Below are 57341 nucleotides of genomic sequence, written 5' to 3'. Positions count from 1 at the left end.
GCCCCCCGAAATCCTCGTAGCCGCGCACTCCCGTCCCTCCCATGCTCAGCCGGCCTTCCGGATGAGCGCGAGAATCTCACTCCGCAACTCGGCGAACTGCGGGAGCGCGCGGGAGGCAATCTGGTCGCGCTCCTCCCCCAGATCGATGTCGATGATCCGGGTCACGCGCGCGGGGCGCTCGCCGAGCACGATGACGCGGTCGGAGAGATACACGGCCTCGTCGATGTCGTGCGTGACAACGACGATCGTCATGCCGAACTGCTCGCGCACGCGCAGGCAGAGGTCCTCGAGCTCGAAGCGGGTCTGCGCGTCGACAGAGGCGAACGGCTCATCCATCACGAGCACCTCGGGGCGGTAGGCGATCGCACGCGCGATGGCGACGCGCTGCTGCATGCCGCCGGAGAGCTGCCAGGGGTACTTCGCCTCGGCGCCCGCGAGGCCGACGGCGGCGAGCGCCTGTGCGATGCGCTCCTCGCGCTCGGCCGCGGGGAGACGGAGGTGGCGGAGCGGGAGGCGCACGTTCTTCTCGACTGTGAGCCACGGCATGAGTGAGCGCGTGTACTCCTGGAAGACGAGTGCCATCTCCTCGGGCGGGCCGTCGATCAGCTCGCCGTCGATCCGCGCGGCGCCTGAGGAGATCGACTGCAGCCCAGTGAGGCATTTCAGGAGCGTCGTCTTGCCGATCCCGGAGGGGCCGACGATGCAGGCGATCTCGCCCGCACGGACGTCGAAGGTGAGGTCGGCGATCACTGGGACGCCGCCGCGCTTCGTCTCGTAGGTCTTGGCGAGGCCCTGGACGCTGAGCCGCACGGGCGCGTCGCTGAGCGCGATCCTGGTCATAGATTCTTCTCCTGCTGTTGCGATGCGATATACCAGCGCAGCACGCTGCGCCGGAAGAGGGTGAAGAGGGCCGTCGTCGCGTAGCCGACGACCCCGAGCGTGAGGATGCCCGCCCACATGTCCGCGATGGCGAAGGACTGCTGGGCGAGGAGCGTCCACGCGCCGAGCCCCGTCGATGATCCGAGCATCTCGCTCGCGATCATCACAACGAATGCGGTGATGAGGCCCACCTGCATCCCCGAGAGGATGCGCGGGCCCGCGGCGGGAAGGGTGACCGCGAAGATGCGGTCGACCCAGCCGATCCGGTAGACGCGGGTCACCATGCCGAGCATCTCGTCGGCGCCGCGGATTCCGTCGATCGTCGAGATGAGCACGGGGAACAGCGCGGCGAGCGTGATCGAGATGATGCGCGTCTCGTTCCCGAAGCCGATGAGCGACACGAAGATCGGCACGAGGGCGACGGGCGGGATTGCCCGGAAGAAGTGGACCGTCGGTTCAACGAACCAGGCGAGCGGGCGCACGAGGCCGAGCGCCGCGCCGAGCAGCACGCCGATCGCGCTCGCGAGTGCGAAGGACAGCAGCAGGTTGCCGAGCGAGGAGCCCACGTCGAGCCAGAACTTCGGCGTCTGCGCGACGGTGAGGAGCCGGTCGAGAATCGTCTGCAGCGGCGGGAAGAACGCGTTGCTGGAGCCGGCCGAGGCGAACCACCAGGCCGCGAGCAGCGCTATCGGCACGAGGATCTCCGCGGCGATAAGTACCCCGCGCGGGACGCCGAGCCCGGGCTGGCGCCGCGCCGCGCGGGTGCGCGTGGGGATGGAGGAGGTGAAGACCATCAGGGGCGCTCCGTTCGGTACTGGGGGTGCCAGTGCAGCAGGCGGCGCTCGCCCCACTGGCTCAGCCCCTGGAAGACGAGCCCGAGGGTGCCGAGCAGGAGCACGTAGGCGAACAGCTGTTCCTGGTTGCCCGTGAGCTGGGACAGCAGCAGGCTCTGGCCGAGCCCGGGGCCGCCGCCGAGCAGCCCGGCAACGACGGCGACGATGAGCGCGGTGGGTGCGGCGACGCGCACGGCCGTGCCGATGTAAGGCAGCGCGCTCGGGAGCACGATGCGGGCGAGGATCTCCGCCCGGCCCATGCCGTAGGAGCGGCCCGTCGCCCGCGCGACGGGGTCGGTGTCGAACACCCCGGCGGCCGTCTGCACGGCGATCGCCACGAAGCAGCCGAACGCGACGAGGAAGATCCCCATCCCCGCCGTCGGGCCGAGCACGAGGGCGACGACGGGGAGGATCACGATCGGCGGGATCGGCTTCAGGAACTCGAGGGGCACGCGCGTGGCGTGCATAGCGAGCGGGGAAACGCCGATGCCGACGCCGAGGAGCACGCCGGCGGCGACGGCGATCGCGAGCCCGCTGAGCGCCATGAGCAGGGTGTCTCCGATCGCAGTCAACACCTCGGCGGTGCCGAGGAGGCGGAGGAGCGACGAGAGCGCCTCCCCCGCCGTCGGCAGCGGCGAGCCCGCGAGCGGACCTGCGGTCGCGGCGAGCTGCCAGGCGGCGAGCGCGACGAGGACGCCGAGCGCGCCGGTCCCGGCGCGGAGCAGTGATGCGCGGTTCATGGGTGGGTCTCGTCTGCTCCGCTACTCGGAGACGATGACGCCGTCGAGATCGAGCGGCGCGGGGAGGAAGCCGAGCGCGGCCATCTTCTCGTTCGGACGGGCGAGGTCCTCGGGCAGCACGGCCTCGGGCCAGACAGGCACCTTCACATCGGCGATCGCGAGCGGCGAGTCCGTCGCGTCGAGCCCGGCCTGGATCGCCTCGTCCGGGTGGGCGGTCGCGTACGCATTCGATCTCACGATGGCGCGCTGGAACGCTGCGACAGCATCGGCCTTGCGCTCGAACGTCTGCGCGCCGGTCACCCAGAGGCCCGTCGCACCGGTCTCGAAGAAGCCGATCGAGGGGGCGGCAAGCTGGCGCGCCCCGGCCGTCTCCGCCTCGCTCGTGAACGGGCTCACGAGACCGGCGGCGTCCACCTTGCCGCTCTCGAGCGCCGAGACGGCCGAGGTGAAGTCAAGCACCACCCAGTTCACGCCCGTGGCGGGGTCGATGCCCGCGTCCTCGAGCTCGCCGGCGATCACCACCTCCAGCTGCGCGTTGCGGGCGGGCACGGCGATCGTCTTCCCGGCGAGATCCGCGACCCGCTCGATGCCGCTGCCCACGGCGGCGAAGAGCCCTGTGTCGTCGAACGCCGCGGACTCCGCGTCGGCAACGGGCTCGGCCGGGTAGCCGTCGGCAGCGCCGACGACGCGGAGCTCGACGCCCTGGCTGAGCGCGTTCAGGAGCGGAATGCTCGGCGAGTAGGCGATGTCCACTTGGCCGCCCTGCGCGGCAGCGAGGCCGGCGGGCGGATTGGCCACGATCGAGGTCTCGATCTCGAGCCCTTCCTCCGCGAAGAAGCCCTGCGCGATCCCCGTGAGGAGGCTGCCATCGGAGGTCAGCCCGATCGTCGCGACGCGCAGCGTCTGCGTGCCGCTCTCGGCACCGGCGCCCGCACCGGAGCCCTCGCCCGAGCCCGAGGAGGCGGCCGAGCAGCCGGCGAGGGCGAGCGCCGCTGCGGCGACGAGCGCCGCGGCCCGCAGCGTCCGGGTACGTGTGTTCATGGGTCGACTCCTTCGTCGCTCCGGGGTCGGCTCGGACGAGCCGCCACGATTTAAAATCACCAAACGGTGACTAAAGAATATGCCCCGCACCTGCACGCAAAGATCACAGGGTGATAACGTTTAATCACCAGTTGGAGATTTTCGGGACGCTCCCCGCCCGCAGCGCCCCGGCTCTTCTAGGATCGAGTCACCAGGGAGGTGCGGAGATGCCCAAGATTGTCGATCACGACGAGCGGCGCGCGGAGATCGTGCAGGCGGTGACGCGGATCATCATCCGAGACGGCTTCGACCGGGTCACCATGCGCGGGATCGCCGCGGAGATCGGGTACGCCCACGGCGCGCTCGCGCGCTACTTCCCCGACAAGAAGAGCCTCCTCACCGCGGCGTACCTGCAGGTGTTCAACACCTCGCACGCGGAGACGCTCCGCCGTGTGGGCAGCATCCGCGGCCTCGATGCACTCCGAGAGATGTCGCACGTGCTCCTTCCCTTCGCGGGGATCGGCGCCGAGAAGTCGCGCGTCGTGCTCTCGTTCTGGGACCGCGCGGCGCAGGACGAGGCCCTCCGCGAGATCCACACCGAGGCGATCGTGCGCCGTCGCGGGCTCATCCGGCGCTTCCTCACCGAGGCCGCGGAGGACGGCGAGCTCCGCGCCGACCTCGACCTCGAGATCGCAATCGAGGAGGTCTCCGCGCGGAACGCCGGGTGGCAGATGCTCGCCGTCCTCGTGCCGGACGCGGCGAGCGACGAGAAGCTCAGCGCGAGCCTTGAAGCCCTGATCAACAGCTTCCGCCCCTGCGAGGCGCGCGCATGACGGGCGACGAGCCGCAGCACGGCCACGCCTGCTGCGCCCCCGCGCGCGATGCGCTCGGACAGGACTCCGCGCCACCCCGCGACGCCACCGCTGCCGCGGCTTTCACGCCGGCCTCGTCGGAGCAGACCGGCCCCGCAGGTGCTCCGGTCGGCCGCACACGGCACGAGATCGCGCAGTGCCACGTGCCGGCCCTCAGCTTCATCATGGGGGACGCGCAGGGCGACGGGCTCCCCGAGGACGGCGAGCGTCCGCTCCACGAGGTTTCCCTCGACACTTTTGAGATCGACGCAACCACCGTGACCACCGCGCAATTCGCCCGCTTCGCCGCCGATACCGGCTACGTGAGCGACGCCGAGCGCTTTGGCGTCTCCGCCGTGTTCCACCTCCTCGTCGACGCCCCGAGCGAGGCGATCGTCGGACCCGTCCCCGGGGTGCCGTGGTGGATCTCGGTGCGCGGCGCCGACTTTCGCACCCCCGCGGGCCCGGCCTCGCACGCAGCCCAGGCGGATCCATCGCACCCGGCCGTCCACATCAGCTGGCACGACGCCCAGGCCTACTGCGCCTGGGCGGGACGCAGGCTCCCCACCGAGGCGGAGTGGGAGGCCGCGTCCCGGGGCGGCCTCGACGGCGCGCGCTTCCCCTGGGGCGAGGCCCCGATCGACGGCAGCGACGGGGTGTGGCGAGCGAACGTGTGGCAGGGCACCTTCCCCGCACACAACTCCGCGGCGGACGGCTGGGTCGGCACCGCGCCCGCCGCTCACTTCGCACCGAACGGCTACGGGCTCTTCCAGACCGTGGGGAACGTGTGGGAGTGGTGCGCCGACGGCTTCGCCGCCGACGCATATGAGCGCCACGCGGCGCACGACCCGCGCGGCCCCGCGACGGCGCGCGAGCGCGTGCTGCGCGGCGGAAGCTACCTCTGCCATCCGTCGTACTGCAACCGTTTCCGCAACGCCGGGCGCTCGCGGAACACGCCGGACTCGACGATGGGCAACGCGGGGTTCCGCACGGCCTCGCTCCCTGAGGATCCCCGCCGCCCCCTGCTCCCGCTCCGGGCGCTCGGCGGCTAGCCGGGCCAGGAGCGGGAACGGCTAGCGCTCCCCCGCAAGGATGAAGCGGGCACCCAGCTCACCGATCAAGACGGCCGGGGCGTTCGTGTTGCCCGTGGTGACGCGCGGCATGATCGACGCGTCAATCACCCGGAGGCCTGCGACGCCGTGCACCGCGAGCCGCGGCGAAACGACGGCAAACTCGTCGACCCCCATTTTGCAAGTGCCCACCTGATGGTGGTAAGTCGCGACGGTCCGCCGCACGTACTCTACGAGATCGTCGCCGTCGCCCACCTCGGGTCCCGGGTATACCTCGGTCGCGCCCCAGCCGCCGTCGGCCGCAGAATCGGCGAGCGCGGGCTGCCGCCCGATCGAGCGACACTGCCGCACCGACGCGACGAGCGAGGCCACGTCATCCTCGTGCCCGAGCGCATCGAGATCAATGTTGAGGGGGTCGTCGCTGCCCGCACCCGAGAGCGTGACCGATCCGCGCGCCTGCGGTGTGACGAGCCCCGCCATGAGCGAGAAGCCGTCGCCACTGCGGGGCTCGAGCGTCTCACCGTACATGGGCACGGAGAAGTTGATGGGCTGCGTGTCGGGACGATCGAGCTCGGGCCGGCTCTGCCAGAACAGGTGCGTCTGCGTCACGGAGACCCCCGACTGCGGTGGGCCCACTGGCGTCTCCGTCTCGAAGATGACCGGCGAAAGCAGGTGGTCGTGCAGGTTCTTCCCGACGCCGGGCAGATCGGCGCGCGGTTCGATCCCAATCTCTCGCAGTTCTGCAGCCGGGCCAATCCCTGAGCGAAGCAGCACCCGCGGCGAGTCGATCGCGCCGGCGGCAAGGATCACCTCGTCCGCGAACAGCTCTCGCACCGCGCCGTTCTGCGTGACGCGGACCCCCACGACGCGGGGCCCTTCGCCGGCAGCATCGCCAGCGTCGCCCGACTCCCGCGGCGCAAAGATCAGCTCATCCACGCGCACGCCGACCTCAACGGTCACGCGATCCCGCACTGGTTTCAGGTACGCCATGTAGGTGTCTAGGCGCTCCCCATCGCGCACGGTGATCTGTTGCTGCGAGATCCCCTCGAGCGAGGCACCGTTGTAGTCCGGGTTGTGCTCAAGGCCCTCTTGCACTCCCGCTTCGATGATCGACTGCTGGATCGGAGCGAGCGCATAGTCATCCGTGACGTCGAGCAGCCCGCCGGCCCCGCGAAGCTCAGACGCGCCGCCCGAGAAGTTCTCGATCTCGCGGTACACGGGCAGCACATCTCGCCAGGCCCAGCCCTCGTTGCCGAGTTCCGCCCAGTGGTCGAAGTCTTGCGGGGCGCAGCGCACCCAGATCATCGCGTTGAGCGCGTGCGAGCCCCCGAGCACTTTTCCGCGCGGCAGGTGCATCCGGCGCCCAGCTGCGCCGGGCTGCGGGGTCGTGTAGTAGTCCCAGTCGTCCGCGCTGTGCCACAGCTCCCCCATGCGGCTCAGGTCATGGATCGCAGGGTTCGTGTCCTCGCCGCCAGCCTCAAGCACGGTGACCGAGACCCCCGCGTCGGCGAGGCGGCGGGCCACCACGGAACCGGCGGAGCCGGCCCCCACAACGATGACGCTCCGGGGAACAGGGGAAGCGGGTGACTGAGCCGACATAGGAATCCTCTCCGACGCGGCACCATCGCACGCGTTTCCTTTCTGAGGCTGGCACGCGGTTTCGCCGTGCACGAGGGCGGGCGGAGAGGCGTGCCCGCTCAGTCAAGAGCTCTGCGGTTTGCGACAAGCCGCCGCACTCAGGTGATCTGGGATTTTTCCGTCTACAATGGAGGATAACCAACGCCGGCGAGAGGACAGGGCATGCCCAAAATCATCGATCACGATCAGCGCCGCGCAGAGATTGTCGACGTGACCTGGCAGTTGATCGTGGAGGGCGGCATCGAGGCCGCAACGATGCGCGAGATCGCTGGCCGCGCGGGATTCGCGAACGGTGCACTCAAGCACTATTTCACCGGCAAAGACCAAATCATCCAGGGCGCCTACGAGCGCTCCCTCACGAGCCTTGGCGAACGACTCGTCGCCCACGTGGGCGACGCACGCGGAATCGCGGCGCTCGAGATGTTCATGCGGTACACACTGCCCGTCGAACAAGAGGATGCGACCGCCGCGCGCGTGCTGCTCTCGTTCTGGGAGCGCTGCGCGTTCAGCACGGAGCTCGCTGGCGGCTACGACGCCCACCTCGACAGCTGGCGCGAGGGGTGCCTGCGCTACCTTGCCGAGGGACGCGCCGATGGCGACATCCACTCCCCGCTCTCCGACGCGCAGCTCGCCGATGAGATCGTCATGATGAACATTGGGGCGACCGTCATTCGCGTGGTGAGCCCCGATCGCCTGAGCGCGGAGTCCCTTAACGCGCAGGTGACCGAGTTCATCGCGCGGCTGCGGCGCACGCCGTAGCTACGCGCCTCGCGGCGCGCGGAACGCGAGCACCCGGGCCGGATTGTCAACCATGATGTGCTGGAGCGCGCGTTCAGACACCCCGAACTCCGCGAGGGTCGGGAGGAAGTGGTCGACAATGTAGCCGTAGCCGTGGCCCCCGTACCGCCGCAACTGCACACTCTGACACACGTCGCCCCCGAGCACGAGCTGCGCGCCCCAACCATCGGCAACGAGCTCCGCGAACCCGCGGGCGACCCCGCGGTCGGTGAACGGGAAGAGCGTGCCCCAGGGGCTCCCCGTCGTGCCCAAGAAGTCCGCCTCGACTGTCACCCCACGCGCGAGGAGCCGGCGCGCGAGCGACATGTCATCGGCGATCGTGCCCGCGTGGCCGAAGACCACCCCACTCGGATCCGCGCCCGCGTCCTCGAGCGCGTCGAGCACCCGGAGCTTCTCCTCACCAAACCCGCCCATGTGCAGCGTGATGGGCGCGCCGGTGAGCGCAGCGGCGCGCCCCGCCGCACGGACGCTACGCATCTCCGCGGGCGGCACGGGGGCACCCTCGGCGCCCACCTCGCCAATCACCCCGGCTCGGACGCCCGAGCCACTCGCGCCACCCACGATGTCAGCAACGAGCTCCGCAACGAGCTCATCGTCCGGGCGCTCGGCGAAGCCTCGCGGGTGGATATCTTGCTGGTACCACCCAGACCCCATCACCACGTGCAGGCCCGTCGCGCGGCTGAGCCGAGCGAGCGCACGCGGGTCGCGCCCCACCCCGGCGGGGGTGACCTCAACGAGCGTGCCACCGCCCTGCACTGCAAACACCGAGACCTCCTCGCGCATCATCTCGAAGTCGCCGAGCACGTCGTTGTCGGAGTTCACTTGCCCGCGCCGCACGGCTGCCAGATTGTCGAGCGTCAGCGGCTGCTGCGCGGCTTCCGCCCATTCACCCGGGCGAGGGTTCTGCGAGTGCGCGGGCCGCCGGATGTCGAGGAACACGTGCTCGTGCATGAGCGTGGGCCCCAGAGCATCGGGCTGCACCTCCCCAAGCACCGTCTGCACGAGACCCCGTCGATCCGGGATCGCGAAGTCTTCAAGTGGGGTCGCCATGCGCCGCGGAAACATCAGTGGTCCTCTCGGTCAACACGCAAGAAGCGCGCGAGGTGTGCGCCGCCAACCCCATGGAGCAGTTCGGGCGAGGCGCCCAACACGCCGAGGTAGGGCAGAAACTGGGTGTGCACGAATTCAAGCCCGCCCCCGCCGAACTGGCTCAGGCGATGTTTGGCGCGTACCCCGGCGCTCACCATGAGGAGGTGCCCCACCCCCTGCTCAGCAGCGCGAAGTATGGCGCACGCGACGTCGTGATCCGAGACCACCGTCGCCACGCTGGGCACACGGCCAAGGTCGTCGAATACCGCCCCGGCACCATGCTCGCCAAGCAACTCGATGAGCTGGTCAAGCAGATCGGGATCGGCGCCCACACCGGGCACACCGGGCGCATGCACCGCTGCAATGAGTCCGGCGACGCCCGTAATCAGCACACGCGAGCCGAAAAGCCCGGCGCCGGCGACCCGCGCCAGGACGCGCCTGAGTTCCGGCAGCCCGCCCACGGGTGCGAGCGCGAGCGGCAGGTCCGCGGCGGCGGCCCGTGCCGCCGCTTGTTCGAGCAGCGCCGGGCTCTCGGCCGACACCGCCCCCACGAGGCCCGCGTCCGAGAGATCGGGATCCGTGGGCGAGGCGCCGCGGACGATCGCAACGCCGCTCTCACCACCCAACCGGCCGAGCGCGCCGGGCACCCGAGCTTCGCGGCCTACCTCTGGTGCCAGCGCAACCACCAGGGGCGTTCCCGGTATCACTGCCCCGTTGGGATCAGCCAGCGCGCGCACCCAGCGCCGGAGCGCCTCCCCCGCTTCCGCCTCACCCAGCGTCTCGTCGTCGCGGTTCATCGCGCCGAGCTGCAGTGCGCCGAGGCGGTGCATGGTGACGGGCGCGCGGTCGAATGCGGCATCGCTTGCGGGCGTGCCGGTGTTGCCGTGGCGGGGCGCCGGGACGTGAAGGAGCACCTCGGCCGCGAGCGCGGGTCCGATCGATGCGGCGTCGATCGGACCCTCGAGCGTGCGAATGAGTCGCGCGCGCTGCGCCTCCGCGGCGGGATCACTCCCCATGGCGCACCCCTAGACCGCGGTCGCGACGAGCACGCGCGGGCTCCCGGGGAGCGACACGAGTCGCTCGACGGCCCAGCCGGTCTCGGCAAGCCAGCCCTCAACCTCGGCGATGGGGTACACAACCGTGCCATCGATGTTGAAGTACTCTCCCGCGTGTAGCGCATCGATGCTGCGCTGCGTCGCGTCTTCGTCGAGGAAGAAGTCCAGGAGCATCAGCTTCGCACCGGCGACTGCAGCGCCTCGCGCTGCGGCAAGGATGGCCTGATTCTGCGCCGCATCGAAGCGGTGCAGCACGTGGGTGAGCAGCACGAGATCATGCTCCCCGCCGGGCTCGGTGCTCTCCGTCTCCCCCTCTTCAACCGTCACGCGCGACGTGTAGCCCGCACGCTCGGCCTCAGCCGCGATCGACTCGGTGAAGCCCGGCGCGTACACGAAGCGGGTGGTGAGTTCCGGGTTCTGCGCCATGGCGGCGAACGAGAAGCCTGCGGCAAGCCCGCCGAAGTCGAGCGCGTTTCGGAAACTCGTGAAGTCAAACGCGGCGCCGAACTGCTCAGCGTGCAGGGCGTTGTACGTCATTACGCCCGCCATGAAGTCGCCCCAGCCCGCCTCGTCGAGCTCCAGCGTGCCCGCAGCGTCGGTGTCGACGGTGCGATCGTAGCCGAGCCACTGCGGGTAGCTGATGTCGTTCAGAAACGCGACGAAGGGAGACAGATCGATCTCACCGCCGCCGGCGAGATACTGCTTCGCGTCTTCAGCAAGGCTGTAGCGCCCGGCGGCACGATCGAGGAGCCCGAGGCCGTTCATCGCGTCAGCGAGCGTGCGCACCTGGCGCTCCGAGTGCTGCGTAGCGGAAGCGAGCCCCGCGAGATCCTGGGGTCCGTCCGCGAGTGCGCGGAACAGGCCGATACGGGTCGCGGCAGCGAGCTGCTTCGCGCCCATGAAGCCGATCGCGATATCGACGATGCGGGTGGGAGTAGCGGTCATGACGGGGTCCTTCACTGTCGTGGCCGCCCGCGTGCACGGGACGGCGGTGTCCGAGTCTTGCTGCCGAAAGTCTACGAACGTAGACACACAAAGTCCAGTGCGCGTCGGGTTTATTTTCTACTAGCATAGAAAAACGCGATGACGCGGTACCTCCGCACTCCGTCCCCAGGCTTCGCCCACGAAAGGTTCCGCAATGACGCTTGCCGTACACCACTTTCCGTTCGACCACGCTGCCCCCGCAGCCGTGCCACCCGTGGCCCTGCTCCACGGCTTTGCCTCCTCATCAGAGGACGACTTTCTCGCGACCGGCTGGGTCGCCGCACTACACGCGGCCGGCCGCTCAGTCGTAGCGATCGACCTCCCCGGTCACGGTGACAGCCCCGCCATCTCGGCCCCCTCTGCGGCGACCACAGGGGCGGTGCTCGACGCACTGAGCACCGCGCTCTCCGCAGCGGCGGGTGACGGCACGATCGACGTTCTCGGCTATTCGCTCGGCGGGAGGCTTGCGTGGGACCTACCGGCCCGCACCCCACAGATTCGCCGGCTCGTACTCGGTGGGGTCAGCCCCAGCGAACCCTTCGCCGCGGTGGATGCCGCAGAGCTCGCTGCAGCGCTCGGCGGCGAGACTCCCACGAACCCGCTGGTGGGAATGATGGCCGGAATGATCTCGGCCCCGGGCCGCGACACTGCTTCGCTCGCTCGCCTCATTCCCGGCCTCGCGACAGAACCGTTCATTCCCTCGGCAGCGGCGCCGGGGATCCCCACCCTGCTCGTCGCGGGCGGAGACGACCCGATGACCGCGGGGAGTGACGCACTTCTCGCGGAGCTCGCGGCGGGATCTTTCACCACCGTACCCGGCGACCATCGAGGCGCGCTTGACAGCCCCGAGTTCCGCTCGGCCGCGGTCGAGTTCCTCGCGAGCTAAGCGTGCGATCGCGTGTGGCCCCGCGGCACTCACCACGGGGCCACACGGCGTCACCCAGAGACTAGTCGCCAGGCCCGGCCGGCGCCCACACACCATCGGCGCGTACCTCGCGATCCAGCCAGAGCTCGGCCGTGAGCTCACGGAGCCGCGCGGCCCCTTCGCGCTCCAAGAGCGCAATCGCCCCGAGATTATCCTCCAGCTGAGAGACACGCGAGGCACCAAACAGCACGTTCGCGGTTGCCGGGTTCGCAAGACAGAACGCGAGCCCCAGCTGCGCGGGGGTCGCCCCAAGCGCCGTCGAGATGCGCTCCACCTCAGGGTAGATCGCCACAATTCGGTCTCGAATCTCGCCGACATCCGCACCGATCTTTCGTGCGGGCGCCAACTTGCCAACCAGGATTCCCCCCTCGAAGGCGTCAGAGGCCTGCAGCGCGAGCGTGCCATCCGCAAACCAGCCGCCGTAGTACTCTCCCTCCGCCATACTGCGGCGCACGAGGCCATACTTGAGCTGCGCGAAGCTCGGCGGCGTGAGCCCCTCTGCAGCGGCCGTGTCGAGGGCGAGCTGCAGCGCACCTGCTGTCCAATTGTTGACCCCCCAACTCGCAAAGCTGCCGCGGAGGATCTCAGCGTGCACGTCGCGAACCACCTGCGCGATATCGATATCACCGAAAAAGTCCCCCACCACCACGGTGTCGAACGACTCGGGACCCCCGCGCCCCGCCCCAATCCGCTCCAGCGAAACATCCATCTGCTCCGCAAACCCCGTCACGGGATACTCCCAGAGCCACAGTTTTCCGCAGAGCTGATACGCCGAACGGTCGAGCGCCAGCTCGCGCAGGGTCTCGCCGAAGAGGAGATCCGTGCGCGAAGCCTCGGCATGGGGTCCCATGTTGTAGTACGCCACGTCGAAGAACGCGGCCCCTACCTCCACCGCCCTCGCCATGAGCGCACGACGCGCGGGGGCAGCCATGCGATCCCAGATGTTCCAGGATCCGAGCGCAAAGACCGGCACCTCGGGGCCGTTCGGGCCCAGCGCTCGCCGCGGAACCGTGCCAGTGAATGTCATATCTGCCTCCTCGCAGCCGCGCCACCGCGGGTACACCTCGCGGTTCGCTCGTTTATTTTCTACAATCGTATAATATAAGGCGCGTTCCCTCCAGCCCTGCCCTGGGCTGACCACAAGACACAGGAGTCTGCACATGACTACAGCACGCACCGTTCTCATTACCGGCGGCGCCGGCGGAATCGGCCAGGCAATCGCCCGAGCGGTCACCGCTCACGGCGATCACGCCATCCTTGCCGATCGCGACATTGATGCAGCCCAGGTGGCGGCCGCAGAGCTCGGCGGCACTGCGCGCGCCATCTCGCTCGACATCACCGACCCGACCGCAATCGAGGCAGGCTTCGCTTCGCTCGCCGAGCGCGGAGGTGTCGACACGCTCGTGAACAACGCCGGAATCCTGTCCGTCCACGGCGCCGTCACCGAGCTCGCACCCGAGGCGTACCGCTCCATCCTGGAGGTCAATGTGCTCGGCACGTTTGCGATGACCCAGGCCTTCGCCCGCCACCGCATCGCGCTGGGTGGCGGTGGCAGCATTGTGAACATCTCATCAATCGGCGGCCGCCAACCCACGCCGGGAATGGGGGCCTATGAGTCCAGCAAGGCGGCCGTCGACTCCCTCACCCGCTGGGCCGCGATCGAGCTTGCCGGCCACGGCATTCGCGTCAACGCCGTGGCCCCGGGCCCCGTGCTCACTCCCATGCTCGAGCAAGGTATGCCTGAGGGCTCACCCGCGCGCGCCGCATGGGCCAGCCGGATCCCGCTCGGCGACCTTGCACGCGTTGAGCAGGTCGCCGATGCGGTGAGCTATCTCGCCAGCGAAAAGGCCGCCCACATCACCGGGGTGAGCCTGCCCGTCGATGGCGGGCAGCTGCTCACCTAAGGCCCCGAAGCAATGCGTGCGGCCCGAGACCGGCTCGCCGGTCCGGGCCGCACGCAAGCTAGGCACCGCGCTCGAACACCACGCGCCCGGCGAGCACCGTGGCATCCACTGCCACACCGGGCAAGCCCTCCGCGCCAACCGCGAAGGGATCACGCTCGAGCACCACAAGGTCAGCGACCATTCCCGCCTCCAGCGCGCCCTTCCACTGCGCCGCGCGATCCTGCGCCGCGGGAATGGAGGTGTAGCAGCGCAGCCACCCCGCAAGACGTTCGTGCTTCGCCGCCGCATCAGCCGAGCCGCCCGTCGCGAGCACCCGCGCCTCCGCGTCGGCGATTCCGCGCCGCCAATCAAAGTCCAGCACGGGAGCATCTGAGGAGAGCACCAGCACCCCAGCGCGACGTGCCACCTCGAGCGGCCAGGCCAAATTCGCCACCTCCGCGCCGAGCGCACCAGCGAGCCACTCCCCCGTGCGCGCAGCGATGCCCGCCTGCGTGTTCAGCCATACACCGAGCCGGGACATTCGCGCCACCTGCTCCGCCGAGACCAGGTCACCGTGAATGATGACATGTCCGAGCTCGCGCACGCTCGGCGCCCCCGACTCCGCTGCCGCAGCCTCGAACGCATCGAGCGCAAGCTCGATCGTGCGATCGCCGGTGGCATGGAGGCCGACCTGCAGGCCCGCGCGGTGCGCCGCCTGGAGCATCTCGCCGAGCCCCGCAGCCTTCGCGTCGATTCCCTCGCCCACCACCAAGAGGTCTCCGTGGGTCCCGTCGTCGTAGCTGTGCGTCGTCCAGGCCTGACGGGTGAGCGGAATGAGGTCGCCGAAAATCTTGACGCCGGGAACCGCGAACCACTCGGGGTCGCTCTCGCCCGCAAGCTCGCCGTGCCGCGCAATCCCCGCGCACACCGTAGCCACCTCGCTCGGCCCGTCGAGCACCCCGTGGAGCGCGAGGAGCGTGACGCGTTGGCGCAACTCGCCTGCCGCCGCGAGCTCACGATAGATGTCGATCACCTCTGTGTGGAAGCTGCCGGTCTCCCCCGCGTCCTCCCCCGGACCGATGCCGGGCTCGGTGTAGCTCGTCACCCCGAGCTCCGAGAGCAGTTCGCCCGCCCGGAGAATGGCGGCGCGGCGCTCCGCGCGAGTGCGCACGAGTGGGCCGGCCGCCGGGGCAGCGAGCGCATCACCCTCCGCATCGGCCGCGGCGCCCGGATCCCCAAACAGAGTGTGCGGCCACCGCGCACCCAGCCAGGAGCCGTGTAGGTGCGAGTCATTGATTCCCGGGAGCACTGCGCGGCCCCCAAGCTCAACCACGCGAGTGTGCGGTCCGATCCACGTCGAGATCTCGGCATCACTGCCCACCGCGGCGATGCGGTCGCCCACAATCGCCACCGCCGTTTCGCATCGCGCGTCGGCGTCCATGACATGGACCACCCCACCGCGCAGCACGAGCTCAGCAGTGTCGCGCGGTGGGCGCAGCGCAGGATTCAACATCGTTCCCCCTTCGTTGGGACGGACCGGCGGGGTCAAGACAGCCCTCGCGCTTATGGTCAACGTGTGTAGAATAAAACCTACACGATCGGCGCCTCAGGCAACGAGGCCGCGCCGAATCCCGGATTGGAGCCCTCAATGACGATTCCCACGTCCACCCGTGCTGCGGTGCTGACCACGCATGGAGCCCCGCTCGAACTGCAGGACCTTCCCCTTCCCCGGGAGATCGAGCCGGGCGCCGCGCTCGTGCGGATCACCTGCACCACGCTCTGCGGCACCGACATCGAGATCTGGGCGGGCAAGATGAGCTTCCCCGGCATGCTGCCCATGATGCTCGGCCACGAAATGGTGGGCGAGATCGTCGCCGTCGGCGAGGGCACCGTTGACGCACTCGGCGCCCCACTCGGGGTAGGCGATCGCATCGGCTGGTCTGAATCGGTCTGCGGCGAGTGTTTTGGCTGCACGGTGCTCCGTGAGCCCGTGGCGTGCGCGAAGCGCGGCTACGGCTTCATGCAGCGCACCGACGTGCCGCCCTACGCCACCGCGGGACTCTCCGAGTACGCCTACGTCACCCCGGGCGCCCAGAAGCTCCGGCTTCCCGCCGAGGTGAAGGACACGTGGGCCGCCGCCGCAGGCTGCGCGGCGAAGACCGTGCTCCGTGCGTTCGATCGCGCGGGAGGCGTGCGGCCCGGATCTCGCGTCGTGGTGCAGGGATCCGGCGCACTCGGCCTGTTTGCCACCGCGGTCGCGAGCATCTCCGGCGCCGGCACCGTCATCACCGCCGGCGCCCCCGCTGCCCGACTCGAGCTCGCGCAGCGCTTCGGCGCGAGCCACACGGTCGACATTGCGGGCGGTTCGGAGGCCACGGTCGCGCGCGTGCACGAGCTCACGAATGGCCAGGGAGCCGACCTCGTGCTCGACTTCGCGGGAGCGCCAAGCATCGGCCCCGAGGCGGTCGGGATGGCCGCGCAGCGCGGCACGATTGCCATCGTCGGGTCCACGGGCCCCACGGGTGACGCGTTTCCCCTCTCGGCGATCATGGGCAAGGAGCTCACCGTCGTCGGCTCGCTGAACGGTGATGTCTCCGACTACTACCGCTCGATCGAGTTCTTCCGCATCTTCGCCGACCGATTCCCGTGGGACGAGCTGTTCTCTGAGCCGTGCGGCCTCGATGACGCATCCGACCGCATCGCCAACATGCACGAGCTGCGCGAGGTCAAGGCGGTCATCGACCCGCGCCTCCCCCGCCGCGCCTAGCCCGCCCCTCGCGCCCCCAGTTCATGAAAGGACACGCAATGACGCACCCGCTGGTTCCCCACCGCCGGATCGGCACGAGCGCGCTCGAGACCTCAGTCTTCGCGCTCGGATCGTGGCATATCTATGACCGTATGCACTTCGAGGATGCCGTGCAGCTCGTTCGCACGGCGATCGACCACGGCATCACTCTGTTCGATGTCGGCGTCTACGCCGCCCCCGGCGGCCCGCCCGCGTTCACTGATGTGCTCTTCTCGGCCATCACCCGCGCCGCCGGAGTGGCACGCGACGACTACCTCCTCTCAGAGAAGCTCTGGGTCGAGGGCTGGGATGAGCAGACCGGCTTCCGCAGCCAGCTCGACGGGGCGCTCTTCCGCGTGGGTGCCGAGCACGCCGATCTCGTCATTCTCGGGGACCTCCGCCGCGACGACCTCGCGCTCCGAGACATCGTGCTGAACCTCGCAGAACTCACCGCCGACGGGCTCATCCGCGCCTGGGGTGTGAACAACTGGTCGGCGTCGAACGTAACCGCGCTGCTCGACATTGCCGATGCCGAGGGCGTCCCAGGCCCTGAGATCGCGCAGCTGAAATACAGCGTGTCGCGACGTTCGATCCCGGACGGCGAGCCGTTCGGGCGCGTATTCGCACGTGGGCTCTCGATGCAGGCCTCCGACGTGATGGAGGGCGGCTACCTCGCAGGGAAGGTGTCGACCGAGCGCGAAGTGGGGCGCGATCCCGGCGGAATCCGACAGCGCATCATCGACGACGTTCCCGGTTTCGTCGCGCTCGCGGAACAGCTCGGCGCGACCCCCGCCCAGCTCGCCATCGCGTTCACACTCACTCACCCCGCCACCGCCACCACACTGTTCGGGGCCTCGAGCGTCGCGCAACTCGAGGCAAACCTCGGCAGCCTCGAACTGCTCGAGCGCGTCGGCTCCGCGGACATCCGGGCGAGCGTGGAACCGTTCTGGGCCGACCGCGGCCTCGTCGACCCCGAAGGGCCGTGAACATGACCCAGCAGCAGACACCGTGCGAGGCACGGAGCTCGAGCACCGCGGGTCCCTTTGCCCACGGATCCCCGAGCACCCCACCGGTACCGTTCGACCCCGAAGTCGTCCCCGCGCTTGAGGCCCTCGCCACGAGCGGTGCCCCGCCCCTCACCCGCGAATCGCTCGCTTCGCTCCGCGGCACCGGGCCAGCGTTTCCCGACGGCGCCTCCGTCGCGAAAGCCCATGGCATCGCCGTGCGCGAGCTGCGCATCCCCGGGCCCACCGGCGCCCCCGAGATCGAGCTCACGGTGTTCTCGCCGCGCGAGGACGAGAACGGGGCCGAGGCCGGGGCCAACCGCGCCGCGCTGCCACTCCTCGTGAACTTCCACGGCGGCGGAATGATCGTGGGGCACCGTTCCTGGGAGCACGAGCGCGTGGCAGACCTCGTTGCGCGGCACGGCGTCATTGCGGTGAACGTCGAGTATCGCCTTGCCCCCGAGGACCCCTTCCCCGCGGGGGTCGAGGACAACTACGCGGCGACGAGCTGGGTCTCCGCGCACGCGGCCGAACTCGGCGGCGACGCTGCCCGGCTCATCGTGATGGGCGGGAGCGCAGGTGGCGGCTTCGCAGCGGCAGTCTCGCTCATGGCGAGGGATCGTGGCGGCCCCGCGATTGCTGGGCAGCTCCTCCTGTGCCCCATGCTCGACAACATGAACACGAGTGTGTCGAGCATGCAGTACGACGGCATCGGCACCTGGCAGCGCGACGCCAATCTGCTCGCGTGGCAGTGCGTGCTGGGCGACGCGCTCGCGTTTTCCGAGACTGCACCGGCGTACGCCGCCCCTGCCCGCGCGGATGACCTCTCAGGGCTCCCGCCCGCGTTCGTCGAGGTGGGGGCCGCCGAGATGTTCCGCGACGAGGACGTGAGCTACACGCGACGCATCTGGGAGACGGGCGGCGACGCAGAGCTGCACGTCTGGTCGGGCGGCTGCCACGGCTTCGACATGTACGCGCCGGAGGCTGAGATCACGCGCGCGGCGCTCGCGAGCCGGGACTCGTGGCTGCGCCGCATCCTTGGCCGAGCGGAGGCATCATGACCGGGCACTCGTCTGCAGCTGAGCCGGACCCCGCAGGGGCGACACCACCGGCTCCCGCCCCCTACGACCCCGAGCTCGAAGCCGGGCTCGCGTTCTTCCTTGACCTGGTCGAACGAATTCCGCTCCGCGCAGACACCATCCCCGCAAACCGGGCCCACTTCGCCACGATCATTCAGCCGATGGCCGAGCAGGTTGCCGGGCGCGACGTCACGTTCGAGGATCGCCTCATCCCCGGCCCGCTCGGGGCGCCCGATGTCGAGATCACGATTGTGCGCCCGGCCGCGCCGCACGCGCTCGGCCCGCGCCCCGCGGTGCTTGGCATTCACGGCGGCGGGTATGTGCTCGGCACTCGCTTCTTCGGCACGGGCGAACTCATCGAGCTCGCCGAGCAATACGGCGTGATCGGGATCGCGGTCGAGTATCGGCTCGCCCCCGAGCATCCCGCGCCAGCCGCGGCCGAGGACTGCTACGCGGCGCTCGTGTGGCTCGCGGAGCACGCAGCGGAGCTCGGCGTCGATCCCGATCGCATCGTGGTTTCTGGCACCTCAGCCGGCGGCGGGTTGACTGCAGCCGTCGCGCTCCTCGCGCGCGATCGCGGCGGGCCAGGGATCGCGGGACAGCTCGTCAACACCCCCATGATCGACGACCGCAATGACACGGTCTCCGCGCGGCAATACGACGGTTTCGGTGCGTGGGATCGAAACAACAACCACACCGGGTGGACTGCGGCGCTCGGAACCGATCGTGGCGCCGCCGAGGTCTCCGCGTACCGCGCCCCCGCGCGGGCGGCCGACCTGTCGGGGCTCCCGCCAGCGTTTCTGGAGGTCGGGTCTGCGGAGGTGTTCCGTGACGAAACCGTCGCATACGCCACGCGCATCTGGGCGGCCGGCGGCGAGGCTGAGCTCCACGTGTGGGCGGGCGCCTACCACGGCTTCACCGGATTCTCCCCCGACGCTGAAGTCTCACGCGCCGCGAACGCTGCGCGCGCGAGCTGGTGGCGCCGGATCCTCACGCGATGAGCGGGGCAGGATCCGCCGCGGCGGGGCGACCCATGAGCCTCCTGCGCATCACCCTCGTGCTCGGGGCGCTCGAGGCATTCGGTCCGCTCTCCATGGATCTCTACCTGCCGCAGCTCCCCCAGCTTGCCCACTCCCTCGGCACGAGCGATGCGCTGGCGCAGGCCACGATGTCGGTGTGCATGATCGGCCTGGGGCTCGGGCAGCTCCTCGCCGGCCCGCTCTCCGACCGCTTCGGCAGGAAGCGGCCGCTCGTGGTCGGCGTGGTGCTGTTCGCGGTACTGTCCGCAGTGTGCGCGTTCGCGCCCTCAATTGAGGTGTTGCTCGCCGCACGGCTCCTGCAGGGGGTCGCGGGTTCCGCGGGCGTCGTCATTTCGATGGCGGTGGCGCGCGACCTCTTCCACGGCGTCGAACTCTCACGCATGCTCTCGCTGCTCGCGCTCGTCACGTCGCTCACGCCCATCATCGCGCCGGTCATCGGCGGGCAGCTCGCCCGCTTCATGGACTGGCGCGGGATCTTCCTCGTGCTCGCCGGTGTGGGTGTGGTGCTCGTATTCGTCGCACAGTTTGGACTCCGGGAGACGCTCACGACGGGTCGGCACTCCGGCGGCGTGCTGCGCACTACCGTGAGCCACGCGGGTGCGGTGCTGCGCGACCCCCTGTTCGTGGCGCTCATGGTCGCCGCCTGCCTCGGGGGCGCGGCGTTCTTCTCGTACCTGTCGATGTCGAGCTTCGTGCTGCAGGGCCAGTTCGGGCTCACCCCGCAGCTGTTCAGCGTCGTGTTCGCCGTCAACGCGCTCGCGCAGCTCGGCGGCGCGCAGCTCAGCCGAGTCTTCGTGCAGCGTTTCGGCACCGCACGCATGTATCTGATCGGCCAGGTCGCGGGGGCGCTCGCGGCGCTCGCGCTCGCGATCGCAACGATCTCAGGGGCACCCGCCCTCACGGTGATCGTGCTCCTCGCCCTCTTCTTAGGGGCGGCCGGGCTGGGCGGCCCCAACGGGACCACGCTGGCGCTCGGTGGACACGGCTCGCGCGCAGGCACCGCGTCCGCGCTCCTCGGGATGGCGACGTTTACCGCGGGGGCGGTGGCCGCGCCGGTCGTGTCGGCGCTCGCCGGCACCTCCGCGCTCACGATGGTCGTCAGCATCGCCGCGGGTGCAACGGGCGCCGCGCTTGTTGCGGTCTGCGTGGTGCGCCGACTCGCTCCCCGCGATGTGGGATGAGTGTCCGCGCGCTCCGCGATCCCAATCTCTGGCGCGATCTGGGCCAGCATGCGGTCCGAGTGGTCACGCACAGACAACCGCAGTACCGTCCGAGTCAAGCACAGGGGCGCGCGGCGCGCGTAGCCTGAGACTACCTACCGGACTCGAAGTGGAGGATCCATGGAAACCTACGACAGCCTGCTTGCGGCCATCACCCCGAGCTCGGGCGAGACCCGCGAGGTCTTTGACCCCGCGACCGGCGAGCTGATCGGCACCGCACCCGTGCAGGACGTCGCGGCGCTCGAAGCGGCCATCGACCGAGCCGAGGCTGCGCAGCCGGCATGGGCGGCGCTTCCCGATGCCGAGCGCAGCGCCATCCTGCACCGCGTCGCCGATGCGATCGAGGCGTCGGCCGAACCGCTCGCCGAGCTGCTCTCGCGCGAGCAGGGCAAGCCACTCAACGGCCCCAACGCGCGGTTCGAGGTGGGCGGTTGCGTCGCGTGGACGCGCACCCCGGCTGACACCCCGCTGCCCGTTGAGGTGCTCGTCGACGACGAGTCCGGGTATGCCGAAATGCACTACCGCCCCCTCGGCGTGGTCGGCGCGATCTCACCGTGGAACTGGCCCATGATGATTTCGATCTGGCAGATTGTGCCCGCGCTGCGCATGGGCAACACTGTGGTGATCAAGCCGGCCGAGACCACCACGCTCTCCGTGGTCGCGCTCGTCGCCGTGATGAATCAGGTGCTGCCGGAGGGCGTACTCAACATCGTGCCCGGCCCCGGCCGCACCGTCGGCGATGCGCTGACCCGCAGCCCGAAGATCGGCAAGATCATGTTCACGGGTTCGACGCCTGTTGGCAAGCGGATCATCGAGGCCTCCGCGGCGAATGTCACACGCCTCACCCTTGAGCTGGGCGGAAACGACGCGGGCATCGTGCTGCCCGATGCCGATCCGAAGGCCATCGCGGAGGATCTGTTCTGGGGTGCGTTCATCAACACCGGGCAGACCTGTGCGGCACTCAAGCGTCTCTACGTGCACGACTCGATCTACGACGCCATTGTCGACGAGCTCGCGAAGGTCGCGGCCGCGGTGCCGATGGGTGTGGGGCTTGACGAGCAGAACGTGCTCGGCCCGCTGCAAAACCGGGCGCAGTTCGACGTGGTCGATCAGCTCGTCGAATCCGCAAAGGCGTCTGGCGCTCGCGTGGTGCTCGGCGGCGATCCCGATCGCGAGGCCGTTGGGAACTTCTACCCCACGACACTCATCGCCGACATCGATCCGCACCAGGAGCTGGTGCTCGAGGAGCAGTTCGGCCCGGCGCTGCCCATCATTCGGTACTCCGACGTTGACGAGGCCGTGCGCCTCGCGAACGAGCTCGAGGTGGGCCTGGGCTCCTCCGTCTGGTCCAGCGACCGCCAGCGGGCGCTCGCGGTGGCTGCGCGCCTCCAGGCCGGCACCACCTGGATCAACTCGCATGGCGGGCTGCACCCGATGATCCCCTTCGGCGGGACAAAGCAGTCGGGATACGGCCGCGAGTTCGGTGTCGAGGGCCTGAAGGCCGTCGCCGAGCCGCACGTGATCAGCGGCTAGTTTCTTTTCCCAGGTGCGGGCGCGGCCAGGAGGTCGCGCCCGCACAGCTGTATCGACACACGAGGAGCGCAACATGTCGCAGGAGTCATCGTCCCCCCAGAATGCCGCGGAGGCCGCAGTTCGAGCAGCAGTGCAGCGCTACGTCGACGGGTGCGTTGCCGCAGACCCCGCGGCGGTGCGCGATGCGTTCAGCGCGGACGCCGTGATGTGGGGGTACCTAGGCCCCGACTACGTCACGATGAGCGGTGCCGACTTCGCCGCGAACGTGATCGCGACGGCCGCGCCCGCGGGAGCGGAGTACCGTGCGGAGATCCACGGGATTGTCGTGACGGGCAGTATCGCGCACGCGGTGCTCGATGAGCGCCAGTTCCTCGGTGCCAACTTCCGCAATCACTTCGGACTGGTTCTGCGCGATGGCGAGTGGCGTATTGCGAGCAAGGTGTTCACAACCGTCGACTAGCCCACCGGCGGGCTCCGGTTGCGGCTCGATCGCTGTGGCCGCTCGCCCGGGTGCGCTCACCGAGTACTCGAGTCGGTAAATCTCGGCTGGCGCGCCCGCAAGAACCCGTTCGCGCATCTCAGCCTCGAGTGCCTCGAGCTGCTCAAGCTCGGCAAGGGTCTTCTCGGCGCGCTCGCTGAGCTCCAGGTACTCGGGATCAATGACCCCGTCCTCGCGGAGCACACAGGTGACGTGCACTTCCCCCGCGCTGACCTCAAACAGGTATCGCGCGAGGGTGGCACCACGTTCGGGGCGCGCGAGCTCTGGCACCACCTCGTAGCGCCCGCTCGAAGCTGCTCGGGTGACGAGCTCGAAAGTATCTCGGGCGCCGGGCCCGGCGAAGGGGGTGCGCACGTGAACGCTCCGCCGATCAACCTTGCCGCCTGGTGTGCGCGCTGCGAGCTCTGGGAGGGCGCGGGCCAAGGCGGCAAAAGCGTGCGCGACTCCTCCGGGGAACTCCGGGCCGTGGTAGCGCATGCAGTCGGCGAAGCTGTAACGCAGCTGTTCGTCTCCGTCCCACACAGTCAGCGTGCGGTCCGGCTTCGGGCTGAGGTTCATCGGGGCTCACTTTCGGCGGACGTCTGGTGCAGCCGCGTCAGGGAACGCGGGTTCACACAGGCCACTGTACCCGATTTGTTTAGGTTACCCTCATCTTCATCTGATCTTTTCGAAATTCTTCAGATTGACGCCCGCTCGCGAATCACCAGCGCGCTCGGCCGTGCGCAGAAAGCGCGCCCCCGGAGACGACGCAGCGCCCGGCGGAATCCCCCACCGGGCGCTGCACTACTGCGTGATGTTACCAGCGTGGCTTGCGCTTGCCATCAGCGCGGTTGCCACCATCGTCGCGGCGATCGGAGCCATAGCCGCGATCGTTCCCGTAGCGGTCACCGCCACGATCGTTCCGGTCCGAGTAACCACCGCGGTCGCCACGATCGGAGCGGCCGTAGCCCCCACGATCTCCGCCGCGATCGCCACGGTCGTACCCGCCGCGGCCCCCACGGTCGCCGCCGTATCCACCGCGGTCACCGCGGTCGCCGCGATCCGAGCGACCATAGCCGCCACGGTCTCCGCGGTCGTAGCCACCACGACCGCCGCGGTCACCGCCGCGATCGCCGCGGTCGTACCCGCCACGGCCACCACGGTCGCCGCCGCGGTCCGAGCGGCCGTAGCCACCGCGGTCTCCGCCGCGATCGCCGCCACCGCGCGGGCCGCGATCTTCCTTGAGCTCGATGAGCTTGCCGCTGATGCGGGTCTCCGAGAGCTTCCCGAGCGCCTCACCGGACAGGTCGGCCGGCAGCTCGACGAGCGAGAAGTCGTCGCGCACCTGGATGCGACCGAAGTCGTCGCGGGTGAGGCCACCCTCGTTCGCGATCGCGCCGATAATCTGACCGGGGTTGATCTTCTGGCGGTGGCCCACCTCGATACGGTACATCTTGAGGTCAGTGCGACGCTCGCGCGGGCCCCGATCCTCGCGCGCGGGACGGTCGCCACGGCCACCGCTCACACCCTCCTCGAGGAAGCGTGCGGCCTGCTTGCGGTCGCGCTCGAACTTACGATCATCGTCCTCGGTGAGGAGCAGCGGAGTGTCACCCTGCGCGACAACAGCCAGGGCGGCGGCGACGTCGGGCTCCGGCACGTCGTGGTTCCGCACGTAGTGCGCGATGATGTCGCGGAAGCGATCGATGCGCGCGGTCTCGCCGAGCGCCGTGGTGATCGCGTCGTCGAAGCGCGACAGGCGCGTAGCGTTCACCTCGTCGACGCCGGGCAGCGGCATCTGCGTGAGCGGCTGCTTCGTGGCCTTCTCGATCGCGCTGAGGAGACGGCGCTCGCGCGGGGTCACAAAGCTGATCGCGTCGCCCGTGCGGCCGGCGCGGCCGGTGCGGCCAATGCGGTGCACGTACGACTCGGTGTCGATCGGCAGATCGTAGTTGATGACGTGGCTGATGCGCTCAACGTCGAGCCCGCGGGCGGCAACGTCGGTGGCCACCAGGATGTCGAGTCGACCGTCCTTCAGCGACTGCACCGTGCGCTCGCGCACGTTCTGCGCGATGTCACCGTTGATCGCGGCCGCGGAGTAGCCACGGGCGCGCAGCTTCTCAGCCACCTGCTCTGAGTCACCACGGGTACGGGTAAAGACGATGAGGCCGTCGAAGTCTTCGACCTCGAGGATTCGCGTGAGCGCATCGAGCTTCTGCGTGTAGGAGACGACGTTGTAGCGCTGCGTGATGTTCGAGCTCGTCTGCGTCTTCCCAGCGATCTTGATCTCCTGCGGGTCGCGCAGGTGCTGCTGGGAGATGCGGCGAATCTGCGCCGGCATCGTCGCGGAGAACAGAGCGACCTGCTTCTCCTCGGGCGTCTCGGCAAGGATCGTCTCTACGTCCTCGGCGAAGCCCATCTTGAGCATCTCATCGGCCTCGTCGAGCACGAGGTACTTGATCTGGCTCAGGTCGAGCGAACCACGCTTCAGGTGGTCCATGATGCGGCCGGGGGTGCCGACCACGATGTCCACGCCACGGCGCAGTGCGGACAGCTGCTGGCCATAGGCCTGGCCGCCGTACACGGGCAGCAGGTGCACCTCGGGAAGGTGCGTGGCGTAGCTCTCAAAGGCCTCGCACACCTGGAGCGCGAGCTCGCGGGTGGGGGCCAGAACGATGGCCTGGGGCACACCCTGGCCGGGCTCAATACGGGAAAGGACGGGAAGCGCGAAGGCTGCGGTCTTGCCGGTACCGGTCTGCGCGAGGCCGACAACGTCGCGCCCTTCAAGCAGAACCGGAATGGTGGCGGCCTGAATGGCCGACGGCGTTTCGTAGCCAACCTCGGTCACGGCGCGGAGCACCTCGGGTGCGAGGCCCAGCTCGGCGAAGGTGATGCGCTCGCCCTCAGTGGTGTCGGGGGTTGCGGTCGCGCCAGCTTCGGGCGCGGCATTCTCAGAAGAGGTCATCATACTAGTCTACCCCGGGAAAAGGTGGTAGCGTACCGCCCCGCCGCAGTGACCTGAGACGGGGCGGATCGCCGGGGCTTCGAGGCGTACGCGCGGCCTGGCGCACGGTTCACCCGGCGCGCAGTTCCAGCCACGCCGCGCGCCGCTCGGCCTGGCGCACCGGGTCGGCCACGGGGGACGCGGCGAGCAGACGCTGGCTGTACGGATGCTGCGGCGCGCGCGTCACCTGCTCTCCGTCCCCCACCTCAACGAGTTCGCCGCGCGTCATCACGGCGACACGATGGCAAATGCGACGCACCACGCCGAGGTCGTGCGACACAAAGAGATACGCCACGCCAGTGTCGCGCTGGAGTTCGATGAGCAACTCGAGCACCGTGGCCTGGGTCGTGAGGTCGAGCGCGCTCACCGGTTCGTCGCAGATGATCAGCTTCGGCTCGCGCACCAGCGCACGCGCGATCGCGATGCGCTGCCGTTGGCCGCCCGAGAACTCTCGCGGCAGCCGGTCGATCACCCCAGCGGGGAGCCGCACGCGATCGAGCATCTCGGCGACTGTGCGTCGAGCCGCGGCGCGATCCACGCCGCCCGCGGTCAGCGGCTCGGCAAGAATCTCCCCGATGGTGAGCTGGGGGTTCAGCGAGCCGTAGGGATCCTGAAACACGACCTGGATGTCGGCGGCGAGCTCACGCCGCTCGGCGCGTGTGGCGTGCGTGATGTCTCGCCCCGCAAAGCTGATCGAGCCGCTTGCCACGGGCACCAGCCCCAGGATCGCCTTCCCCAGCGTGGACTTGCCCGAACCGGACTCGCCAACGAGGCCGACGCATTCCCCCGCACCAACGTCCAAGGACACCTCGTGCAGCACACGGTTGGGCTTGCGTTTGCTCCCGTACTCCACGACGACATCGCGGGCGGAGAGGAGCGGAGCAAACTCGGTCATCGGGAAACCCCCTCGTGGGAAGCGGCGTCGACCGTCGCTGCGGATGAACTGATGGTGGCGTGGGCCGCGTCGAGTTCTGCGCGGCTCGCGGCGGTGTCGAGCGAGGCGGCAATCAGCTCGCGCGTGTATGGCTGCTCGGCGTGCTCGAAGATGGGCCCGACATCGTCAATCTCGACGATGCTGCCGTCGCGCATCACCACCACTCGATCACAGATATCCGCGACCACACCAAAGTTATGGGTGACGATGACGAGCGCCATGTCCCCCTCGCGCTGCAGCTCGCGGAGCAGTTCGAGGACTTCAGCCTGCACTGTCACATCGAGCGCGGTGGTCGGCTCGTCTGCAACCAGCACGGAGGGGCGGCCGGCGATCGCACCGGCGATGAGCACGCGCTGCGCCATTCCGCCCGAGAGCTCGTGGGGATAGCACTTCATCACTCGATCGGGATCGACGATGCCGACCCGGCCGAGCACCTCGAGTGCGCGCGCTCGCGCTTCGCCCTTGCTCATGCCGTGGACGGCACGCAGTGGCTCGACCAGCTGATACCCGATCGTGTACGACGGATCCAGATTCGTCATCGGTTCCTGCGGGATGTACCCGATCTCGTGCCCGAGCAGTTGGGCGCGGTCACGGCGCGACAGCGTGGTCACGTCCTCGCCGCCGATCCAGATCGCATCCGCGGTGTAGTAGCCGGACTTCGGCAGGAGATCCAGCATCGAGAACACGGTCTGCGACTTCCCGGAGCCGGACTCGCCGACAATGCCCACCACCTCGCCGGGCGAGACGTCGAGCGTGATGCCGTGCACCACTTCGACCTCCCCCGCGGGCGTCTCGTAGCTCACGCGCAGGTTCTCAAGCCGCACCGCGGAGTCGACCGCGGCCACCGAGATCGAGCCTGTGGTGGTGGTCGATGCCCCAGCGGGGAGCTTCGCGGCGTTCTCCGCGGCGATGCGGCGGCGTTCACGACGAGAGAGCGTCGGCGTCTTCACGCTGATCACATCGGCGAGTGTCGAGCCGAGCACCGCGAGCGCCGCGATCGTGATTCCCAGCGCGATCGAGGGCCACAGTAGCAGGAGCGGATCCGTGCGCATCACCTTGAAGCCCTCGTTCATCGCGGCGCCCCACCCGGGGGTGGTGCCGCCGCCAATGCCAAGGAATTGGAGACCGGCCTGCATGCCCATCGCCATGCCGGCGGTGAGCGCAGACTGAATGACGATCGGCGCGGTGACCTGCGTGATGATGTGGCGGCCCATGATGCGGAGGTCCGAGAGCCCCGCTACCCGCGCGGCGTCGACGTAGGCCTCGCCACGCACCGCAAGAACGGTGGAGCGCGTCAAGCGGAAGTAGCCCGGCGCCATGAACACGCCGACGGTGATCATGAGGAGGTTGAAGTTGTTGCCCGTGTTCGCGCCGACGATCAGCAGAATCACCATGCCGGGGATCGACTGCAGACCGTCACTGATCCACGTGCTGATGCGATCCATCCGTCCGCCGTAGTAGCCGGCGGCGAGCCCCGCGGGCACACCGATCACGAGCGCGGTGCAGATCGCCACGAGGGCGCCCCACAGGGTGATCTGCGTGCCCCAGATCAGGCGGCTTGCAACGTCACGGCCGGTCGTATCGCCGCCGAGCCAGTGCGCGGCGCTCGGGTGCGCGCGCGTGATTGAGAGGTCGACGAGGTTCGGGTCATAGGGGGCGAGCCAGGGCGCGAGTACGCCGACGAGCACCACGAGCGCAAGCACACCGAGTGCGATCGCGCCGGCCGGGCGCTTCACCAGGCGCAGGAAGAGCGCCTCGCGGCGTCCCCCACGCGTATCGATCGTGTCTGAGAGCGGAGTGGTCATTTCGCACGCGCCTTCGGGTTAATCCAGCCGAGCAGGATATCGAGCAGGAAGTTGACGATGACGACGAACACGACAGTGATCACCGTGATCCCGAGCAGCATGGGAATATCGCCGTTTTGCGAGGAGGCCTGCGTGAGCGGCCCGATGCCGGGCAGTGCGAAGATTTGCTCGACGATGATCGCCCCGGAGAGCAGGCCGACGAACATGAGCGCGAGCACGGTGAGCGACGCAGGGGCCGCGTTGCGCAGCAGGTGCAGCACCACCCGCCAGGGCGGCAGGCCCCGACTGCGAAGGGTGCGCACGTAGTCCTGTGTGTCCGCCTGGATGATCGCGTTGCGCAGCTGCTCGGCGATCATGACGATGGCGCCCAGCGCGAGCGCAATGGCCGGCAGCGTGATCGACTGCACCCAGCCGCCCACCGATTGCGTGGGCGCGACGTAGCCGACCGCGGGGAACCAGCGCAGGTTCACGGCGAAGGTCATGACGAGCACGAGCGCCACCCAGAAGCCGGGGAGCGCGAAGAGGATGACCGCGGCAGCCTTCACGATCTTGTCGAGCCAGGTGTTTGGGCGGAGCCCGGCGGCCACGCCGAGGACTGCGCCGAGGAGCGCGGACAGCAGGATCGCGACAGAGACCACCGAGAGCGTCACGGGAAGCTTCAGCGCGAGCTGGGAGCCGACCGACTGGAAGTTTTTCCAGGAGACGCCGAGGTCGCCGCGGAAGAGGCCGCCGAACCACTCGCCGAACTGAACGAGCAGTGGACGGTCAGTGCCGATGCGCTGCGCGAGCGTGGCCTGAGCTTCGGGGGTGGCGGCGCTGCCAAGCAGGCCCAGCGTCGGGTCCGGGATCGCGGCGTGCGCGAGGAAGAAGGTGCCCGTCGCGACGGCGACCAAGAGGATCACGCCGGACAGGAGCCGTTTGAGAGTGAAGGTGAGCATCGGGTCTCCGGGAGTGGGATGACGGGTCGATGGGGCGTTCGGGGTGGGGCCGGCGTGCGGCCCCACCCCGCACGCTTACTTCGAGAGAGCGATCTGTCGAAGGGTGGGGAACATCATGCCGGTGACCGGCGTGACGGTGAATTCACCGGCCGAGATGTAGGTGTTCGTGGACTGCGCCCACACCGAGAAGAACGCGTTGTCGGTGACCAGCTCGTTGAGCTTCTCCACCGCCGCGGTCTGCTCCTCACCCGGAGCCGCGGTGAACACGGTGTCGACCTGCGCCTTGACCTCGGGGAATGCGTCGAGGCCCGGGGTCGGGTTGTACCACTGGGGCTTCGCGATCTGGCGCTCAACCGTGGCGATCGGGTTCGAATCCATCGCGATCACGCCGACGAACATCGGGTACTCGGGAGCGACCGACATGTACTGCATGAAATCGGTCTCCTTCCAAGTCACACCGATGCCGAGTTCGCCAAATGTCTGCTCGACGATGGCCTGCCAGGGCTGGAAGGGCGGCGCCATCGGCATAGTGACGTCGAAACCGTCGGCGTAGCCCGCCTCGGCGAGCAGTTGCTTCGCTGTCTCGATGCTCGGCTTCGTCTTGCCCGTGAGCGCGGGGACGTAGCCCGGCGTGCCCACCGGGAACACCTGGTTGGTTGCCTCACCAACGCCCTGTGCGATGGTCTCCACCATTTCGGGCCCGTTGAACGCGACGTTGAGCGCCTGGCGCACCTTGAGCTCACCGAGCGGCTTGCCCATCTCGGTGGCGCCGGCGCGATCGCTGAACTGCAGGCCGACCCACATGGAGAGCCCCGTGGCCACGTTCCACCCGCGATCGGGCGCCATATCCATGGCGGTCTTGTCGCCGTAGATCACGTTGAACTGGCCGCTCTCCATGCCGTTGAGCATTGCCGTCGCATCAGACAGTGGGCTCACCGAGAGCGGATCGAACGGGAAGTCGGCTGCTGCCCAGTGATCGGCCACCTTGTCGAACCGGTACTCGGCACCCGGCACCGAGTCGGCCGAGAGCGTGTACGGCCCCGATCCCACTGGAGTCTCCGCGAGCGTCCCGGCGTCGATCGCGTCCGGCGCCATCATGTAGCTGCGGCCGAGGCCCATGAAGTAGAGGATGGTGTCGTCGCGCTGCGTGAGGTGGATCGCGATCGTATCCTCGTCGACTGCCTCGAAGCTCTCCACCTTCTGGTAGGCCTCCTGTGACCGTGCGCCCTGCTGGAGGTACTCGAGGCTCTTCACTGCGGCGGCGGCGTCGAACGCCTCGCCATCCGAGAACTTCGCGTCGCTGCGGAGGTCCATCGTGATGGTCTTGAAGTCGTCGGAGATCTCCCAGCCGGTAGCGAGCGCGGGCTGAGGTTCGCCGGAACCGTCGATCGCGACGAGCGGGTCGTAGATGGCCGACAGATAGGGGCCGTCAAAGCCCACGTCGGCGAGTGACGGATCCCAGGACGTGAGGTCCAGGAAGTTGCCAATGCTGAGCGGCTTGGCTGCGGCATCATCGCCGCCGCCGGTGGCCGCCCCGCCCCCGCCCGAGCAGGCCGTGAGCGCGAGCGTCGCAGCGGCGAGCGCGGCGATTCCCGTGAGTGTTCTCTTCATCGTGTCTACTTCTCTCGGTTTCGGACTTGTGCTGATGGGATGAGGCTCCGTTGCGTTGCCATCGCATTTCCGCCGCGAACAGGTGTCCCCCGCGTTGTGATGGACGTCACTTCGGCGTGCCGTCGCTTTCATTCTACGAACGTTGACTAAAAAAGCAAACTTTCGTCTACGGTCCGAGAATAACGATTTTGCGACGGCGCACACACCCGGCGCACCGGGAGTTTTTTCGCGACAGCCGCGTGACCCATTGGCACCCGGATCGGGATCGTATACGATTCGAAGTACGACCAAAGGAGGCCCCGTGCTCGACCAGACCCAGATTGACGCCATCGCCGAGGAGCTCGTGCAGGCAGATCGCGACCGCGCGGTACTGCCGAAGCTCACCAGTCGCTACCCCGACATGGTGATCGAAGACTCGTACGCCATCCAGAAGGTGTGGTCGGATCGTCGCATCGCGCAGGGCGCGAAGCTTGTCGGGCACAAGATCGGCCTCACCTCGAAGGTGATGCAGGTGGCAACGGGCATCTCGGAGCCCGACTACGGTGTCATCCACGACGACATGGTCTTCGAGTCAGGCTCCGTGCTCGAGTTCGACCGCTACTCCAATGTGCGCATCGAGGTTGAGCTCGCATTCGTGCTCAGCAAGCCGCTCTCCGGCCCCGGCACGACGATCTTCGACGTGCTCGACGCGACCGCGTATGTCGTCCCCGCACTCGAGGTACTGAACTCGCACCTCGAGCTCGAGGGCCGCACGATCGTCGACACGATCAGCGACAACGCCGCGATGGGTGCAATGGTGATCGGCGGCCGTCCCGTGAAGGTCGACGAGGTGGATCTCAGCTGGGTACCCGCGCTGCTCTACCGCAACGAGACGATCGAGGATTCGGGCGTTGCCGGAGCGGTGCTCGGCCACCCGGCGATGGGCGTTGCCTGGCTCGCCAACAAGCTTGCACAGCACGGCCAGTCCCTTGAGGCCGGCGAAATCATCCTCGCGGGCTCGTTCACGAAGCCCATGTGGGTGGAGCGCGGCGACACGGTGCACGCGGACTACAACGAGCTGGGGTCGGTGACATGCCGATTCGTATAGAGCTTCCGGCCACCCTCCGCACGCGACTCGACGCCTCCGAGCGGCCGCTCATCGGCCTCTGGGCCTGCGCAGGCAGCCCCGTCACCGCGGAAATCGTTGCGGGCAGCGGTTGCGATTGGGTACTGCTCGACGCCGAGCACTCCCCCAACGGCCTCGAGTCGGTGCTCGCCCAGCTGTACGCAATGTCGGCCTACCCGGTCGCGCCGCTCGTGCGGCCACCCTTCGGCGACACAGTCACGATTAAGCAGTACCTCGACCTCGGTGCACAGAACCTCCTGATCCCTATGGTGGATTCCGCGGAGCAGGCCGGGCAGATTGTGCGCGCGGTACGGTATCCCGACGGCACCGCCACGGGCGGGGTGCGCGGCGTGGGCTCGGCGCTCGCCCGCTCGGCCCGCTGGAACCGGGTTGAGGGGTATCTCGGTCGCGCGGACGAGACGATCAGCCTCACCATGCAGATCGAGTCGGCGGTGGCCGTAGCGGACGTCGAACGAATCGTTGCGGTCGACGGCGTGGACGCGATCTTTGTCGGCCCGTCGGATCTGGCGGCATCGATGGGGCTGCTGGGACAGCAGGCGCACCCGGATGTCGTGGAGAATGTGCTGCGCGCCATCCGCGCGGGAGTCGCAGTGGGCAAGCCGGTAGGAGTCAACGCGTTTGTCCCCGCGGACGCCGAGCGATACATCGAGGCCGGCGCCTCTTTCGTCGCGGTTGGCGCGGACGTGGCCATCCTGGCCCGCCAAACCGAGGCACTCGTTGAACGCTTTACCGGCGGCAACGCGGGCGCGGCCCGGGCAAGCTACTAGCACCCCGCACGCTGATGCCCGTTCCGTCAGCCCCGCCCGCCGCGGGCAAGGGCCGGTCTGGGCACAGCCCCGATCCCAATCACCGAAATTCACACACTTCCGACGGGTCTTCACAAACCCCAGCGGATCGTATACGATAAGAAATACAACGAGATGAGCGAGGTAGCCATGACGTACGGAATCGAGACCCCCGGCAAGATCATTGCCGTGCACCTCAACTACCCGTCGCGGATCGCACAGCGCGGCCGCACGCCTGCATTCCCTTCCTACTTCTTCAAGCCCACCTCGTCGCTCGCCCCCACCGGTGGCACCATCGAGCGCCCGGCTGGAACTGAGCTTCTCGCTTTCGAGGGCGAGATCGCACTCGTGATCGGCAAGACGGCCCGCTGGGTATCCCCCGAGGACGGCTGGGACTACGTGTCGCAGGTCACGGCAGCCAACGATTTCGGCCTGTACGATCTGCGCGCCGCAGACAAGGGGTCGAACGTGCGCAACAAGGGCGGCGACGGCTTCACGCCGATCGGCCCCGCGGCGATCGCGACCGACGGCATTACTCAGGACGCCTGGCGCGTGCGCACCTGGGTAAACGGCGCACTCGTTCAGGACGACACGAGCGACACCCTCAAGTTCCCCTTCGGTCAGCTCGTTGCAGATCTCTCGCAGCACATGACGCTCGAGCCCGGCGACGTGATCCTCACCGGCACCCCCGCGGGATCCTCCGTTGTGCTACCCGGCGATGTTGTCGAGGTTGAGGTGGACGCCCCGAATGCGCCGGGCGCCCCCACCACCGGGCGACTCGTCACCACGGTCACGCAGGGCACCACCGCCTTCGGCGACTTCGGCAACACCCCGAAGACCGACGATCTGCAGCGCGTCGAGGCGTGGGGCAGCGAGGAGGAGCACGCTGCAGCGGTCGCCGCAGGCCGCGCGACCCCGCTCGAGGGCACCCCCGCTCAGGTGCTTACCCCCGAGATTCGCGCGCAGCTTGAGGGCGTCGCCGTCGCAACCGTGTCGGCCGCGCTGCGCAAGCGCGGCTACGTCGACATCTTTATCGATGGCGTGTACCCGAACCACGAGGGCGACACCATCCTCGGCACGGCGAAGACCCTTCGCTTCATCCCCTTCCGCCCCGACCTGTTCAAGGCGCACGGAGGCGGCTTCAACGCGCAGAAGCGCGCGTTCGACACCGTGAACGAGGGCGAGGTGCTCGTCGTCGAGGCACGCGGCATCCCCTCCACCGGCACTGTCGGCGACGTGCTCGCGCTGCGGGCTCAGGTCCGCGGGGCCGCCGGCATCGTCACCGACGGCGGCGTGCGAGACTTTGCCGCCGTGCAAGAGTTCAACATTCCGGTCTTTTCGCAGGGCGCCCACCCGAGCGTGCTGGGCCGGCGCCACGTGCCGTGGGAGACCGACGTCACCATTGCGTGCGGCGGAGCCGCAGTGCAGCCCGGCGACATCATCATGGGCGACCGTGACGGCGTGCTCGTGATCCCGCCTTTCCTGCTCGCCGAGGTCGCTGCCGAGGCGGCTGCGCAGGAGCGCGCTGATGCCTGGGTCGCCGACCGCGTCGCCGAGGGGCACGCAGTGGACGGGCTCTTCCCGATGAACGCCGAATGGCGCGCGCGGTACGAAGCCGAGACGGGTGCGGAATAGCCATGACCGCCGAGTCGAAGTCCGAGCGCGCGTACCGCCTCATCCGGGAACGGATTGACAGCGGGCAGTACGTGCCGGGATACCGCCTCGTGCTCGCGCCCATCGCGGCCGAGCTCGACATGTCGGTGGTGCCCGTGCGCGAGGCGATTCGTCGCCTCGAGGCCGAACAGCTCGTCACCTTCGAGCGCAACGTCGGTGCGCAGGTCTCCCTCGTGAAGGAGACCGAGTACCTGCACACCATGCAGACGCTCGCGCTCGTCGAGGGCTCAGCCACGGGATTGGCAGCGCCGTTCATTACGCCCGATCAGGTCGTTCGAGCCCGCGCGATCAACGAGACCATGCGTGAGTCGCTGAGCGCATTCGATCCGCAGCGCTTCACGGAGCTCAACCTCGAGTTCCACAGCGTCCTGTTCGAAACGTGCCCCAACCCGCACATCCTCGATCTCGTGCATCGCGGCTGGAATCGCATGAAGGTGCTGCGAAATTCCTCGTTCAGCTTCGTGCCCGGCCGCGCGCGTGAATCGGTTGCCGAGCACGAGCGCCTGCTCGAGCTCATCGAGCAGGGGGCATCTCCGCTCGACATCGAGCTCGCCGCCCGCGCGCACCGCACGGCAACGCTCGACGCAGTGCTCGCGCACTCCGAGGAGCAGCACAAGCACGCAGCGCCCGCGGCATAGCGCCGCACACCCCCACAAGACCACCACACACCACAGCAATCACCACCGGAGGCGACAGCATGACACAGCAGAAGCCCGCAGGGCTCCCCGACAAGATCCGCCACTTCATCGACGGCAAGTTCGTCGACTCGATTGGCGGCGAAGAGTTCGATGTGCTCGATCCCGTTTCGAACGAGACGTACATCCAGGCCTCCGCCGGCCAGAAGGCGGACATCGACCTCGCGGTTGCGGCCGCGCGTCGCGCCTTCACCGAGGGCCCGTGGCCGAAGATGCTCCCCCGCGAGCGTTCGCGCATCCTGCACAAGGTCGCCGACATCGTTGAGTCGCGTGACGCGCAGCTCGCCGAGCTTGAGAGCTTCGACTCGGGGCTTCCCATCACGCAGGCGAAGGGCCAGGCGCGTCGCGCGGCCGAGAACTTCCGTTTCTTCGCGGACCTCATCGTCGCGCAGCACGACGACACCTTCAAGGTGCCCGGCCGCCAGGTCAACTACGTGAACCGCAAGCCCATCGGCGTTGCTGGCCTGATCACCCCCTGGAACACGCCCTTTATGCTCGAGTCGTGGAAGCTGGGCCCCGCGCTCGCCACGGGCAACACCGTGGTGCTGAAGCCGGCCGAGTTCACCCCGCTCTCCGCTTCGCTGTGGGGCGAGATCTTCCGCGAGGCGGGTGTGCCGGACGGTGTCTTCAACCTGGTCAACGGTATGGGCGAGGACGCGGGCGATGCGCTCGTGAAGCACCCCGACGTTCCCCTCATCTCCTTCACAGGTGAGAGCAGCACCGGATCGTTGATCTTCGGCAACGCAGCGCCGTTCCTGAAGGGCCTCTCGATGGAGCTCGGCGGCAAGAGCCCCGCCGTGGTCTTCGCGGATGCTGACCTCGAGGCCGCGCTTGACGCCACCGTGTTCGGTGTCTTCAGCCTGAACGGCGAGCGCTGCACCGCGGGCAGCCGCATCCTCGTGCAGCGCGACATCTACGACGAGTTTGTTGAGCGCTACGCTGAGCGGGCGAAGAACGTGGTCGTGGGCCTGCCGAACGATCCCGCCACCGAGGTGGGCGCGCTCGTGCACCCCGAGCACTACGAAAAGGTCATGAGCTACGTCGAGATCGGCAAGGGCGAAGGCCGCCTCGTCGCCGGTGGCGGCCGCCCCGAGGGCTTCCCCGTAGGCAACTTCGTTGCGCCGACCGTCTTCGCTGATGTGAAGCCCGACGCGCGCATCTTCCAGGAGGAAATCTTCGGCCCCGTCGTGGCGATCACCCCGTTCGACACCGACGAGGAAGCGCTCGAGTTGGCGAACAACACGAAGTACGGTCTCGCCGCGTACATCTGGACCTCAAACCTCAAGCGCGCGCACAACTTCGCGCAGTCGGTCGAGGCCGGCATGGTCTGGCTGAACTCGAACAACGTCCGCGACCTGCGCACGCCCTTCGGCGGCGTGAAGGCTTCGGGACTCGGCCACGAGGGCGGCTACCGCTCGATCGATTTCTACACCGATCAGCAGGCCGTGCACATCACGCTGAACGAGGCGCACTCGCCGAAGTTCGGCGCGGGCAAGTAAGGCCGCACGCACCCTTTCATCCCCGCTCGCGCCACCGTCGCCCGGGCACCCACCGAATTCAAGATTCACAAGATTAAGGACAACGAAATGTCTGAACTCAAAGGTCGTGAAAAGACCTCGTCCGGCTTCTACGTAACGAAGGAAGCTCCGATCAAGACCGACAACGCGATCAAGACGCCCGCGTCGCCCGCGCCGGACATTCTGCGCTGCGCGTACATGGAACTCGTGGTCACCGACCTTGCCGCGTCGCGCGCGTTCTACGTTGACGTCCTCGGCCTCACGGTGACCGAGGAAGACGAGAACACCGTCTACCTGCGCTCGCTCGAGGAATTCATCCACCACAACCTCGTGCTGCGCCAGGGCCCCATCGCTGCAGTCGCCGCGTTCTCCTACCGCGTGCGCACTCCTGAGGATCTGGACAAGGCTGTTGCGTTCTACACCGAGCTCGGCTGCCGGGTGGAGCGCCGCGCAGAGGGCTTCACCAAGGGCATCGGTGACTCGGTGCGCGTCGAGGATCCGCTGGGCTTCCCCTACGAGTTCTTCTACGACGTCGAGCACGTGGAGCGCCTCGCGTGGCGCTACGACCTGTACACGCCGGGCGCGCTCGTGCGTCTCGACCACTTCAACCAGGTCACCCCCGACGTGCCCCGCGCCGTGCGGCACTACCAGGATCTTGGCTTCCGCGTCACTGAGGACATTCAGGACGAAGAGGGCACCGTGTACGCAGCGTGGCTGCGCCGCAAGCCCACCGTCCACGACACGGCGGCAACCGGAGGCGACGGCCCGCGCATGCACCACGTCGCGTTCTCGACCCACGAGAAGCACAACATCCTCGCGATTTGCGACAAGCTGGGCGCGCTGCGCATGTCTGATCGCATCGAGCGCGGCCCGGGCCGCCACGGTGTCTCGAACGCGTTCTACCTCTACATCCTCGATCCCGATGGGCACCGCGTCGAGATCTACACGCAGGACTACTACACGGGCGACCCCGACAACCCGGTTGTTACCTGGGACGTGCACGACAACCAGCGCCGCGACTGGTGGGGCAACCCGGTTGTTCCGTCCTGGTACACGGAGGCCTCCCTCGTGCTCGACCTCGATGGGAACCCGCAGCCCGTCGTTGCGCGCACCGATGCGTCGGAGATGGCCGTGACGATCGGCGCCGACGGCTTCTCCTACACCCGTGACGAAGAGGGCGAGAAGGGCTTCAAGCTCGGCAACACCCTCTAGTTCGGCACGCGAAAGGAGGGGTGGGGCGTTCACGCGCCTCACCCCTCTTTTCGTGCGTTGGAGCGCTCGCCCGCGAGCCGCACTGTCGGCCACGACTCCGGCTCCGTCCGCCCCGGGCAGATCGTTCACCGAAAGGTAGGTTGCGGCGCGAAGCAGCCTGCCCCCGCGCAGGCGATCTACCCTGCGGGCGGGGTGGGGTGGAGATGGGCGGGCGGGCAGGTGAGCAGGCGGGCAGGCGCGGCGCGTGGGGAGCGCTCGGCAGGTGGGCAGGCGGCTAGCGGGGCTGCGGGGCACCAGTCAGTGCGCCCACGAGTGAGCCCGCGGAAAGGCCGAGCGCCAGTTCGGCATACGAGCGCACCGCTGCGCGGCATTCCTCGCGCGGGGTCCGATCCCCCACGAGCGGGTACAGATCGTAGGCATCTTCGAGCGCAACCAGGTTGCGTGCGATGATGCCGGGCGGCGACGCGAGCGTGAACTCCCCTGTGCCAGCACCAATCTCCACGAGCGTGCGGTAAAGCATGACCTGCCGCTCGACAAGCGCCCGGTGCGCCGGCAGGTACTCGGGGTGCTCCGCCAGGATAGGCACGCTTTCGTACACTTGACGCAACTCATCACTGATTTCGTCGGGAACCCCTGCCTCGATCATGGCCGCCACACGGGCCGCGGCAGACGCGGAACGGTCGAGGATATCCTGGCGCCGCTCGGCGAACTGCTCCATGGCGCCCGCAAGCGCAGTGATCTGCAGCTCGTTGAGACTCGAGAAGTAATGCAGCACATTCGCCGGGCTCATCGCCGCTTCAGCGGCGACCGCACGCACGTTCACCCCGCCGCGGGGCCGCGTCCGAGCGACGCGCCAGAAGGCACGAATGATCTCTTCGCGCCGTTCTCCACGGCGCCGCTCGGTCGCGTTCATGCGCTCAGCCTAGGGCATCCGGCACACGCACCGTTTCCGTGAGCCCCGCGTAGTACTTCGGGCGCCGCGCGCGCAGCACCAGGCCAACGATCACTCCGGCGGTGAGCAGGATCGGGGTGGGTAGCAAGAGCACTTGGTTGATCGGGCCTTCGAGCCCGGTGACCACCTCGAAGTTCGTGACAATGAGCGCGTAGCCCACAATTAGGCCCAGCGCCCCCAGAATCGGCGCGATGACAACGCGGAACACGCTGTGACCGCGCCGGTCACGTGCGAAGTACCAGACCACGGCCACCGCTGCGAGCGCCTGCGCGAAGACGAGCCCCTGCACTCCGGTTGCGTACGTCCAGAGCGCGAGCCCCAGGAACGGATCAGCTCCGACCAGGATCGCGATCACAACACCGACTGCCGAGAACACCGAAAGTGTGAGGCTCGCGGTCGCGGGCGCGTGCGTCTTCGGGCTTGTGCGCGCAAGCATCTTCGGGAGGAGCCCCTCCCGACCCAGGGAAAAGAGATACCGTGTGCACGCGTTGTGGAACGACAGCACGCACGCGAAGAAGCTCGTCACAATGAGGATCTTCATCACGAACGCTGCCCAGGCACCAGCGAGTTCCCCCGTGCCCTCGATCACCACGGTCTCGAACGCGTCGGTACGTGCGAGTGCGACGACGCCTTCCGCACCAAACGCCACGGTGAGGATCCAGAACGTGAAGGCGTAGAACACGCCGAGGAACACCACCGCGATGATGGTGGCGCGTGGAATCGTGCGCTCGGGGCGCTTCGCTTCCTCCGCGTAGATCGCGGTGCTCTCGAAACCGAGGTAGGCGCCAAAGCCCATGACGAAGAGGGCACCGGCTGCTGGCGCGAAGAAGACGTTCTGGGGGTCGAATCCCGCGAGACTCCAGGGCTCGGGACCGCCATCGGCGAGTGCGGCGACCGCGAGGACCAAGAGGATTGCAACCTCAAGCGTGAGGAGCACCGCAAGCACGCGCGCCCCCACGTCGATCGAACGGTAGCCGAGGAACGCAACGATTGCGACGGCGATGAGCGACCACACGCCCCACGGAAGGTCGATACCGAGGAGCTCTGCAAACGTGAACTGCGCGAAGAAGCCAATGAAACCGTAGAAGGAGATCACGAGAGAGATGTAGGCGAAAACGGTGACCGAAGAGGCACCGATGCCGAGCGGCTTCCCGAGCCCGCGGGACACGTACGCGTAGAAAGCACCGGCGTTACGGACGCTCTTCGACATCGCGGTGAAGCCGAGTGCGAAGAAGACCAACACCACCGCGCAGAACAGGATCGCGCCCGGCGCACCGACGCCGCCCATGCGGAATGAGGTCATGGCTCCGCTCACGACGACGGTGAGTGGCGCGGCGGCCGACACCACGAAGAAGATGATGTCCCACGTGCCGAGCCGGCCCTTGGCGAGCGCGCCGCTCGGCGGCCCAGCCGCGGGGGCGGCGGCATCCACTGGGGAGTGGGGAACGGGGGTGGTGGACATTTCGGACTCCTTTGTCTCGGCGTGAAAACCAGCTAGGATTCGAACACGAATCAGTCTCGGTGGGATACACCTAGTGTTCTGCAGTTTATGCATAGACGATGGGATTAAACAATGTTCAATGTTGAGCGGCCCAAGAATGGGACGACGCCACGGGCGCGCGAACTGGGCGTACCGTTCGACGGCGAGACCGGAACCTGGAACGCAATCACGGATGTTCCAGGAGTGACCGTCGGGCAGGTCACGCTCTCCTTCGACTCCCCGGTTGTTGCCCGAACGGGCGTCACCGCGATCCTGCCGCGCGGCCGCGAGCACGCCGGGCTCCCGTGCGCGGCGGGTATCGCAGTACTCAACGGCAACGGCGAGCTCACGGGGCGCAGCTGGATCGAGGAGTCCGGCCAACTCCAGGCCCCCATCGCGCTCACCAACTCACACGCAGTTGGCGCGGTGCACCGCGGGGTCGACGCATGGATGGCGGAGCACCACCCCGCAACCGCAGCCGCATGGATGCTCCCCGCGGTCGGCGAGACATGGGATGGGTACCTCAACTCGATCAACGCCGACACCGTGCGCCCCGAGCACGCGGCCGAAGCCCTGAACGCCGCAGCCTCCGGGCCCGTCGCAGAGGGAAACACCGGTGGCGGCACCGGCATGAACTGCTACGGCTTCAAGGGCGGTACGGGCACCGCCTCCCGCGTGGTGCGTTCAGGCGAGGAAAGCTGGACTGTGGGCGTGCTCCTCCAGGCAAACTTTGGCGGCCGCAAAGAGCTCCGCATTCAGGGGCAGCCGCTCGGCCAGGATTCGCAGGCGCCGAACCCGATGGAGACCGAGCCCTGGTTCGAGGCCGACCTCGCCGACTCCAGCACCGCCCCGCGGAGCGCTACCCCGGGCGCCGGGAGCGTGATCGTCATCGTCGCAACCGATGCCCCGTTACTCCCCGATCAGTGCCGCGCCCTCGCGCGGCGCGTGCCGCTCGGCCTCGCGCGCACGGGCACCACGGGCAGCCACTTCTCGGGCGACATCTTCCTCGCGTTCTCCACAGCGAATCCCGGCGGACTGAGCTCAGCCATGGCCGGCAAGACCGTGCGCACGGAAACACTCGAGCACGTCGCCTGGGGCAGCATCGACCCATTCTTCGAAGCGGTGGTGCAGGCCACGGAGGAGGCCGTGGTGAACGCCCTCGTGGCGGCACGCGACACCGTCGGTCGCGCCGGACACGTGAGCTATGCGCTCCCCCACGACGAGGTGCGCGCGGCCTTCAGCTGACGGACGCAAGGCGGGATCCCCGGCTCGCAGACTATCCATTTGGAAAGCCGTGCGCGCGCGGTCATGTCCCGTGCGCGCACGGCACAGCTTTCGGCTTCTGATCACGGTTTCTCGAACCTAGACTCACTCACATGTGCCGCCAGCGCCGAAGCTGGCTTGGTCGGCAAAGACGCGAGACCGGGGAGGAAACCCACATGACCACCACCGCACCGACGCCCGAAACGGCGCACGATCCGGGGCTGAGCCGCCGCACGCTCGGTGTGCCCGCGATCACGCTCATGATCATCGCGGCATCCGCGCCGCTCACCGTGGTCGCGGGCGGCGTGACCACCTCGTTCGCCGTCACCGAGTCGCTCGGGGTGCCGCTCGGCTTCCTGCTCATCGCAGTGATCCTCACCGTGTTCGCGGTCGGGTACACCGCGATGGGGCGCAACATCACAAACGCCGGTGCGTTCTACGCGTACATTGCGCAGGGGCTCGGCCGCCCGCTCGGCGTGGGCGCCTCACTCATCGCGCTCGTCTCCTACAACGCCATGCAGATCGGGATCTACGGACTCTTCGGATTCCAGCTGTCGATGTTCCTCGAGGCGAAGTTCGGCTTCGCATCACCCTGGTGGCTCTGGATTCTGCTGTGCATCGTGCTCGTTGGCATTCTCGGCGTGAACCGGGTGGACCTCTCAGCGAAGGTACTCGGCGTGCTGGTCGGCCTCGAGTTCCTCGTTGTGATCATCTTCGACATCGTGGCGATCGGCGCAGCACCCGAGGGTGTGTCCACCGCCACGCTCAACCCCGGCGCGCTGTTCGGCCCTGCCCTCGGCATCATTCTCGTGTTCGGCGTTGCCGCGTTCATGGGCTTCGAGGGTGCCGCCATCTACGGTGAGGAAGCGAAGGATCCGAAGCGCACCGTGCCGCGGGCAACCTACGCCGCCGTCGCGATCATTGGTGTCTTCTACGCGTTCAGCGCCTGGGCATTCTCGGTGGGCATCGGCCCCGCCCAGATCGTACCTGCATCGCAGGAGTTTGGCCCCGACCTCATGTTTGTCTTCATGACCGACCAGGTGGGCGTGCTCTTTGCGGACGTCATGACGTTGCTCTTCCTGACGAGCCTCTTCGCCGCGCAGCAGTCCTTCCACAACGCCGTTGCGCGCTACTTCTTCTCGCTCGGGCGCGAGGGCGTGCTCCCCGCGTGGTTCGCGCGCACCAGCCGAGCCGGCGCCCCCTGGGCGGGATCGGTCGCGCAGACCGTGATCGCCATCGTCGTGGTCGTCGGCTTTGCGCTTGCCGGTGAGGCCTTCGGCGGCGCTGCAGCGCTCGGCGAGTCCGCCTTCCTCTACCCCGTGCTCACGATGTTCACGTGGCTCACCAACACGGGCGCCATGGGCCTCGTGCTGCTGATGGCTGTGATCGCAGCGGCGGTGATCGGCTTCTTCCGCCGCAACCGGCGCGGGCTGAGCGTGTGGACCACACTCGTCGCCCCCATCATCTCGGGCATCGCGCTACTGTGGGTGTTCGTCATGATCCTGCAGAACTTCCAGCTGATGCTCGGGCAGGAGCAGCCGGATGCGTCCACGTTCGTCCTCCCCGGGATGATCTTCGCCGCCGGAATCATCGGCATCCTCTGGGCGCTCGTCATCCGTGCACGGAAGCCCGAGATCTACCGCCAGATTGGGCATGGCACGGAGCCCGGTGCGTACGGGACCGAGCTCGTCGATGTGGTGGGTGAGGAGCTCTAGCCACCACACACGCACTCAATGCCTGAGCCCCGCCCCTTCAGCTGAAGGGGCGGGGCTCAGGCTTTGTCGGCGAGGCCGAGGGTCTGGGCGCCTATGCTGCGCCCTCGAACATGCTCGTCACGGAGCCGTCCTCAAACACCTCGTGGATCGCCTTCGCAAGCAGGGGCGCGATCGAGAGCACGGTGAGCTTCTCGAACTGCTTCTCCTCGGGAACGGGGAGCGTGTCGGTGACGACGACCTGGTCGATGAAGTCCTGGGACAGGTACTCAACGGCCTTGCCGGAGAAGATCGCGTGCGTCGCCGCGATTGTCACACCGCGCGCGCCGGCTTCCTTAAGCGCCTCGGCCGCCTTCGAAATTGTGCCGCCGGTGTCGATCATGTCGTCAACCATCAGGCACCAGCGATCCTTCACATCGCCGACAATGCCGTGCACCGATGCCTGGTTCGCAACCGAGGGGTCGCGGCGCTTGTGGATGATCGCGAGCGGTGCGCCGAGGCGGTCACTCCACACGTCAGCCACGCGCACGCGGCCCATGTCCGGCGAGACGACGGTGAGGTCGTCGCGGTTCAGGTGCTTCTCGAAGTGTTCGAGCAGCACGGGCATCGCGAACAGGTGATCGAGCGGGCCGTCGAAGAAGCCCTGGATCTGGGGGGCGTGCAGGTCGACCGACATGATGCGATCCGCACCCGCGGTCTTGAAGAGATCAGCGATCAGGCGAGCAGAGATGGGCTCGCGGCCGCGGCCCTTCTTGTCCTGGCGGGAGTACGGGTAGAACGGGGCAACCACGGTGATTCGCTTTGCCGACGCGCGCTTGAGCGCGTCAACCATGATGAGCTGCTCCATGAGCCACTCGTTGATCGGGTTGGTGTGCGACTGGATCACGAAGGCGTCCGAACCACGGACGCTCTCGTCGAAACGCGCATACAGCTCACCGTTCGCGAAGGTACGCGCATCGGTGGGAACGAGTTCGGCGCCGAGCTCGGCAGCCACCTGCTCGGCGAGCTCGGGGTATGCCCGGCCCGTAATCAGGACGAGCTTTTTCTGCCCCGCCATCTCGATCTTGCTCATCAGTGCTGGTTCTTCCTCACTCTGTGTTTTCCCGCTGTTCCGCGCTCACTCGGCTGACGTGTCGCTCGCGCGCTGCGCCGCTTCCGCGGTGCTCGTGCCCGGTCGATTCTCGGCCACCCATCCCTCGATGTTTCGCTGGGGCGCCACGTTCAGCGCCAGCGAACCCGAGGGAACGTTCTTCCGCACGACCGTACCCGCTGCCGTGTACGTGCCATCTTCAATGGTAACCGGAGCGATGAGCACATTCTTCGATCCGACGCGAACACCGTCGCCGACCGTGGCCTGGTGCTTCTGCACGCCGTCATAGTTCGCGAAAATGGTTCCCGCCCCGATGTTCGTACCGGTGCCGATCGTCGCGTCGCCGACGTAGCTCAGGTGCGGCACCTTGCTGCCATCGCCGATCTTCGCGTTCTTGGTCTCAACGAACGCGCCGATCTTGCCGGATTCGCCGAGCTCGGTGCCCGGGCGAATGTAGGCGAAGGGACCGACCTCGACGCGGGAGGCGAACACGGCAAGGGTCGCCTCGCTCCGGCGGATGCGTGCGCCCTCGCCGACCTCGCAGTCGGTCAGCGTCGTGTCCGGCCCAATGATCGCGCCGGCGGCAATCGAGGTCGCGCCGTGCAGGAAGGTGCCGGGCAGAATCTCGGCGTCGGCCCCGATCGACACGTCGGCGTCGATCCACGTGGTCGCGGGATCCTGGATCGTCACGCCGGCACGCTGGTGCGCCTGCACGATGCGGGCGTTGAGCTCACGCCCCGCCTGCGCAAGCTGCACGCGATCGTTCACCCCGGCGATCAGCCAGGGATCGTCGGTGGCGACGGCCTCGACCGCACCGCCCGTGGCGAGGATGCGCGCGGCGGCGTCGGTGAGGTACTTCTCGCCCTGGGCGTTGTTCGTATCGATCTGCGCGAGTGCGTCGGCGACCGCCCGGCGGGCAAACACATAGATGCCGCCATTGATCTCGGTGATGCGGCGCTCGGCGTCGCTCGCGTCCTTCTCCTCAACGATGCCGGTCACCGCACCGTCCGCGGTCCGCAAGATGCGCCCGAGACCGGTGGGGTTCGCGAAGATCGCAGAGAGCATCGTCATCGCTCGGCCGCCCTCGAGGTGCCCCGTGACGAGGCGGTCGAGGGTTGCGGTGTCAACGAGCGGCACATCGCCGGAGAGCACAACGACCGAGCCGTCGAAGTCTGCGGGCAGCGCCTCAAGCGCTTGCTCCACGGCGCGGCCGGTGCCCGGCACGGCATCCTGGTCCACGATCACCGTGTCGGGCGCGTGATCCAGGATCGCGGCGGCGACGCGGTCACGATCGTGGCGCACCACCGCGACCACCTGCGTCGGGGCGAGCCCTGCCGCGGTATCAAGCACGTGAGCGATCAGCGAGCGGCCCCCGATGGGGTGGAGCACCTTCGGCAGGGAGGACTTCATGCGGGTTCCCTGACCGGCGGCGAGGATCACAACCGCAAGTGAGCGTTCAGCCATGTGCGTTTCCTTTCTCCCGGCCGCTCGGTACGGCCGTGTGCGCCCCGCGAGGATCCCCCGCAGCAGCGCACCAGTTCCGCCTCCAGGATTCGAACCTAGACCTAACAGCTCCAAAGGCTGTCGTGCTGCCATTACACCAAGGCGGACCGTGCCCAAACAGCACCCGACTAGTCTGCCAGAATCCGCGACCGCTCGTGACACCCTCGCGCAAGAATCGGCGCCGCCCTCCCGCGCGTGCGCACTGACTTCCCGCGAGCGCACGAGATAATGGGGGGATGAAGCACGAGGACGAGGTCGATCGGATCATCGCGGACTGGAGTTCGGCGCGCCCGGATTTGGATCTCGCGCCGCTCGCCATCTTCTCGCGGCTGTGGCGCATCACGAAGCACCTGGACCGCGCACGCGCGCACGCGTTCGAGCGCTCGGGCCTCGCGTCGTGGGAGTTTGATGTGCTCGCCGTGCTGCGACGCGGTGGCGAGCCGTTCCGCCAAAGCACGAAGGTGCTCGTGCAACAGACCATGGTGTCGAGCGGCACGATGACGAACCGCATCGATCGCATGGTGGATCGCGGCCTCGTGCTCCGCCTCACCGACCCGAATGATGGCCGAGGCGTGCTCGTCGAGATGACGCCGCTCGGGCTCACGCTCGTCGACGCGGCAATGACGCGACTGAGCGATTCGGAGGAGCGCCTCCTCGGCGGGCTGGCACGCTCTGAGCGCGATCGACTCTCCGTGCTGCTGCGCCGCCTGGCGCTGAGCGTTGACCGCTTCGAACCCGAACCGCTTCCGTCAGACCAGGAGTAGTCCGCGGCCGGAGGAACTGGGCCGGGGTTGCCCCGGCCCAGCGCCCGCCTACTTCTTCTTTCCGGGTTTCTTCGCGACCTTCTGGGTTGCTGTGGCCTTCTTGCTGGCGATGTTCGCCGAGCCCGGGAACTCAGCCGTCACCGTGACGTTGCCCGTGAGCGCACGCGGCGCGGTCACCTTGATCACCCCTCGGTGATCAGCGCGGAGAGTGACGGTCTGCTTCGCGGAGCCGAACGCAACAACCAGCTTTCCGGTGGGGTATGCCCCGTTGTTCAGCTTGCCAAGCTTCACCGTGACCGTTGGCCGGGCACCATACTTCGCCTGAGTCGTTGTCACGCTCGCCGAGGAGACGGTGGCCTTCACCACATTCAGGGTGTTCACCGACACGCGCCGCGGTGTATCGGAATGGGCATCATCTCCGATGTACTCCGCCCCGATCCGGTAGCTGCCGACACTCAGCGCTGGCAACTTGAGCGTCGCCTTCCCGCCCACGACGCGCGCCGTTCCAAGATCGCGCGAGCCCGCGCTGAACAACACCGTTCCGGCCTGTGCGCCGGTCACGCGAACAGTTGCGCTCGGCCGAACGCCGTACACGACCTTTGCGGCGTCGACCGTGACCGCGCCAAGCGTGACCGGGATCAGCCCAACTGTGACACGACGAGGTTTCGCGGTTGAGGCGTTGGTGCGCGCGTCACCCGAGTACTTTGCGGTGAGCTGGAACGTCGTGGCGACCGGGGACGTGTAGGTGAAGGTGGCGAGGCCCTGCTCCACGGGAGCCGAACCCAGTTCCGTCTCCCCCGCAAAGAACGTGACCTCTCCACCGGCGCCCGCGGCTACGGTCGCAGTGAACTCGAGCTCATCGCCCGCCGTCCCAGTGCTATCGCCTCCGAGACGCGTGGCGGAACTGAGCTTCGCAACCTCAGCGACAAGTTCTGCGCGAGCGGGCGCAAAGCTGCCGCTCTCATCGGAGAACTCCGCGGCAAATGTCTGCGAGCCACCCGCGGGGAGCTCTGAAACCGCACAGGTGGCGCTCCCGTCGGTGACGGGGACGGCCTCACACTGTGCAATCGTGGCGCCCGCCTGGTCAAACGTGACAGTCCCGTGCGGGGCTCCTGCCCCGGCGCGAGGAGCAGAGACTGTCGCGGTAATCGTTCCCCCTGTCCCAACGCTCAGCTCGTTTGCAGCGAGCTCAATCTGGGTCTTCGCCGCACCGAGGAGGTAGACAGCGGCGTAGTCGGTGCCATTCGCTCCGCCCAACACGTCAGGCACCCCGTTGCCATCGAAATCGACCACGCCGCCCACCGAGCGGCCCAGCTGCGCCCCAGCGGTTGCCCCGTCAATCCGGAAACCGTCCGCAGCGCTCAACCCCGCAGTCGCGATGGTTCCCGAGAACCCCGGCCGCCCGTAGACCACATAGATTGCACCGGCGTTTGCGCCGGCGGAATCATGGCCCCATGCGCCGAGCAGGGTCTCGGGAACCCCGTCCCCGTTCACATCGGCGAGCCCTGCAGAGGCCCAACCCAACTTGTCATCCGCGGCGGCACCGTCAATCCAGTATCCGCGCGGCGCTTCGCCCGCCGTGCAGCTGCCGCTCGTGTTCGTGGTCGCGTCCTCGCACTGGTAGACCGCGTTGTTCGTCGCACCGGGACGGGTGAACACGGTCTGCGTGGAGTCGGAGCCCAGGACGACGGCTGCTCCACCAGCGCGCGGGCCGGTCGCGGCATTCGTAACGCCGTCGCCACCAACCACGAAGTCGGCCTTCCCGTCACCGTTGATGTCTCCAAGCGCCGCGATTGATGTGCCGAGCCGGTCCCGGCCGCGCTGCGGCCCGTACACCGCGAAGCCGCGGTCGCCGAGCGCCCCTACATCGACGCTCTGCGGTGTGGTGGAACCAAACACAGCGTAGGCCGCTCCGGGCACTGGCGTCGCAGCACCCCAGGGCGTAGCGCCGTAGCTGCCGACCACCACGTCGGCGAGGCCATCGCCGTTGAGGTCACCGACATTTTCAGCGGAAATAATCTGCCCACCTGCCCCGTCGATCGTGAAGAGCACGCGAGCCGCACCTGCTTCGGAGGCAACATCAATAGTGTTGACGTTTTCAGAGCCAGCAATCACCCAGACCCGTCCCACTTTCGAAGCGGCGGGCGCCCCTGTCGCAGGATTGGCGGGCTTGCTGAAGAGGTTGTCGGTGATTGCGAAATCATCGAGGCCGTCGCCGTTAACATCGCCCAGGCCGGTGACCCAGAAACCAAAGTTTGCCGCACCTCCCGGCGCAGCGTTCTCGGCGACCGCAGCCGAGTTGGTCACCTCGAAGCCACGCGTGCCGAGCGTGGTCACGTCGACCGGCTCGAAGTCGGCTGCCCCCAGCACCACCCAGGTGCGCTGCGTGCGGTTGGAGCCCACGATGACGTCATCGAAACCATCCCCGTTGATGTCCCCAGCGCAGGACACACTCATTCCGGCAAAGGCGTTGGGGATGTTCGGGCCATCGATCCGAACCGCGCCAACCGCGACTCCGGTGCCAATCGCGCCGCCTACGGGGTCTGCCCCGCCCAGCAGCACATAGGCAGCTCCCGCGTTCGCGGTGTTGCCCCGTTTCCACCACCAATCCCCCACCACGGTGTCCGCGTAGCCGTCTCCATTGACATCGCAGGAGGAGCGGCTCGAACCGTAGCCGAGGTCACCGCCAGCTTCACCGGTCCAGCGGACCTCCGAGACGGGCGGTGCGCCCGGGCTCGTGGCCGTGGCCGGAGTCACTTCGGGGGTGGCGGTGGGTGCTGCCAGAGCCGGCGCGGTGACACACGCGCTCGAGACGAGCCCGAGCGCGACTGCCAAGCCGAGCGTTGCGCGGGCGCGCATAACTGATCTGTTCACAGTGTTCCTGTTTCTCTCAGAGGACGCGGGTGTTCGGCGCGACGCCGCCCGCGGAACGGGACGCGTCAGTTCGGCGCGTGCACCCCGTTGTTCTTGCCAAAGTCAGCCTTTGCGTCAAACTTTTGGCGGCTCAGCGCAACGTCGCCCAGCACGCTTCCTGGACGGATCAGCTGGCGGATCGCGCCCACCGTGCGATCCGCACGAGCGGAGCCGCCGTACGGATCGCTGTAGACCATGCCGTCCGCGGTCGGCCCACTCGCCAGTTGAAGCTCGCCAAGGTAGAAATCGCGCTGTGCTCCGTTGAATGGCGAGCGCGGGTCGGCGTAGTCAAAGCGTTCGGTCGCAGACAGCCCCGCCCACAGGTAGTCAGTGGCCGGCCGGTCCGCGTACCAAGCGAAGTCGAGGGGCCGGCTGATTGCGTTCGTGGTCGCGGTGCTCGATGCGCGGTCGTAGATTCGACTCGGGTTACGCACTCCGAACCAGGGGTCGAACGCGGCAAGCACGGTGCCGTCCGAGGCGACAATCTTGCTGTCGCTCTCCCACAGTTCGTACAGGGTCCAGTCGGTGGGATTGTTCCGCACACAGTCGGTTGTCGGGATGATCCGGCGACCTCCGTCACCAGCCGGCAGCACACTGCCCACCGTGGCGATCGCTTCCTCCGGCGCACAGGTGCCGAACATCTCGTTTGCATTCCCGAAGCGCGTCAGAATCGACGTGATGATCTCGGTCCCGTCGTTGCAGCGTGCCGCAAACTCACTCTCGTGTGCATTGTTTGAGGTCGCATCCGGAGACCAACTCCCCTGGTGCTGCTTGATTAAAACGTCGCACAGCAGCTGGCTTCCATCCGCGAGGCGCAGCCAGTTGCGATCCGCGTCAAGCATCTTCACGCCATTTGCAACAAACACCTTGTGCCCGGCGTTGTCCTCATGCCGCATTGCCATGCCGCCATGCTCATGGCCATAGTTCTCAAGTTCTTCGCTCGTGTAGCCAAACGGGATCCCCACGGGTTCACCCTGCGCAAGATCACTCGGCGCGTAGAACGCCGAAACCCAGTCGAAAATGTTCGAGCTGCGTGGATCGGCCCCGTGCTCGTGTCCGAAGCTGCAGGTCTCACCCGTTGCCGGGTCAGTCACCTGAGCCGGGTGCCAGGTGGGATAGATCTTTCCATCCGGTCCAATCGTCTGGTACGACGCGTGAAGCGCTGCGGGGCAGGTGTCCACTGCCGCCGGGGTCCAGTTCCGCTCAGCGTACGCTTTCGACGCCGTGCGCACAGGGGGCTCGGGTTTCGGCTCGGGAACCGTTGCAGGTCGCGCAAGCTTCAACGCAGTGGTGCGCTGGGTCACATCCGGCTGTGTTTCGCGCACATTCAGCGTGTAGGTGGCCGGCTGCTCGGTGAGCTTGCTGTACTGAGCCGCGCTGAGCTGCAGCGTGACCGTTTGCGCGCCCTTCTTCAACTGCACCGGGGTCTTCACAAGCGCGGTCTTGCCGAGCTCAAGCTGGATCGTCCCAGCGCACCCCGCGGCGGCGGCGCAATTCAGTGACAGTGCCAACTTGCGAGTCGTGGGAACCGTGTAACTCGTGCTGCGCGCACTCACCTGGGCGACTGCTGGCTTGACTGTGGCCCGCTGCGTAAAGCTACTCTTGCCCGGACGCGTGGCCTTCCCGGTAACGGTGAGCGTAGCGCTCCCCCGCTTCACGAGGGCACCGTGTTGCGCGGTACTGAGCGTCCACGTGACGGTCTTCGTTCCGCGGGCCTTCGCCTCATACTTCAGCGTCTTCGTCCCACCGGTGCTGAGCTTCAGGGAGAGCGATCCCGCGCAGGCTCGCGCACTCGCGCAGGTGACCGTCGCTGAGACCACCCGATCCGTGCCGACGCTCGCCTTCACAGTCACTTTCTGGGGCGCCGCAGCGAGCGCAGCAGTGGGGCAGGTGACCAGAAGGCCGAGCGGCAACAGTGCGGCGCTCACAAGAAGTGCCGCACGACGCACGGGAGACACCCGTGAACTCCGCGTTTGGCGACTGTTCGTCGGGGTCAATGTGGGCTCCTGTTCGCCGCTGAAACCGCGCATACGCGGGCAAAAACAGTTCATCCTATCTAGCTAAGGTTGCCCTTAACAACATCGGATGTGAACTTTCTTCCGTGAAAAACCCCTCCCGGAGCCTTCAGGGGTCCGGGAGGGGTTTCGCCGGTGCGGTGCGGCGCCGAGCGCGCTAGTTTCCCAGGATGTCCTCCGGCAGCGCGGGGGCACTCGCGGGCGCCACGCGCATGGAGCCCGGGGCCTCGAACGCTGCCGCGTAGCCGAGCAGCGTCGGGTCGGAGTAGGCGGCCCCGGCGAAGGTGAGGCCGATCGGCATGCCAATGTCGCTCATCAGCCCCATCGGCACCGTCACCGTGGGGATGCCCAGGTGGCGCAGCGCGTAGTTGCCGTTGGAGAAGAACACCCCGTTCGACCAGGCGTGGTCGGCCGCGGCCACATCTCGCTCTGCGTCCTCGCGCCCCACATCGGCATTCGCGGGGAACACGACTCCGTCGAAGCTCTCCTCGCGCAGCCAGCGCTCGAAGAGATCTTCGCGGAGCTGCACAAGTGCGCGAAGCCCGTCCGCGAAGTCCGCACGCTCGCGCGGATCTGGCACACCGCCGGGCGCCTGCGCGAGCGCCACGGTGGCGCGGTAGCGGTTCGGGTAGTCCTCAACCTCTTCGTAGCGATCGGGCAGGGTGCCCTCGGGCTGAGGGAAGATCTGATCGGGATCGACGACGCCGAGATTCGGGATCGCGGGATCCGCGTTCGCGCGCAGGAAGTCGTCCCACCCGAAGGCAAGGAAGTCAGAGAACTCGGTGTCCATCCAGCCGGCGGGCAGCACACCCAGCGCGTCGACGTTCTCCTGGCCGGGGCGGTCGCCCTCGTACTGCTCGATCAAGGGGAAGCCCGTCACAACCACCTCGGCACCCAGCTCCTCAAGCCGTGCGCGGGCCTCGGCGAAACGCTCGAGCACGCTCGGGCGCACCGCGATCGGGAAGTTCGGGTCCTCACCCAGGTACATCGCTGGCACCGCGAAGCGCTTTCCGCGGAGCGCGTCCGCCTCAGCAACCTCAAGGTAGCTTGCCGGGCGATGCGCGCTCGGCTTCGGCAGCTCGACGATGCTCTGGTTGCGCCAGAAGTCACCGCGGGTGTTCGCGTCGTCCTGCACCAGCACGTCGAGCAGGCGGAGCATGTCGGGCATGGTGCGCGTGTGGGGCACGACAACATCGCGGGCCGGGAAGAGTGGCCAGTTGCCACGGATCGACAGCACGCCCCAGCTTGGCGTGTACGCGCACAGGCCATTGTTCGAGGCGGGGCTGCGCCCGGACGACACGGTCTCCTCACCCATGCCGAACACGGCGAGGTTCGCAGCGGTCGACGCACCCGAGCCGTTTGAGGAGCCGGAGGCGTACGCGGCGGCCAGGTAGTCGCGGTTGTACGGGCTCTCGGCGCGCCCGTAGACGCCGCGCTGCATGCCGCCGTCTGCCATCGGTGGCATGTTTGTCTTCCCGACGAGCACGGCGCCAGCCTCAAGCAGCTGCTCAACGGAGAACGCGTCCCACTGCGCGACGAGATGCTCGAACGCGGGCGACCCCGAGGCCACGGTGAGCCCCTGCACCATGTAGGAATCCTTCACAGTGAAGGGCACCCCCTCAAGCGGGCGGGCGGTGCCGGCAGCCCAGCGACGATCGGACTCCTCCGCTGCGGCGAGCGCGTGCGGGTTGGGCACGATGATCGCGTGCAAGCCTTCGGGGCCCTGATCGTAGGCCGCGGCGCGGGCGAGGTAGCGCTCGGTGAGCCACACGCTCGTGATCTCGCCGCGCTCGAATGCGCTCAGCACGTCTTCGATCGTCGCTTCGATCAGCTCAAATTTCGCGGTCGGGTCGCTCATGCACTTCCTCGTTCCTGTTCCGAACCGGTATCCTGAAAATAGTTTCAGTTCTGCGGGGCGCGGTGTCAAGCCCGCCGCGCCACACGAAAGAGGAGCCCGCATGTCTCAGGACGCCCGTGAACGCATCCTCGCCGCCTGCGCCGCGGTCATCGCGCGGGGTGGCCTGGCGCGCTTCCGCATGAGCGCAGTTGCCCGCGAGGCCGGCGTATCGATCGGCCTGCTCCCCTACCACTTCGGCGATCGCGATGGCCTACTGCAGGCCGCGCTCGACGAGGTGACGGCGAGCGCCACGCGCCGGGCGGACGAGGTCTCCGGCACGCATACCCCGGCGGCGCGGTTGGCCGCACTGCTGTGCTCCGAGTTCGGCGACGAGCCGGGTATCCGCGCCGGGTCGACTGCGTGGAACGAGCTGCGTGCTGCGGCGGTCTTCGATCGGGATCGGGCCACCGCAGTCGCCCGCTCCACCGCCTCCTGGCAGGCCGACGTGCGCGCGCTCATCGCTGAGGCTGCGCCCGACGCGGATGCTGCGGGGCTCGCGCTGACGCTCACCGCCCTTGTCGAGGGGCTCTCGGGCCGGTGGCTTACGGGCCAGCTTTCCGCCACGGAGGCGCAGGGCGCGGTGCGCGAAACGCTCGCCGCGCTCGGCCTCGACGCCACACCCTCGGGCGAGGCTGTGCCAAGCTAAGCGTGTGAGCGTACGCGTAGGATTCATCGGCTCGGCGCACTCGGTTGCCCGCCTTGCCGGGGCCGAGGCGCAGCTGCCGGGTATTGCGTTGCGCTCGTATCCGTACTCGGACCCGCACGACACCGCGGAGCAGTACCGCCGCGCGCTCGCGGAGAACGATGCCGTCTGCTTCTCGGGCACCATCTCGCACTATCACCGCGAACGCGAGCTCGACGGCGATACGCCCGTGCTGGTGGGGCGGTTCTCCGACTACACGCTCGTTGCCTCGCTCCTCGCGGCAACCGCGGGCGGGCAACCGAACGTCAGGCCGGGAGACCTCGCACGGCGGCCCCTCACGATTCCCGAGATCTCCATCGATATGCCGAACCCGGAAGTCGCGGCCGCCGTCGCTCGGGACACAGGGATCCACCTCGATCCCGCACAGGTGACTGACTACCGCTGGGTCTACGAGTCGCGCTTCTCGCGCCCCGTGGACGTCGACGAGATTGCGCGATTCCACGCGGATCGCGCGGAGCAAGCCGGCGCGCGGCTCGCGATCACGAGTGTGCACGCGGTCTACGACCGGCTGCACGCGGCGGGACAGCCCGTCATGTTCATGATCGACTCACTGCAGCATGACCTCGACCTCATTCGCACGGCGCAACAGCGGGTGTCCGTGCAGCGACTCGAGGGCGGCCTCATCGCCGTCGTCTACCTCACGACCACGGCCCCCGCGGACGCGGACTCCCCCGCCACTGAGCTGCGCGCTCACCTCGCCGGCGAGCTCGGCCGCTTCGCCACGCCCGTGCAGCACCGCCTCGCCTCGTGGCAGCGGGGTGGTCTCGACATGTTCTACACGACGCGCGGCGAGCTTGATACCCGCCTGCCGGCGCTCACCGCGGCACTGCGTCGCGCGGGTCCATCCGAGCGCGCCGCGTCCCTCGGCGTGGGCGTGGGCCGACATCTCTACGAGGCGGAGGATCGCGCGCTGCAGGCGCTTCGGCGCGCCATTGCCCAGGCGGACACCGCCGCCTTCCTCGTGGACGAGGCCTCGCGCGTGCACGCGCTGCTGGGCGATCCGGGGGCGGCAGACAGCGCGGAGGAGGCCCGGCACACCGAGCCGTGGCTCATCGAGCTTGCGGCGAGCGCGGGCATGCAGGCTCGCTCGGTGACGCGCCTGATCGCCTTCCTCGCGGGACGCGACTTCGCCCCGTTCACGGCGGCAGAGTGGGCGGCAGCGAGCCAGACCTCTCCCCGCACGGCCGAGCGCGCGGTGCGCAAGCTCCTCGACGCCTCGGCGCTACGCGTCGCCGGCCAGGAGCAGCCGCTCGACGCAGGGCGCCCGCGCACGGTCTACGCCCTCTCGGAGGAGCTCGAGGCCGCAGCGCGGCAGCGGCGCGCAGGCAGCGGCGATCCCGCACAGATGCACACGTCGTTTCACCCGCGCGGCACCGGCGCGTGACGCGGCCGCCTCGGCCCGTCGCGATCTTCCACTGCCCGCCGCACCAGATTCACTCTGGAGCGCATCAGCAAGATCGGGGTGCCCGTCGCTTTGACAGCGAGGCGGCGCGCGCCCTACTCTCTCGTATTACCGACACTCAAACGACACAATCAACGACGAGGTGGGTTTTCCCAATATGAGAATTGTCAGCGCCGACATCCGAGTGATCGAGGCACCGCTGAAGGTACCGTTCATCGTCTCCTACGCCCGCTACGACGTCATGCCGAGCGTCATCGTGACGCTCCGCACCGACACGGGGCTCGAGGGCATTGGCGAAGCGGTTCCCGATGAGCACGTCACCGGCGAAACGGTCGAGTCCGTCGTCGCAGCCCTCACCCAGCACCTGCTGCCGGCGCTGCGCGACACCGACCCGCGCAACCTGAACCAGGTACACGAGCGTATGAACACCGCACTCGTCGCGAACGGCGCCGCGAAGGCCGCACTCGACATCGCCTGCTGGGATCTGCTCGGCAAGCACGCGGGCCTCCCGGTTCACGCGCTCCTCGGCGGCCGGAAGCCCGAGCAGCCGATGATCGCGAAGGTGCTCAGCATTCTGCCCCCCGCGGAGGTGGCCGCCCAGGCGAGCGCCGCGATCGCCGATGGTTTTACACACCTGAAGATGAAGCTCGGCACCGACACCGCGCAGGACATCGCGAGCGTAGCCGCCGTGCGCGCGGCCGTCGGCCCCGACATTCGCATCCGCGTCGATGCGAACCAGGGCTGGCAGGATGTTTCGACCGCGCGCCGGATGATCGCCGCGATTGAGCCCTACGACATCGACTGGATCGAGCAGCCCATCGCCGCCGACGATCTCGACGGCTTCCGCCGCCTCCGCCCGCACACGAGCGCCGTGATCATGGCTGACGAGGCTGTCATCACCACGGGCGATCTCGCGCGCCTCATCCACGACGAGTCCGTCGACATGGTCAACCTGAAGCTCATGAAGTCCGGTGGCATCTTGCCCTGCCAGCGCCTCGCCACTCAGGCGGCGCTCGGCGGCCTCGCCGTGCAGATCGGGTCCATGCTCGAAACGAGCGTCTCCTCCGCCGCGGGCTACCACCTCGCGCTCGCGCACCCGAACATCGTCTCCACGGAGCTCTCCGGCCCCGTCGCCTTCTCTGACGAGCCGGGCGATCTCCACTTCCCCCTCCCCTACGTCGACATCACCGATCGCCCCGGCCTCGGCGTCACCCTCGACCCCGCGGCGCTCGACCGCCTCACCGTCTCAGCGAAGGAGCTGATCGTCGAATGACCACGATCACCGAATCCCCGAAGCGCCGCCTACGCGACCGCCTCTCGATCCCACACACCTACGCGATCATCCTCTCGATCGTCATCCTCGTGGGCATCCTGTCCTACGTCATCCCCTCGGGCGAGTTCGAGCGCATTGATGTCGACGGCCGCATGATGGTGGTGCCCGGCAC

General features: G+C 68.1%; 48 protein-coding genes and 1 tRNA gene (2 of these 49 running past the window's edge). 25 read left to right on the top strand and 24 right to left on the bottom strand.

From position 1 onward, the window contains the following. The 5 genes in view from ACR81A_RS05865 to ACR81A_RS05845 are tightly spaced (at most 21 nt apart) and all read right to left on the bottom strand, a layout consistent with a single transcriptional unit that may run on beyond the window. Positions 1–43: the beginning of an arylsulfatase gene (locus ACR81A_RS05865; RefSeq protein WP_440312986.1), read on the bottom strand. It extends 2279 nt beyond the left edge of the window; 43 of the gene's 2322 nt are visible here — the first part of the coding sequence; the start codon lies at positions 41–43; its stop codon lies off the left edge, out of view. A gap of 2 nt (positions 44–45) precedes the next feature. After that, entirely contained in the window at positions 46–840 is a 795-nt protein-coding gene (locus tag ACR81A_RS05860) for an ABC transporter ATP-binding protein (protein WP_440312985.1), read from the bottom strand. Beyond that, positions 837–1673 (bottom strand): ABC transporter permease, encoded by an 837-nt coding sequence (locus ACR81A_RS05855; RefSeq protein WP_440312984.1) that lies wholly within the window; start codon positions 1671–1673, stop codon positions 837–839. The genes ACR81A_RS05860 and ACR81A_RS05855 overlap by 4 nt, the downstream gene beginning before the upstream one ends. Further along, a complete protein-coding gene (locus tag ACR81A_RS05850) occupies positions 1673–2452 on the bottom strand; it encodes an ABC transporter permease (protein ID WP_440312983.1) in 780 nt (259 codons plus the stop codon). The genes ACR81A_RS05855 and ACR81A_RS05850 overlap by 1 nt, the downstream gene beginning before the upstream one ends. Before the next feature lie 21 nt (positions 2453–2473). Then, entirely contained in the window at positions 2474–3493 is a 1020-nt protein-coding gene (locus ACR81A_RS05845; protein ID WP_440312982.1) for an ABC transporter substrate-binding protein, read from the bottom strand. A 206-nt stretch (positions 3494–3699) separates the two neighbouring features. Here ACR81A_RS05845 and ACR81A_RS05840 point away from each other — a divergent pair, with 206 nt between their 5' ends. Beyond that, the gene (locus ACR81A_RS05840; protein ID WP_440312981.1) at positions 3700–4305 is read left to right on the top strand and encodes a TetR/AcrR family transcriptional regulator; all 606 of its coding nucleotides are present in this window, start codon (positions 3700–3702) and stop codon (positions 4303–4305) included. Then, positions 4302–5375 carry a formylglycine-generating enzyme family protein gene (locus ACR81A_RS05835; RefSeq protein WP_440312980.1) on the top strand — a complete coding sequence of 358 codons (1074 nt, stop codon included), beginning with the start codon at positions 4302–4304 and terminating at the stop codon, positions 5373–5375. The genes ACR81A_RS05840 and ACR81A_RS05835 overlap by 4 nt, the downstream gene beginning before the upstream one ends. A 21-nt stretch (positions 5376–5396) precedes the next feature. On the opposite strand, the gene ACR81A_RS05830 is transcribed toward ACR81A_RS05835, so the two are convergent. Next, positions 5397–6992 carry a GMC family oxidoreductase gene (locus ACR81A_RS05830; RefSeq protein ID WP_440312979.1) on the bottom strand — a complete coding sequence of 532 codons (1596 nt, stop codon included), beginning with the start codon at positions 6990–6992 and terminating at the stop codon, positions 5397–5399. Between the two features lie 201 nt (positions 6993–7193). Between ACR81A_RS05830 and ACR81A_RS05825 the strand changes: the two genes are divergently transcribed. Continuing rightward, positions 7194–7790: a TetR/AcrR family transcriptional regulator gene (locus tag ACR81A_RS05825; protein ID WP_202382047.1), complete on the top strand. Its 597-nt coding sequence runs from the start codon at positions 7194–7196 to the stop codon at positions 7788–7790. On the opposite strand, the gene ACR81A_RS05820 is transcribed toward ACR81A_RS05825, so the two are convergent. The 3 genes from ACR81A_RS05820 to ACR81A_RS05810 are packed head-to-tail and all read right to left on the bottom strand — an operon-like array spanning position 7791 to position 10918. Next, positions 7791–8879, bottom strand: coding sequence for a phosphotriesterase family protein (locus ACR81A_RS05820; protein WP_440312978.1), 1089 nt, complete (start codon positions 8877–8879; stop codon positions 7791–7793). A gap of 14 nt (positions 8880–8893) precedes the next feature. Further along, entirely contained in the window at positions 8894–9934 is a 1041-nt protein-coding gene (locus tag ACR81A_RS05815) for a hypothetical protein (protein ID WP_202382045.1), read from the bottom strand. A gap of 9 nt (positions 9935–9943) precedes the next feature. Continuing rightward, positions 9944–10918: a methyltransferase gene (locus ACR81A_RS05810; RefSeq protein WP_440312977.1), complete on the bottom strand. Its 975-nt coding sequence runs from the start codon at positions 10916–10918 to the stop codon at positions 9944–9946. Positions 10919–11111: 193 nt separating this feature from the next. Here ACR81A_RS05810 and ACR81A_RS05805 point away from each other — a divergent pair, with 193 nt between their 5' ends. Next, positions 11112–11843, top strand: a complete 732-nt coding sequence (locus ACR81A_RS05805) for an alpha/beta fold hydrolase (RefSeq protein ID WP_440312976.1) — start codon at positions 11112–11114, stop codon at positions 11841–11843. A 61-nt stretch (positions 11844–11904) separates the two neighbouring features. Here ACR81A_RS05805 and ACR81A_RS05800 read toward each other — a convergent pair whose 3' ends face one another. Further along, positions 11905–12909 (bottom strand): aldo/keto reductase, encoded by a 1005-nt coding sequence (locus ACR81A_RS05800; RefSeq protein ID WP_440312975.1) that lies wholly within the window; start codon positions 12907–12909, stop codon positions 11905–11907. 133 nt (positions 12910–13042) lie between these two features. On the opposite strand from ACR81A_RS05800, the gene ACR81A_RS05795 reads away from it, so the two are divergent. Beyond that, complete coding sequence (locus tag ACR81A_RS05795) at positions 13043–13786, top strand: SDR family NAD(P)-dependent oxidoreductase (RefSeq protein WP_440312974.1); 744 nt, start codon at positions 13043–13045, stop codon at positions 13784–13786. A gap of 58 nt (positions 13787–13844) precedes the next feature. Here ACR81A_RS05795 and ACR81A_RS05790 read toward each other — a convergent pair whose 3' ends face one another. After that, positions 13845–15278, bottom strand: coding sequence for an amidohydrolase family protein (locus ACR81A_RS05790; protein WP_440312973.1), 1434 nt, complete (start codon positions 15276–15278; stop codon positions 13845–13847). 135 nt (positions 15279–15413) lie between these two features. On the opposite strand from ACR81A_RS05790, the gene ACR81A_RS05785 reads away from it, so the two are divergent. From ACR81A_RS05785 to ACR81A_RS05755, 7 genes are all read left to right on the top strand, one after another. Beyond that, a complete protein-coding gene (locus tag ACR81A_RS05785; RefSeq protein ID WP_202382039.1) occupies positions 15414–16532 on the top strand; it encodes a zinc-binding dehydrogenase in 1119 nt (372 codons plus the stop codon). Positions 16533–16570: 38 nt separating this feature from the next. Next, a complete protein-coding gene (locus ACR81A_RS05780) occupies positions 16571–17536 on the top strand; it encodes an aldo/keto reductase (RefSeq protein ID WP_440312972.1) in 966 nt (321 codons plus the stop codon). A gap of 2 nt (positions 17537–17538) precedes the next feature. Then, positions 17539–18615, top strand: a complete 1077-nt coding sequence (locus ACR81A_RS05775) for an alpha/beta hydrolase (RefSeq protein ID WP_440312971.1) — start codon at positions 17539–17541, stop codon at positions 18613–18615. Continuing rightward, entirely contained in the window at positions 18612–19634 is a 1023-nt protein-coding gene (locus ACR81A_RS05770) for an alpha/beta hydrolase (protein WP_440312970.1), read from the top strand. The genes ACR81A_RS05775 and ACR81A_RS05770 overlap by 4 nt, the downstream gene beginning before the upstream one ends. Continuing rightward, a complete protein-coding gene (locus tag ACR81A_RS05765; protein WP_237462575.1) occupies positions 19631–20854 on the top strand; it encodes a multidrug effflux MFS transporter in 1224 nt (407 codons plus the stop codon). The genes ACR81A_RS05770 and ACR81A_RS05765 overlap by 4 nt, the downstream gene beginning before the upstream one ends. Positions 20855–21013: 159 nt before the next feature. After that, a complete protein-coding gene (locus tag ACR81A_RS05760; RefSeq protein WP_440312969.1) occupies positions 21014–22426 on the top strand; it encodes an aldehyde dehydrogenase family protein in 1413 nt (470 codons plus the stop codon). A 73-nt stretch (positions 22427–22499) separates the two neighbouring features. Continuing rightward, complete coding sequence (locus ACR81A_RS05755; RefSeq protein ID WP_202382034.1) at positions 22500–22886, top strand: nuclear transport factor 2 family protein; 387 nt, start codon at positions 22500–22502, stop codon at positions 22884–22886. Between the two features lie 835 nt (positions 22887–23721). Here ACR81A_RS05755 and ACR81A_RS05750 read toward each other — a convergent pair. The 5 genes from ACR81A_RS05750 to ACR81A_RS05730 all read right to left on the bottom strand — a co-directional run bounded on the left by ACR81A_RS05750 (position 23722) and on the right by ACR81A_RS05730 (position 31193). After that, positions 23722–25869 carry a DEAD/DEAH box helicase gene (locus ACR81A_RS05750; protein WP_440312968.1) on the bottom strand — a complete coding sequence of 716 codons (2148 nt, stop codon included), beginning with the start codon at positions 25867–25869 and terminating at the stop codon, positions 23722–23724. Between the two features lie 106 nt (positions 25870–25975). Then, on the bottom strand, positions 25976–26800 hold the full coding sequence (locus tag ACR81A_RS05745) for an ABC transporter ATP-binding protein (protein ID WP_440312967.1): 825 nt from the start codon (positions 26798–26800) through the stop codon (positions 25976–25978). Continuing rightward, positions 26797–28644 carry a dipeptide/oligopeptide/nickel ABC transporter permease/ATP-binding protein gene (locus tag ACR81A_RS05740; RefSeq protein ID WP_440312966.1) on the bottom strand — a complete coding sequence of 616 codons (1848 nt, stop codon included), beginning with the start codon at positions 28642–28644 and terminating at the stop codon, positions 26797–26799. Before ACR81A_RS05740 ends, ACR81A_RS05745 begins: the two co-directional genes overlap by 4 nt. Further along, on the bottom strand, positions 28641–29582 hold the full coding sequence (locus tag ACR81A_RS05735) for an ABC transporter permease (protein ID WP_202382030.1): 942 nt from the start codon (positions 29580–29582) through the stop codon (positions 28641–28643). Before ACR81A_RS05735 ends, ACR81A_RS05740 begins: the two co-directional genes overlap by 4 nt. Positions 29583–29657: 75 nt before the next feature. After that, positions 29658–31193: an ABC transporter substrate-binding protein gene (locus ACR81A_RS05730; protein ID WP_202382029.1), complete on the bottom strand. Its 1536-nt coding sequence runs from the start codon at positions 31191–31193 to the stop codon at positions 29658–29660. Positions 31194–31494: 301 nt separating this feature from the next. Here ACR81A_RS05730 and hpaH point away from each other — a divergent pair, with 301 nt between their 5' ends. The 6 genes from hpaH (at position 31495) to hpaD (ending at position 38202) form a co-directional block, all read left to right on the top strand. Beyond that, complete coding sequence (hpaH, locus tag ACR81A_RS05725) at positions 31495–32280, top strand: 2-oxo-hept-4-ene-1,7-dioate hydratase (RefSeq protein WP_202382028.1); 786 nt, start codon at positions 31495–31497, stop codon at positions 32278–32280. Further along, complete coding sequence (locus ACR81A_RS05720) at positions 32265–33086, top strand: HpcH/HpaI aldolase family protein (RefSeq protein WP_440312965.1); 822 nt, start codon at positions 32265–32267, stop codon at positions 33084–33086. The genes hpaH and ACR81A_RS05720 overlap by 16 nt, the downstream gene beginning before the upstream one ends. A 168-nt stretch (positions 33087–33254) precedes the next feature. After that, positions 33255–34739 carry a fumarylacetoacetate hydrolase family protein gene (locus ACR81A_RS05715; protein WP_440313132.1) on the top strand — a complete coding sequence of 495 codons (1485 nt, stop codon included), beginning with the start codon at positions 33255–33257 and terminating at the stop codon, positions 34737–34739. Positions 34740–34741: 2 nt separating this feature from the next. Next, positions 34742–35416, top strand: coding sequence for a GntR family transcriptional regulator (locus tag ACR81A_RS05710; protein WP_202382026.1), 675 nt, complete (start codon positions 34742–34744; stop codon positions 35414–35416). Positions 35417–35475: 59 nt separating this feature from the next. Continuing rightward, on the top strand, positions 35476–36972 hold the full coding sequence (gene hpaE, locus ACR81A_RS05705) for a 5-carboxymethyl-2-hydroxymuconate semialdehyde dehydrogenase (RefSeq protein ID WP_202382025.1): 1497 nt from the start codon (positions 35476–35478) through the stop codon (positions 36970–36972). A gap of 87 nt (positions 36973–37059) precedes the next feature. After that, positions 37060–38202 (top strand): 3,4-dihydroxyphenylacetate 2,3-dioxygenase, encoded by a 1143-nt coding sequence (gene hpaD / locus ACR81A_RS05700; protein WP_202382024.1) that lies wholly within the window; start codon positions 37060–37062, stop codon positions 38200–38202. Positions 38203–38476: 274 nt separating this feature from the next. Here hpaD and ACR81A_RS05695 read toward each other — a convergent pair whose 3' ends face one another. Both ACR81A_RS05695 and ACR81A_RS05690 read right to left on the bottom strand, forming a co-directional pair. Continuing rightward, complete coding sequence (locus ACR81A_RS05695; RefSeq protein WP_202382023.1) at positions 38477–39115, bottom strand: hypothetical protein; 639 nt, start codon at positions 39113–39115, stop codon at positions 38477–38479. Between the two features lie 4 nt (positions 39116–39119). Continuing rightward, the gene (locus ACR81A_RS05690; protein ID WP_440312964.1) at positions 39120–40616 is read right to left on the bottom strand and encodes an APC family permease; all 1497 of its coding nucleotides are present in this window, start codon (positions 40614–40616) and stop codon (positions 39120–39122) included. Positions 40617–40727: 111 nt separating this feature from the next. Here ACR81A_RS05690 and ACR81A_RS05685 point away from each other — a divergent pair, with 111 nt between their 5' ends. Further along, positions 40728–41879, top strand: a complete 1152-nt coding sequence (locus ACR81A_RS05685) for a DmpA family aminopeptidase (protein WP_440312963.1) — start codon at positions 40728–40730, stop codon at positions 41877–41879. 194 nt (positions 41880–42073) lie between these two features. Beyond that, complete coding sequence (locus ACR81A_RS05680; RefSeq protein WP_237462573.1) at positions 42074–43612, top strand: APC family permease; 1539 nt, start codon at positions 42074–42076, stop codon at positions 43610–43612. Positions 43613–43703: 91 nt separating this feature from the next. On the opposite strand, the gene ACR81A_RS05675 is transcribed toward ACR81A_RS05680, so the two are convergent. The 3 genes from ACR81A_RS05675 to ACR81A_RS05665 form a co-directional block, all read right to left on the bottom strand. Then, positions 43704–44681 (bottom strand): ribose-phosphate diphosphokinase, encoded by a 978-nt coding sequence (locus ACR81A_RS05675; protein ID WP_202382020.1) that lies wholly within the window; start codon positions 44679–44681, stop codon positions 43704–43706. A gap of 45 nt (positions 44682–44726) precedes the next feature. Next, positions 44727–46163 (bottom strand): bifunctional UDP-N-acetylglucosamine diphosphorylase/glucosamine-1-phosphate N-acetyltransferase GlmU, encoded by a 1437-nt coding sequence (glmU, locus tag ACR81A_RS05670; RefSeq protein WP_202382019.1) that lies wholly within the window; start codon positions 46161–46163, stop codon positions 44727–44729. 74 nt (positions 46164–46237) lie between these two features. Beyond that, positions 46238–46309, bottom strand: a tRNA-Gln gene (locus ACR81A_RS05665). Positions 46310–46438: 129 nt separating this feature from the next. Here ACR81A_RS05665 and ACR81A_RS05660 point away from each other — a divergent pair. Continuing rightward, positions 46439–46966 (top strand): MarR family winged helix-turn-helix transcriptional regulator, encoded by a 528-nt coding sequence (locus ACR81A_RS05660; protein ID WP_202382018.1) that lies wholly within the window; start codon positions 46439–46441, stop codon positions 46964–46966. Positions 46967–47014: 48 nt separating this feature from the next. Here the strand turns inward: ACR81A_RS05660 and ACR81A_RS05655 are convergent, their stop codons facing one another. From ACR81A_RS05655 to ACR81A_RS05645, 3 genes are all read right to left on the bottom strand, one after another. Continuing rightward, positions 47015–49840 carry an Ig-like domain repeat protein gene (locus ACR81A_RS05655; RefSeq protein ID WP_440312962.1) on the bottom strand — a complete coding sequence of 942 codons (2826 nt, stop codon included), beginning with the start codon at positions 49838–49840 and terminating at the stop codon, positions 47015–47017. Between the two features lie 65 nt (positions 49841–49905). Continuing rightward, positions 49906–51807 carry a hypothetical protein gene (locus ACR81A_RS05650; protein WP_202382016.1) on the bottom strand — a complete coding sequence of 634 codons (1902 nt, stop codon included), beginning with the start codon at positions 51805–51807 and terminating at the stop codon, positions 49906–49908. Positions 51808–52051: 244 nt separating this feature from the next. Further along, the gene (locus tag ACR81A_RS05645) at positions 52052–53752 is read right to left on the bottom strand and encodes an amidase (RefSeq protein ID WP_440312961.1); all 1701 of its coding nucleotides are present in this window, start codon (positions 53750–53752) and stop codon (positions 52052–52054) included. Positions 53753–53852: 100 nt separating this feature from the next. On the opposite strand from ACR81A_RS05645, the gene ACR81A_RS05640 reads away from it, so the two are divergent. From ACR81A_RS05640 to ACR81A_RS05625, 4 genes are all read left to right on the top strand, one after another. Beyond that, entirely contained in the window at positions 53853–54437 is a 585-nt protein-coding gene (locus tag ACR81A_RS05640; RefSeq protein ID WP_440312960.1) for a TetR/AcrR family transcriptional regulator, read from the top strand. Positions 54438–54441: 4 nt separating this feature from the next. Continuing rightward, complete coding sequence (locus tag ACR81A_RS05635; RefSeq protein WP_440312959.1) at positions 54442–55878, top strand: hypothetical protein; 1437 nt, start codon at positions 54442–54444, stop codon at positions 55876–55878. Between the two features lie 175 nt (positions 55879–56053). Further along, positions 56054–57169, top strand: a complete 1116-nt coding sequence (locus ACR81A_RS05630) for a mandelate racemase/muconate lactonizing enzyme family protein (protein ID WP_202382012.1) — start codon at positions 56054–56056, stop codon at positions 57167–57169. Beyond that, a protein-coding gene (locus ACR81A_RS05625) for a YfcC family protein (protein WP_202382011.1) crosses the window boundary here: on the top strand, positions 57166–57341 show its 5' portion. The gene runs 1246 nt beyond the window's last position; the window shows 176 of its 1422 coding nt (coding positions 1–176); its start codon is at positions 57166–57168; the stop codon falls past the right edge of the window. The genes ACR81A_RS05630 and ACR81A_RS05625 overlap by 4 nt, the downstream gene beginning before the upstream one ends.

The sequence above is a fragment of the Leucobacter chromiireducens genome (assembly GCF_051993095.1).
GTDB lineage: Bacteria > Actinomycetota > Actinomycetes > Actinomycetales > Microbacteriaceae > Leucobacter > Leucobacter chromiireducens.
Note: the sequence above shows the minus strand (reverse complement) of the source record. Positions and strands in the feature narration are given on the sequence as shown.

Excerpts from the sequence above, each read along its gene's own strand:
- hpaD (WP_202382024.1), top strand. The coding sequence starts at position 37,060 with ATGTCTGAACTCAAAGGTCGTGAAAAGACCTCGTCCGGCTTCTACGTA.
- ACR81A_RS05810 (WP_440312977.1), bottom strand. The coding sequence starts at position 10,918 with ATGACCGCTACTCCCACCCGCATCGTCGATATCGCGATCGGCTTCATG.
- ACR81A_RS05830 (WP_440312979.1), bottom strand. The coding sequence starts at position 6,992 with ATGTCGGCTCAGTCACCCGCTTCCCCTGTTCCCCGGAGCGTCATCGTT.
- ACR81A_RS05760 (WP_440312969.1), top strand. The coding sequence starts at position 21,014 with ATGGAAACCTACGACAGCCTGCTTGCGGCCATCACCCCGAGCTCGGGC.
- ACR81A_RS05775 (WP_440312971.1), top strand. The coding sequence starts at position 17,539 with ATGACCCAGCAGCAGACACCGTGCGAGGCACGGAGCTCGAGCACCGCG.
- ACR81A_RS05685 (WP_440312963.1), top strand. The coding sequence starts at position 40,728 with ATGTTCAATGTTGAGCGGCCCAAGAATGGGACGACGCCACGGGCGCGC.
- ACR81A_RS05720 (WP_440312965.1), top strand. The coding sequence starts at position 32,265 with ATGCCGATTCGTATAGAGCTTCCGGCCACCCTCCGCACGCGACTCGAC.
- ACR81A_RS05835 (WP_440312980.1), top strand. The coding sequence starts at position 4,302 with ATGACGGGCGACGAGCCGCAGCACGGCCACGCCTGCTGCGCCCCCGCG.
- ACR81A_RS05805 (WP_440312976.1), top strand. The coding sequence starts at position 11,112 with ATGACGCTTGCCGTACACCACTTTCCGTTCGACCACGCTGCCCCCGCA.
- ACR81A_RS05790 (WP_440312973.1), bottom strand. The coding sequence starts at position 15,278 with ATGTTGAATCCTGCGCTGCGCCCACCGCGCGACACTGCTGAGCTCGTG.
- ACR81A_RS05750 (WP_440312968.1), bottom strand. The coding sequence starts at position 25,869 with ATGATGACCTCTTCTGAGAATGCCGCGCCCGAAGCTGGCGCGACCGCA.
- ACR81A_RS05660 (WP_202382018.1), top strand. The coding sequence starts at position 46,439 with ATGAAGCACGAGGACGAGGTCGATCGGATCATCGCGGACTGGAGTTCG.
- ACR81A_RS05675 (WP_202382020.1), bottom strand. The coding sequence starts at position 44,681 with ATGAGCAAGATCGAGATGGCGGGGCAGAAAAAGCTCGTCCTGATTACG.
- ACR81A_RS05690 (WP_440312964.1), bottom strand. The coding sequence starts at position 40,616 with ATGTCCACCACCCCCGTTCCCCACTCCCCAGTGGATGCCGCCGCCCCC.
- ACR81A_RS05680 (WP_237462573.1), top strand. The coding sequence starts at position 42,074 with ATGACCACCACCGCACCGACGCCCGAAACGGCGCACGATCCGGGGCTG.
- ACR81A_RS05630 (WP_202382012.1), top strand. The coding sequence starts at position 56,054 with ATGAGAATTGTCAGCGCCGACATCCGAGTGATCGAGGCACCGCTGAAG.
- ACR81A_RS05795 (WP_440312974.1), top strand. The coding sequence starts at position 13,043 with ATGACTACAGCACGCACCGTTCTCATTACCGGCGGCGCCGGCGGAATC.
- ACR81A_RS05745 (WP_440312967.1), bottom strand. The coding sequence starts at position 26,800 with ATGACCGAGTTTGCTCCGCTCCTCTCCGCCCGCGATGTCGTCGTGGAG.
- ACR81A_RS05770 (WP_440312970.1), top strand. The coding sequence starts at position 18,612 with ATGACCGGGCACTCGTCTGCAGCTGAGCCGGACCCCGCAGGGGCGACA.
- ACR81A_RS05845 (WP_440312982.1), bottom strand. The coding sequence starts at position 3,493 with ATGAACACACGTACCCGGACGCTGCGGGCCGCGGCGCTCGTCGCCGCA.
- ACR81A_RS05710 (WP_202382026.1), top strand. The coding sequence starts at position 34,742 with ATGACCGCCGAGTCGAAGTCCGAGCGCGCGTACCGCCTCATCCGGGAA.
- ACR81A_RS05715 (WP_440313132.1), top strand. The coding sequence starts at position 33,255 with ATGACGTACGGAATCGAGACCCCCGGCAAGATCATTGCCGTGCACCTC.
- ACR81A_RS05730 (WP_202382029.1), bottom strand. The coding sequence starts at position 31,193 with ATGAAGAGAACACTCACGGGAATCGCCGCGCTCGCCGCTGCGACGCTC.
- ACR81A_RS05850 (WP_440312983.1), bottom strand. The coding sequence starts at position 2,452 with ATGAACCGCGCATCACTGCTCCGCGCCGGGACCGGCGCGCTCGGCGTC.
- ACR81A_RS05840 (WP_440312981.1), top strand. The coding sequence starts at position 3,700 with ATGCCCAAGATTGTCGATCACGACGAGCGGCGCGCGGAGATCGTGCAG.
- ACR81A_RS05855 (WP_440312984.1), bottom strand. The coding sequence starts at position 1,673 with ATGGTCTTCACCTCCTCCATCCCCACGCGCACCCGCGCGGCGCGGCGC.
- ACR81A_RS05815 (WP_202382045.1), bottom strand. The coding sequence starts at position 9,934 with ATGGGGAGTGATCCCGCCGCGGAGGCGCAGCGCGCGCGACTCATTCGC.
- ACR81A_RS05800 (WP_440312975.1), bottom strand. The coding sequence starts at position 12,909 with ATGACATTCACTGGCACGGTTCCGCGGCGAGCGCTGGGCCCGAACGGC.
- ACR81A_RS05785 (WP_202382039.1), top strand. The coding sequence starts at position 15,414 with ATGACGATTCCCACGTCCACCCGTGCTGCGGTGCTGACCACGCATGGA.
- hpaE (WP_202382025.1), top strand. The coding sequence starts at position 35,476 with ATGACACAGCAGAAGCCCGCAGGGCTCCCCGACAAGATCCGCCACTTC.
- glmU (WP_202382019.1), bottom strand. The coding sequence starts at position 46,163 with ATGGCTGAACGCTCACTTGCGGTTGTGATCCTCGCCGCCGGTCAGGGA.
- ACR81A_RS05645 (WP_440312961.1), bottom strand. The coding sequence starts at position 53,752 with ATGAGCGACCCGACCGCGAAATTTGAGCTGATCGAAGCGACGATCGAA.
- ACR81A_RS05820 (WP_440312978.1), bottom strand. The coding sequence starts at position 8,879 with ATGGCGACCCCACTTGAAGACTTCGCGATCCCGGATCGACGGGGTCTC.
- ACR81A_RS05640 (WP_440312960.1), top strand. The coding sequence starts at position 53,853 with ATGTCTCAGGACGCCCGTGAACGCATCCTCGCCGCCTGCGCCGCGGTC.
- ACR81A_RS05740 (WP_440312966.1), bottom strand. The coding sequence starts at position 28,644 with ATGACCACTCCGCTCTCAGACACGATCGATACGCGTGGGGGACGCCGC.
- ACR81A_RS05780 (WP_440312972.1), top strand. The coding sequence starts at position 16,571 with ATGACGCACCCGCTGGTTCCCCACCGCCGGATCGGCACGAGCGCGCTC.
- ACR81A_RS05695 (WP_202382023.1), bottom strand. The coding sequence starts at position 39,115 with ATGAACGCGACCGAGCGGCGCCGTGGAGAACGGCGCGAAGAGATCATT.
- ACR81A_RS05755 (WP_202382034.1), top strand. The coding sequence starts at position 22,500 with ATGTCGCAGGAGTCATCGTCCCCCCAGAATGCCGCGGAGGCCGCAGTT.
- ACR81A_RS05860 (WP_440312985.1), bottom strand. The coding sequence starts at position 840 with ATGACCAGGATCGCGCTCAGCGACGCGCCCGTGCGGCTCAGCGTCCAG.
- ACR81A_RS05825 (WP_202382047.1), top strand. The coding sequence starts at position 7,194 with ATGCCCAAAATCATCGATCACGATCAGCGCCGCGCAGAGATTGTCGAC.
- ACR81A_RS05735 (WP_202382030.1), bottom strand. The coding sequence starts at position 29,582 with ATGCTCACCTTCACTCTCAAACGGCTCCTGTCCGGCGTGATCCTCTTG.
- ACR81A_RS05765 (WP_237462575.1), top strand. The coding sequence starts at position 19,631 with ATGAGCGGGGCAGGATCCGCCGCGGCGGGGCGACCCATGAGCCTCCTG.